This window comes from Ensifer sp. ENS08, assembly GCF_014852195.1.
Lineage (GTDB): Bacteria > Pseudomonadota > Alphaproteobacteria > Rhizobiales > Rhizobiaceae > Ensifer > Ensifer adhaerens.
The window spans coordinates 1-56,186 of record NZ_JACVBF010000022.1 but is presented as its reverse complement, the minus strand read 5'-3'; the positions used below and the strand labels follow the sequence as shown (position 1 = coordinate 56,186).

The following is a 56,186-nucleotide window of genomic DNA, read 5'->3' as shown; positions in this document are numbered from 1 at the left end:
CTTCAGCGGACGACAAGGACCGAGCAGTGCGCATCCTGGGCTATCTTCTTCGACACGCTCCCGAGGACCATCCTCTTGACGCGCCCAAGACCCCGGCTTCCTACGACAATCAAGCTTGCTTTGATCTCTGTTGCAGTGTCGAGAACGGTTTGGGCGCAATCCCCCACTTCCAGCCGCGCAGTGACATTCTCGACGCCGAGCCCGCGTGCCTCGTTTATTGCTTGCTCCACAATTGTCTTGCCGAGCGCCAGGGCGCTGTCATCGATGCCATCGCCGGACGTGCATGAAAGTTCTGCCGGCCTCGGCATGCCCGGGATCATGTTGCCGATGGGGAAGACCCGCCCGGAGCGAGAAGGGCCGTCTGTTGCGCTTGCAAAATTTGGTGAGGCAATGTGGAGAACGGTCAGGGGCGCGCCAATCGCCTTCGCAAGCCTTATAGCCATTGCGACGGCGTCGCGCGCGTTGTCTGATCCATCTGTTGCAACAAGGATATGGTCATCCATGGAAAACTCCTCTCAGAGCAGCGTCATGCATTGTCAATCCGCAAGCATTGATCGTCGTCAAAGACAGGATCGAAGTTAGCTGGCCACAAATGGGATGGGTTGATACCAGCGCGTGTGCCGCCCTTGGAGAGTGCAAATGGAACCGCTTATCCTTCGTTTGGGGCTCGCACTTGCAATTGGCCTTCTCGTCGGTTTGGAGCGGGGGTGGCGCGAGAGGGCTGCGGCGGAAGGCAGCCGGACTGCCGGCATTCGAACTTTCGGGATTTCCGGACTTCTTGGCGGTATCGTTGCGGCCCTGTCGGAGGCTCAAAACAGCCCGTTCCTGTTTGCTGCTGGTCTGCTGGTGTTTTCGATGAGCCTTACATGGTTCAAGTTGCGTGAGGCTCGGCGCGATGAAGATTTCAGTGTTACCGGTGTCGTCGCCGGATTGTGCGTCTTTTCGCTCGGCGGGCTGGCGGTTGCGGGCGACTACAAGGCGGCCGCTGCAGGCGGCGCGGCTCTTGCAGCAGTTCTTGCCAGCAGAGAACTTCTTCACAATCTCCTCAGGCGGCTAACCTGGCCGGAACTACGTTCCGCTCTCGTTCTTGCGGTGATGACCGCTATCGTATTGCCGCTTCTGCCGAACCGGACGATCGACCCTTGGGGCGGCTGCAATCCCCGCGAGGTGTGGTTTCTCACCGTGCTGAGTGCGACCATCTCATTTGCCGGATATGTGGCGACACGCCTGCTGGGCTCAACGCGCGGGCTTCTTGTCAGCGGTCTTACGGGCGCAATCGTCTCGTCCACTGCAGTCACGGCAAGCTTTGGACAAAAGGTGCGTGCCGGGGAGCCCGCTCGGCCGCTGGCAGGGGCAGCAAGTGTCGCGGCGGCTATTTCACTGCTGCGGGTACTCGTCATCGTCCTTGCACTGTCCCCCCGGCTGCTTCCGATCGTTGTGGCGCCACTGCTGACGGCAGCCGTCGTATTCGTCGCGTGCGGAAGTCTCTTGATGGCCAAGAGGGTGTCCGGTGCAGCCCAAGACGTCGAAGCACGAAATCCCTTTGAACTGATGCCGCTCCTTGTCTTTGCCAGTCTGTTTGCCGCCACCGCGACACTTGGCGCTGCGGTGGTTGCGAGGATTGGCAACAACAGCTTGATTGGCATATCGGCCGCATCTGGCATCTTCGACGTCGACGTTGCCGTACTGACCGCGTTACGCTCCGTCGGCGGAGCGATGCCCTTGCCGACTGTCGGCGCCGCGGTGCTGGCAGCCGCGCTCGTCAATACGGGGGGGCGAATATTCGTGGCGATCCTGTCCGGAACAGCAGGATACTGGGTGCCACTCGGCGTCGTCTCGCTCGTCGCTGCCGCAACTGGCGTAAGTACCCACGTCATAAATATGCAGTAGATTTTCCACGCAGCCGCCGCTTGTCGAATTCCATAATGAAAAGGATCGAAGAGGCAGCAAGCAAGAGCATCGCCCACTCGGCCGGTTTCATCGCTGAAACCTGAAGGGTATCGCTGAGGAGCGGAACGTGCATTGCGGTGATGTGGAGGCCCAAGGCTGCGGCAATGCAAAAGAGCAGGAGCGGATTGCCAAACATGCCGAGCGCGACAATGGACTTCCGCTCCGAGCGACTTGCAAAAGTCTGGAAATTTTCGAAGAGAACAAGCAACAGCAAAAGCATGTTGCGGGCATCGCTTTCACTGTAGCCCCGTTCTAGAGCGAGATAGAACGTCGCGATACCTCCGCCTCCCATAACGAGCGTCGTTTGACAGAGGCGGCGGATCATCACCCGATCGAAGATCGGTTCATTCGGCCTGCGCGGCGCACGGGAGAGTTCATCGCCCTCAGGCCCCTCGCTTGCAAGAGCGACATCCTGGATGCCGTTGGTGACAAGATTGAGCCACAGGAGTTGCACTGGTAGAAGCGGCATTGGCAGTGCAAGAGTGGCAGCAAAAAGAAACAACACGAGTTCCGCTGATCCCGTGGAGACGAGCATGAAGATGACCTTACGAATGTTGGCGTAGGCGACGCGACCTTCCTTGATGGCACTGACGATTGACGCGAAATTGTCGTCTGTAATGATAATATCGGCGCTCTCTTTGGCGACGTCCGTTCCCTTTCGGCCCATCGCCACTCCGATGTGCGCGTGTTTCAGGGCAGGCGCATCGTTGACCCCGTCACCCGTGACGGCAACGAAGTGTCCGTTGCGCGAAAGCGCGAGAGCGAGCGCCAGTTTTTGCGATGGGGCGATGCGTGCATAGATGCGCCCCCGGCGGGCGAGCGCGTCGAGGCTTGCTTGCCCCTGCGCCTCGGCCCGGCTCACCTCTTCGCCAGTGACGACCTGGTCGATGGTGAAGGCGAGGCCCGCATCAGCCGCGATCGCCGCGGCGGTCTTTGGATCGTCTCCGGTAAGCATGACGACCTGGACGCCCGCGTTGTGGCAGTTGCGGATCGCGTCGGGTACTTCCGGTCTGATCGGATCCTGCATGCCGGCCAGCCCGAGAAAAACCAGATCGGCGAGAAGGTGCCGACCACATCCGCCATCGTCCTCGACCGTCGTTTCGCCTTCTGCAAACGCCAATACGCGCAAACCTTGGGCCGCCATCTCTTCCTTGTGGCGCAGAAGCCTCTCGCGGTCGATCGTTACCGCGCGGCCATTCATCTCCATTCGATCCGACATTGCGATGAGGGTTTCGGCCGCTCCCTTCACGAAGATACGCACCACATCGCCATCTCGATGAAACGATGCGGCATATTTAATCTCCGGCTCATAGGGGATTCGGCCTATCAAAGGATAATCATCCTCAATCGACTGTCTCGGTAGGCCCGCCTTGTGGGCGGCGGCCAGGAGCGCGACATCGACCGTGTCGCCAACGCTGGTCCACCCATCTTCACCCCTTAAGAGCGATCCTTCATTAGGTAGAGAGGCGGCCCGTAGAAGGGCGGTCGCACGCTCACGTGCCTGGTCGGGGGACGTATCCTTCCCGCGGATGTGGCAGGACTCGATATCGGCATGCGTGTCGCAGAAAAGGTCGGTTCCGTCAGGCAGGCGAATGTCGGTGACCGTCAACTCATTCAACGTCAACGTCCCGGTCTTGTCGGTTGCGATTATCGTGCATGACCCGAGGGCTTCGACAGCGGGCATCCGGCGAACGATGACGTGTTTCCTGGCCATTCGACGCATGCTGATTGCCAAGGCGACCGAGATCGCAATCGGGAGGCCCTCGGGGATTGCGCTCACGGCCAACCCAACCGCCATCATAAAAAGCTCGCTCGCCGGCATGCCGCGAGCGATCCCGACAACTATCAGCAAGACCACGACGGTTGCGACGACGACGGCAATGAGTCTTGAAAATCCCTCCAGGCGGATCAGCAATGGCGATCTGGCAAGGGGTGCCTTGCTGATGTCGATTGCGGTCTTGCCAATTTCCGTGTTCTTGCCAGTCGCTGAGACGACCCCACGGGCGCGACCGCGTGTGACGAGCGCCGCGGCGTATGCCGTGTAGCTTCGTTGTTCATCGCCTGTGACGGAAGCCGGGGTTGGTGACTTTGCAACCGGCGCGGATTCGCCCGTTAGCAAGGACTCATCGCAAAAGAGCCCGTCAACTGCGGTTAGCCGCATGTCTGCCGGCACGCGTCCGCCGGATTCCAGAGCCACCAGGTCGCCGGGCACGATCAGCCGCGCGTCGAGCTCGACCAAACGTCCGTCTCGCACAACATTGGCTTTTGGCTGCTCGAGTTTGCGCAACGCCGATGCCGCTTGGCCGGCACTGTGTTCCTGAGTGGTTCCGACGATGGCATTTGCAACAAGAACGACCCCAATGAAGACGGCGTCCCTCACATCGCCGAGCAGGAATGACACCAGCACTGCGGCCAGAAGAATGTAAATCAGTGGACTGCGGAACTGGCGCACGAATGTTTCGGCCACCGACCCTGCCCTTGGTTCGGGCAGGGCGTTTGGACCGCACATGGCCAATCGCCTACGGGCCTCCTCGCTCGTGAGCCCCATATAGCCGCTGTCTTCCTTTTGACGCCGGGCGAGGCTGAGCGGCATCGGTTCGGCCATCATGAGCCCCATAAAGTAAAGCTACGAAAAGTGCCTATTTGTCGGACACCGTTAGGTAGTCGGTTACCCCGCTCACCCCTTTTGCGGACCAGGCAGCCTGCTCGGCGGTAATACGCTCTCGCGAGCTTTGCACTTTCCCGCGCAAGGTCACATGGCTGCCAGAAACTTCGACCTCGATGTCCTCGGCCTCGATTTCGGCATTCCGCCTCAAGGCTTGCTTGATGCCGTGGCGGATGTCTACGACATCCATCCGTGGCCGGATCCTCAACTGGTTGTCGATGCCCGTTACACCGGAGAGTTGGCGAACCGAATGTTCGGCCGCCGAGCGTTGAAAATAGAAATCGACAGTGCCGGCGAGTGTAACGAACCCGTTCTCCACCTTCACCTGGATATCGCTCGGATCGGAAATCGCCGCACCCCAGTCGAGAATCTTCAAGACACGGCTTGCGATTTCGTCATCGGCGGTCTTCTTGTGTGCTGGCAACCGCACGGCGATTTCCTCCGCGATGGCTCGAACACCCTTGATCCGTCGAGCAACTTGTTCGGCGGCGTGCTTTTCGGCAAAGCTGTGAACATGACCTGTCAGGGTCACGATCCCGCTCTCGACCGTGACGCCGATGTTTGCGGCGTCGATGCTGGGCTCGTACTCGAGTTCGTCGAGAATATCTTGTCGTAAACTGATGTCGCTCATGGCTATCACCTCCAAAAGTCTCCTCGTCCAGTTTATCCCAACAGTATGCTTGATCGTCGCCTGTCGGTCTTTGAGGGGCGTCAAAGCGCCCGCGCGCACAAGGAATTAATCTTGAACTATCTTTTCACGGAGGTGGATCATGATCGTCAAGGAAATGTCCCGCCACGAATGCAGCAGCGTCGTTGAGGAGGGCCATGTGGCTCACCTTGCCTGTTGCGTCGACGATAGGCCCTATGTCGTGCCAATCACATATGCCTACGCCGGAAATTGCCTCTACGCATTTTCCATGCCCGGTCGAAAGATTGACTGGATGCGCAGGAATCCCAATGTCTGCCTGCAGATCGACGCAGTGTCCGGGAGCGAGTGGAAAAGCGTCGTGATCTACGGGCGCTATCAGGAACTTGCCCCGACCGGGCAATGGCACCGCGAGTACCTGCACGCCTGGTCGCTCCTCGAAAAGAGAGCAAACTGGTGGGAACCGGGCGGGTTGAAGCCAGCTCCGCAAGAGATAGCCGGCCATTACCCGCACCTGTTCTTCAGTGTCGACATACTCGAAATGACCGGGCGGGCGTCCTGTGAAAATGAGACCTGAAGCAAAGAGCTGCGCCGCTCGACGGCGGCGCAGCCCTTGTCTTATGTTCCGGTGGCTCAATGAACCATCAACACCGGCACTGCCGGTGTTTCGATCATGGCCTTGGTCACCCCCCCGAACATGCGCTCTCGTACCCGCGAATGGCCGTAGGCGCCCATGACGATCAGGTCGGACGCGGTGTCGATGGCATGCTGCAAAAGCACCTCGCTGACCTGACGCCCAGCGCTTGGCAGCCTGTCAACAGTGACCTCGATGCCATGCCTTGCGAGGTAGGTCGCGACATCCGCCCCCGGTTCTTCCCCGTTCCTTGCCGGCGCAGCCTTGGGATCGACAAGCACAACGTTGACGCTGTCGGCGTTCTTCATCATCTCAAGCGCTTCGCGTGCGGCTCGTGTCGCTTCGATCGTTGAGTTCCATGCAAGCAGGACCTTTTTCGGTGTCAGCGTCACGGATTGGCGATTGCCAGATAGAAGGACGGGGTGCGCCGAACGAAAGAGCGCGCCCTCAATGGCGTGCGAGCGGAGCCGCGAACTCGCCTTGAGGCTTGCCCCGATCAAGGTCACGTCGGCGTAACGTGCCCGTTCTCCGATCTCGTCCTCAACCCATGCTTCTTCGGGGTAGCAGCCGTTGACATCAAACGAGATGCCAAGTGCTTCCAGGGTTGCGCGGGAATTCATGACGGCGTCGCCGAGTTTTTCCGTATCGCCGGCGCGCACGTCAAGCCACGCGACCGACATCGCCGCGTAGTCGCCGAGTGGCACAGGGGCGGCAAGCTTCACAAGAAGAACGGACAGGTGCGCGTTCCCGGCCACGCAAAGATCCGCCGCGGTTCTCAGATCGATATCGTAGTTGTCCGCATCGGCGACCAATAGCACAGTCTTGTATGTCATCGCTCCATCTCCCGAATTGACGTTTGGGCTACCGTTTAATCTACGCACAGCGTGGCAAACGGCATTGACGGCAATCAAAGATCATCCTCAGGTGCCGGCTGGAGTGATCGTCGATGGATAAGCCGAACCCCACAGTTTCGCCGCCTTGGTGTTTTCACGGATGGAACCGCACCGAACTCGGATCCGCTCGATCCACCGCAAAGGTCCTCGAAGCAACTGAGCGCATCAATCGAGCAATTCTCGCAGACGCTTTGAGAGTTTTCTCGCCGTATAGGGTTTGAGCAGCCAGGAGGCACCTTCCGGCAGCCTTTCTTTCGCAAGGTTCGGAGCCGCGTAGCCCGAGGTTACGAGTATCTTCATCTCGGGGCGGAATCTGCGAACGTGGTGCGCGAGCTCGTTTCCTGTCATCCCCCCGGGCATCACCATGTCGGTAAAGACAAGAGAAATCTCCGGGTGATCGGCGAGGCGCTGAAGGGCCTCGGCCCCCGTCTCGGCCTCAACGACACCGTAGCCAGCGTCCAAAAGTCGCGCGACCACAATGCGGCGGACACGGGCGTCATCCTCGACAACGAGGATGGTCTCGTGTCCTTGCGCTACCGGCTCCGGTCGCAGATCGTTTGGCTCGCCTGTCTCGTCGGCCTGGGTTCTTTCCTTCGCTGCCGGCAAGAAAAGCCGCACGCTCGTGCCGCGGCCGGGTTCGCTGTAAAGCTGGACATGGCCTCCCGACTGCTTGACGAAACCGTAGACCATGCTGAGACCGAGGCCGGTACCCGCTCCGGTGACCTTGGTGGTAAAAAAAGGTTCAAATGCGCGGCGCCTGACATCGTCCGACATGCCGACGCCGGTATCGCTGACGCTGACCAGCACATAGCGTCCCATCCTGGAATCCGGATACATGAGGACGTAATCCTGGTCCAGATTCGCCTTCGAGACCTCGATGGAGAGCCGTCCTCCCCCTCGCATTGCATCGCGCGCATTCAATGCGAGGTTCAATAGCGCATTCTGAAATTGTGCTACATCGACCAGAACAACATTGTCGGCGCCGCGAACCAAGGTTGACAGCTCCACTGTCTCGCCGAGTGTGCGCCCAAGAAGATTTGCGAAGGTCCCGATCAGACCGCCCACGTCGACAAGCTTTGGGGTAAGCGGCTGACGCCGGCCGAAGGCAAGCAGTTGAGCGGTGAGCTTTGCACCATCGTCCGCCGCTGCCTGCGCCTCTTGCAAAAGCTCCTTGATGCTCTGATCGTCAAGGCGACTTTCGATCATCTCAAGGTTGCCGGCAATGACAGTCAAAAGATTGTTGAAGTCGTGCGCGAGACCGCCGGTGAGTTGACCGATCGCTTCCATCTTTTGTGCCTGACGCAGTTCCTCATCGATGCGATGACGGCTGGTCAGGTCCCGAATGAAGCCTGTGAAGATCCGCCCTCCGGCGGACCTGGCTTCGCCGACGGACAATTCCATGGGAAATGTCGTGCCGTCCTTGCGCCTGCCGGTCACAACGCGACCTATCCCGATGATCCGCCGCTCGCCTGTGCTTAGATAATTGTTGAGGTAGCGATCATGTGCCTCGCGATCGGGAGACGGCATCAGCATCTTAACATTCGAGCCGCGGACCTCGTTCTCCTTAAAGCCGAAAAGTCGTTCCGCCGCCGCGCTGAAAGAGGTGATCAGCCCCGTCTCGTCAATCACCACCATCGCTTCGGGTACGGTGTCGAGGATCGATCTTAGATGGGCTTCCCGCGCGACAAGGTCGGCCTGGGCGTGTTTCAAGTTGGTGATATCGCTGTCAAACCGCATGATATGATCGCTTTGACCATTTGGCAGACCGATCCAGAGGCTGGCAACGAAGACCTTGCTTTCATCCTTGCGCTTTTGCGCCAGTTCTCCGGACCATGACCCGTGTCGTTGAACCTTCGCGTGGATGTCTTCAATGGGCTCGGAGAATGTGGTGGCAAGCAGGTGATGGATCACTTCACCTTGCGCTTCAGCCTCGGGCCAACCGTAAAGTCGCTCGCAGCCTCTACTCCAGTGGCTGATCCTTCCGCCGGTCTCATGCACGATCAGGTTCGCGTCCTTGAGGAGACCAACGATTTTCCCGACTGCAGTTTGCGCCATCATCAACCGCCACGTTCTCAGGCGTAACCACTTCGCCTGATCCTATTCGACACCGCGACTGGATGAAGATCGCAACCGTCGCCATCCGCGATCGATTGAAGCATATGTCTTTTTAAGATGATGATCGAGCGCCTGTCGGGCGCAGCGATGATGCCGTTGCTTGCGAATTTCGTTACGGTGCGAGATACAGTTTCGATGGTCATGTTCAAGTAGTCGGCAATATCAAGCCGGGTCATCGGCAGATCGACCAAGTCCGTCTGCTCGCCGTCCCGGTCTCTCGCCATAAAAAGCAGGAAGTTGGCAACCTTCTCGTCGGCGCTGCGTCGCGACAGCAACACCGCCTGATCCTGGGCCGCTGTCATTTCGTCGCACAGCTTGGAAAAGAGCTGGTTTCGCAGGTGCGGCTGGCGCGCCACGTCGTCTTCGAAGCGACGGCGGGGATATCGCCGCAATCTCACCTCGGTTATCGCTTCGACCGTATAGAGATAGCGGTCCTTGACAGAGACGCCCAGGAGATCACCGGGATGCAGGAACCCGACGATGACCCGGCGGCCGTCAGCAAGCAGGCGCAATGCGCGCAGCATGCCGTCCTCGACCTGAAAAACATAACCGGCATCGTCCCTTTCCCAGAACACCGCCTGACCCGGCGCAGCTTCGATGATCGGCTGAAGACTGAAGACCGACGATAGATCCGGGGCAGCAAGAGAGCACTCCAGCGCTCCAAGACCGCCGCCGATTGCAACTGATTGAAGGGTCATCGCGCATCCTCCATCTGACGCTGAGTAGGGAGGATTTCAACATGCGTGCGTGAACCGGCATCGACGCGCCTGCAACAATTGGTGCTATAGTGTGACCGAATGTAACAGGATGTCGGGGCAGACCAACTTCGGGGAAGGTTATGGCAAACGCTCGAAACGAGCCGGAGCTTGTGCTCGTTGTGGATGACGATCCACGCATAAGGCAGATGTTGTCACGCTATTTCGAAGGGGAAGGCTATCGGGTCAGTCTTGCCGGCGATGGTCGCGAAATGCGCAACAGGCTGGCGAAGGCTCATGTGGATATCATTTTGCTCGATCTGGGGCTCCCGGGAGAAGATGGGCTGTCGCTCGCCCGTGAGCTTCGCGCCCATTCCGATATTCCCATCATCATGCTGACCGGCCGGGACGATGTGGTTGATCGTGTGGTGGGCTTGGAAATCGGGGCCGATGATTATGTTACGAAGCCCTTCCACCTTCGCGAGGTTCTTGCGCGCGTAAGGGGCGCGCTTCGACGTCGGCGTCCTCCGGCTGCATTGGTCCCGGACGTTCAAACAAGCCAGACCTTCTGTTTCGAAGACTTGCGCCTCGACGTTTCCCGTCGTCGGTTGACATCTGACGACGGGCGCGAGATCGCCTTGACGACGGCCGAGTTCGACATGCTGTGCACGCTTGTGAGGCATGCCGGCCGCGTCCTCAATAGGGATGTGTTGATGGAGTTGACGCGCGGCAGATCGCAAGAGGCATTCGACCGCGTAATCGACGCTCAAATAGCGCGGCTGCGCCGGAAGATCGAAAGAGATCCACGCCGCCCCGAGCTGATCAAGTCCGTCCGCGGAGTGGGCTATGTGTTCAGTGCGCGCACTGTGAAGCAGGACGCTTAAGGCTGGCCGTCTCGAATACGCTTACTGAGATTTCAACGCAGCGGTATGATTATTCCGTCGACCCCACCGTCGGCAACCGGCCAACTGTCCGGTGCAAGACTTGCGACCTGAATGGCGCCGCAATGCCGATCGAATGCCGCTGCGCTCAAGTATTCGAGCAGGGCGTCGCAGACGCCGCGCGCATCGCCGGCGGTGGCTACGACAAAGACCGGCACCGAGAGGTAGCGGCCCAGTTTTTCATGATGCCTCACGCGCGATATGGCGATACCCCTGATGTAGCCGAGCGGATCTTCGACAGCCGCAATCTCTTCGACAAAGGGGGAGGGGTGTTTGCGCATGAGAGCCGCTGCACAGACCTGCCGCCATGCATCAGGGCCGATGTCGTAGCCCACCGCGACGATCAGGCAATAGGCCCGTTCTACCTGTGCTGCTTTGATTGGGGCGACGACATAGGCGCAAGCCATGATATCCTTCCCGATGAGTGGATCGGATTTGATGAACCCGCCGGGTCCCGAGCTTTGTGCCGTGCGACTGCAGGCTCTCCGCCGGTACGGGGCACGGCGCACTATGAAGCGAGTTTTCCCGGGAGCCGACGAGCCGTCATTGACGAGCATCAATGCCGGCTTCGGATATCTGCCTTTTATTTGTCTGAAGGAGCGCCCCAATAAGGAGAATGCGCCATGTCGATCGATCTTCGTGGTCGCAGCGTGCTTTCCCTTGACGACCTGACGGCCGAGGAAATCCACTATCTGCTTCGGCTCGTCGTTGACCTCAAGGAAGAAAAGCGGAGTGGAACCGGGCTCAAGCAGCTGAGCATGAGGAACGTGGCGCTGTGGTGCGAACGAGATTCGATCCATGCGCGCGCCGCCTTTGAAGTCGCAGCCTACGACCAAGGTGCGAATGTGACATTGATTGGACCGTCGACCGGCCACATGCGCTATCGGGAATCGGTCAAGGACACGGCCCGTTTTCTCGGTCGGCTGTATGATATAATTGGATATATCGGGCATTCCCAATCCGCCGTCGAAGAGATCGCCAGATGGGCGCGGGTGCCCGTCTTGAATGGCATGACTGACACGTCACACCCCACGCAGACCTTGGCCGACCTCGTGACGATGCAGCAATGCTGCGACAAGCCTCTTAATGACATGATCGTGGCCTTCCTTGGGGATGGATGCAGCAATGTCGCTCGATCCCTGGCAGTAGCGTCCTCGAAACTCGGCATTGACCTTCGCATCATTTCACCGTTGAGTTTCTGGCCGGAGGCGTCCTTTATTGAAAAGGTGACGTCGGCCGCAAGGGATAGCGGCGGCCGGATAGCGGTGCTTGAGCAGGTCGGCACCGGAATTCTCGGGGCCGACTTTATCTGCACGGCGCCGTGGTTTGGGGAGGGAGACGTGCGTTGGGCCGAGCGGGTGAGAAAGCTCGCGCCCTTTGCCGTCAGGGAGAATGTGATGGAGGCCACCGACAACCCGCAAACGAAGCTGATGCACAGTCTCCCCGCCTGGCATTGGCGGGAAGATGAGGCGGGCGCCCGTATCGCCAAACGCTTCGGCGTCGAGTGCATGGAGGTGTGCGATGGCGTCTTTGAATCCAGATCCTCGGTCGTCTTCGATCAGGCTGAAAATCGCATGCCTGCAATCAAGGCGCTCCTTGTGGCTACGCTTGCAGACCGAACGGGCCGATCGGAGCCGCCGGTTTGATCTACAAACTTGCAATTGAACGGAAGACATTTCCAGGGGACATGGCCCCGCAACCACGACAAGGCTTACGCTGATGACGACCCAACCGATCCTTCATTTTCACGGAGCCGCAGGCACCGTCACCGGTTCATGCCAACTGATCGAGTTCGGCGAGACGAACGTTCTGATCGATTGCGGGCTGTTCCAAGGGTCGAAGACAGAGAAGGAACTCAACTATCGTCCGTTCCCCTTCGACGTTGACAGCATTGACGCCGTGATCCTGACGCATGCGCATATCGACCACTCCGGCCTCCTGCCGAAGCTCGCCAAACTTGGGTACGACGGCCCGATTTTCGCAACGCCGGGCACAGCCGATCTGTGCTCCGTCATGCTGCCGGACTCTGCCCATATTCAAGAAAGCGAAGTCGATCAACTCAATCGCCGGAACCTTCGTCGTGGGCGCCAACCGGTTACCCCTATCTACGACGCCGGCGACGCAGCTATCGCGGTCACGCTTTTCAGGCAGGTGCGGCTCGGCAAATGGGAGACGGCGGCCGAAGGGCTTCGGTTTCGGTTCTGGAACGCGGGCCACCTGCTCGGTTCGGCGTCAGTCGAAGTTGAAGTGGACACCTCCCCGATGCCCCTCAGATTGCTCTTTTCCGGGGACATAGGCCCACGACACAAGCTTCTTCAATATGACGCAGCCGCGCCGACGGGCTGGGATTATGTCATTTGTGAAAGCACCTACGGCGACGTTGAGAGAGAAGATGCAACCGACGAAACCAGGCGGCGCATCTTGAGAGCGGAAGTTTTGGAGGCGACCCGGCCGAACGGCGCCTTGATCGTGCCATCCTTCGCGGTGGAACGAACCCAGGAGCTCCTCACCGATCTCGTTTACCTGATGGACACCGGCAAGATCGAGAGATGTCCGATCATCATCGACTCGCCTCTGGCGACACGTGCGAGCGAGATCTTTCGGCGGCATGCGCGGGAGCTTGAGAACGGAGAGCTGCTAGCCAAGGCACTGCAAGCAAAGAACGTACGTTTCACGGAGACCCCCGAGCAGTCCAAAGCAATCGATTTCATGAAAGGCTTTCACATTGTAATTGCCGCCAGCGGAATGTGCGAGGCCGGTCGGATCAGGCATCGCCTGAAGAACTGGCTTTGGCGGGACGAGGGGACGGTGCTCCTTGTCGGCTATCAGGCCGCCGGTACCTTGGGACGCATTCTTGAGGACGGGGCCTCGGTGGTGCGCATCCAAGGTGATGACATTCGCGTGCGCGCGCGCATCAGGAAGCTGGATATCTATAGCGGGCATGCCGATGGCAAGGAGCTCGCGGAATGGGTGCGGGCGCGCGAGCCGATCGGCGCCGGCGTCTTTCTGGTCCACGGGGAGGATGCGGCTCTTCAGGGAATGAGACAGCGGCTCCAGACATTCCTTTCTGAGGAAAAGGTGGTTCGTCCCCGATTGGATGCGTCGTTCCGACTGGAAGCGAAGGGAGCCGTCGAGATCGTTGAAGGCGTCGCCCCGCCACGCATCGACCCATTTCGCGCGGGTCGGACGGACTGGAACAACGATTTGCAATCGCTGGTACTCGACTTGCAGGCGGAGTTGGCAAAGGCAGCCGACGACAAAGCCCGGGGCGTGGTCATTCGCCGCATACGGCGGGCACTGAACGAGGACGCCTGAGCCTTCGTTCATGCCAGCGACTACGTGAAATCGACCAGGAGCAGGCGCGTTGGACGCGATATCATCAACCGGCGGGCGTCATACGATCCCGATCCGTATCGACCAACTGGCTCGGCTCTTCAATTCGCTGGACCCCACACCCTTTCATGAGCGCGATCTGGACGAGGATGCCGAGCGTTTCATTGTCGATTGGGCTGAGGAGGCCCCCGATGATGGACCGCTTGCGATTGTCGTGCAGTTGCCTTCCGGAGAAGCCGACACGGCTGTGACGCGTGTTGTCCAGGACGCAATGCGCTATAATTTTGAAAGCCGCGCCAGGCAAGCTAGTCGCGAGTTGCGGCAGCTCTTAAGGGAGGGGCGGCGCGCCTTGCTCATCGGCGCGCCGATCCTCGCTTTCAGCTTGATCGCAAGTCAGCTCCTGACCAATCTTTCGGGTGAGGGCGCGTTCTCGCGTGTTGCCAGCGAAAGCCTGGTCATCTTCGGTTGGGTGGCAAACTGGAGGGCGCTAGAGATTTTTCTCTACGACTGGTGGCCCATCAGGCGACGCGGTCGGCTCTATCGTCGTCTGGCGGCAGCTGACGTCCAGGTCCTCGCCTACTGACATTTGACAATCCTTGACGCGCGTCAATGCGCGCGCACCAAGAGATGAGATCCTGACTTCTTAGTCAGGAGTGCAGATTATGCAGAATCTACCATGTTTCCTGCTTGCCACTGCGGTATATGCATTCACCGTTTCGCCAGCGGTCCCTGCAAGTGGTGGCGCAGGGTTCTCTGATGCGCTGGCTCGGGTCCGGCCCGCGGTCGTTGGCATCAGCAGTACCGCCAACCGTGTACTGACGAACGACTTGCTGGACGATGCGAACGTTCGAAAGATCCTGGGCCTGCCCGAACATGTCCTCATCCTTGAGAGCGGTGCTACTGTTACGGGATCCGGCGTCATCATCGACGCCGAAGAGGGCTATATCGTTACAAACAGCCACGTGATCGCCGATGCCGATGACATCGCCGTGACGCTCAACGACGGCCGCGTTCTGCCGGCCGAAGTTGTCGGCAGCGATCCGCCAACCGACCTTGCCGTCATCAAGATTGGGGCACGGGGCCTCGTTTCCCTTGACTGGGGACGATCGTCCGTTCTGACGGTTGGCGATTTCGTGGTCGCGGTGGGTAGTCCCCTTGGCTTGGAGCAGACAGCAAGCTTCGGGATGGTAAGCGGGCTCGGCAGATCTGGTCTTGGGATCGACGACTATGAGGACTATATCCAGACTGATGCCGCACTCAACCCGGGAAACTCCGGCGGCGCGCTTGTCAATGCGGCAGGCGAGCTTCTGGGAGTGGTACGCGGGGCACCGCCGCCGAACGAAGGCGCCCAGGGCGTCGGTTTTGTCATACCTTCCGACTTCGCATCCAAGATCGTTCGCGGTCTCATAAAGGACGGCGTCATAAAGCGCGGATGGCTCGGCGTGTCCGTCACCCTTTCGCCGGTAGGTGACGACGCGACCAGGGACCTGGTCGTCGACCGGCTCTCCTGCAACTCGGCTGCCGAACGCCAGGGGGTAAGGCTCGGCGATGCCGTGACCGCGCTTGACGGCCATGCGGTCTCGACCGAGGCTGCCTTCAAGAATGCAGTCAGTCTGCTTGCGCCCGATGCCCAGGTTACTCTCGATATCCGCAGGGAGGGCAGGCCACAACGGCTGGAGCTGAAACTTCTAGATCCCGTAGACGTGCAGGGCGTCTCGGTCAATAGCGCCCTGGACTCCGTGACCTTTGCCTTGCCGGATTCATCGGCTTCGCGCGCATGTACGCCCAACGGGCCGGTACTAATGGAAGTACCATCCGATAGCGAAGCATACGCGGCTGGCCTCAGAATGGGTGACTATCTGACGTCGATCAACGGTGAGCCCCCCGTCTCGGCAACTCGGATTCAGGAGTTGTTGGATACCGCAGATGGCAGCGTTTCGTTCGATATCCTGCGCGCAGGCACAGCATATCGATTTGTGGTTCCGTAGACGCAATTCTTCGACGTTCGGCTTTGGGAAAAGAGTATCGGAGCGACAACATCATGAAATGGTTCTTGAAACTGGGCACCGTCGGGGGGACCGAAGTCCGCGTGCACGTAACTTTCGCCCTTCTTCTCATTTGGATCTGGGTGATGCATTACCGGATCGGCGGTCCGCCTGCCGCCTTTGAGGGCGTTGCCTTCATCATCGGTGTCTTCCTCTGTGTGGTGCTTCATGAATTCGGGCACATCGCGGCCGCTCACCACTTCGGCATCAAGACACTGGATATCACACTTTTGCCAATCGGCGGTCTCGCGCGATTGGAGCGCAACCCCACCAAGGCGCTTGAGGAGTTGGTGATCGCCATCGCAGGCCCGCTCGTAAACGTCATGATTGCTGGCCTCATCGTCATGGTCGTTGGAGGCGCCCTGGGCTGGGAACAGCTGTTGGCGCCTCAAGATCCTCGCGTAGATTTCCTGGCGCGGCTCGCGGGGGTCAACATTTTCCTCGTCGTGTTCAACATGATCCCCGCCTTCCCGATGGATGGCGGGCGGGTCCTTCGGGCAGTTCTTGCCTGGCGTCTGCCCTGGACGCGGGCCACTGCGCTGGCGGCTCGGATCGGACAATCCATCGCGCTAGCCATGGGTGTCTTTGGTATCTTCTTCAACCCCTTGTTGATTTTCATCGCCATCTTCGTCTATTTCGCCGCGGAGACTGAAGCGCAAGACAGCGACCTTAAGGCCATTTCCGACGACACAAGCATCCGTGATGTGATGATCACCGAGTTCACGACACTAGGGCTTCAGGCTCGTGTTGGTGAGGCGGTAGAGCTCCTTCTTGCCACCAGCCAAAGCGAGTTTCCTGTTGTTGACCAAGCTGGTCGGTTCGAAGGATTGATGACGCGAGAAGGCATTGTCCGTGCGATGAAGGAAAGGGGCGCGGGGGCGTCCGTAAGCGACGTTATGCGTCGCGACATTCCCGCACTGGATGAGAAGTCCCCGATCGACTTTAGTTTGAAGCTCATGCAGGAAGCGCAAGCATCTGCTATTCCCATTGTGGATAGCAGCGAGCGCGTTGTCGGCCTGATGAATTATGAAACCATTGGAGAATTGATGATGCTCCGCTACGCCGATGAAAGCTTTAAGCCTAGCGGCCGCCATCACCGTGCGCGCTGATCCAACAAGTCACGCTCTATCGCTCGACCACCGATACACCGTCGGCGATGCGATCACTTGGATAAAGAATGACCTTCTCTCCAGCCACCAGCCCCCCGCGAACTTCCACTTCGAGGTTGTTACGGTGCCCTATCTGAATTGTCTTTGAACGCGCTCGGCCTTCTTTAACGGTAAAAACCGCCCAATTGTCGCTTTGACGGAACAGAGCCCCTAGTGGGAGTTTCACGACCTGGCCATCGAAGAGGATAATCCGAACATCGGCGCGATAGCCGTGTCCAAGCGGCCGCCATCTGAACGGTGGATCCGTAAGATCGAGGACAACGTCAACACGCTGTTCTTCGATGCCGAGGGCGGAGACTTTTGTCTGGCCGAATGGCTCTATCCGACGCACGACTGCGTTGAGATCTTCCCCACCCCAATTGGTCACAATTGCCTTTTGCCCGGGTTTGAGCTTGACGGCGTCCTCGGAGAGAAGATTGACGGTGATCTCCATGTCATTGGGATCGCCGATCTCCAAAAGCGGAGTGCCCGCATCGACCACGCCCTCGCTGCGGCGCATGATCCTTAGCACCACGCCATTCACAGGCGCCGTCAATGCAACGCACTCGCAGGGTCCGCTACGGTTCCTGATTTCCTGACGCGACAGCAGGCGTGAGCGCGCTTGGCTGAGTTCATGGCGCCTGACGTTGAGAGCTGCCTCGGCCGTCGCGAGGTTGGCTTCGGCCACATTGTAGACACGCTCGGCATCGTCAAGAGCTCGCTTAGAAATTGTGTTGCGCTCCATTAAAAGCCGCGCGCGACCCCGCTCCGCCTCCGCAAAGGCGAGGTCCGCCTTTGCCTTGTTGAGCTCGGCCGCAGCAAGGTTATAGGCGGCGCCTGCGGCGTCCGCCGCCGCCCGTTGCTCCGCCTCCGATCTTACGTCCAGGAAAGCTGGCGCTGCCGGTTCAATCTGGCCGAGCAAGGTTTCTCCAGCCTTAACGGGATCGCCCGGCTCAGCAGTGATGCGCTGTAGCTGACCGCGAAGGGGCGCATGAAGTGTGTAGACTTCACGTACGCGAGCCTCCCCTTCCTCGTCGACCGTTACGCGTAGGGGGCCGATCTGCACCGTCGCCAGGTCCACCGGAATTGGCTGGGGACGGAGTGCATAGGCGAGGCCGATCGCCAGAACGGCCGCAAGGCTTCCCCAGATCGCCAGTCGCTTTGGCGCCGCACGCAACTGCTACTCCCTTGTTTTCAGTGCTGCGATCAGATCCAGCTTGTCGAGCCTACGGCGCGCGACTGCGGCACACCCCAGTACCGAGGCAAGCATGATGATCGTCGCTTTGCCATAGGTTGCATTCTGAAGCACGAGTGGAACACGGTAGAGTTCGGTCTCAAATGCGCTCGTCATCCACCATGCAAGCACAAGGCCGATCGTGGCGCCGAGAGGAACGGCGAGCCATGTCAGCAAACCGACCTCCCCCAAGAGAATGTAGGAGATCTCCCAACGGGTGAAGCCCAGTATCCGCAATGTTGCAAGTTCTTGGGATCGCTCGGAGATGGCGATGCGGATCGAATTGTAGGTCACTCCCACCGAAAGTGTCATGGCAAACGCAAGGAAGAACCCGATGAAGATGAAGATCGTTTCGCCCATTGTTTTGTAGAATGTATCAATGGCAGCTTGTCGAAACTGGATGGAAGCTATGCCAGGGATGTCCTTCAATCTTGCAAGGAGGCCGGCTCGGCCGGCCGGGTCTACACGGATGTGCAGACCACTCACGACGCGATCGTCACCTGAAAGGCGGTCGAGCGCTCCCATCTCCATATAAGCGGGCTTGCCAATATAGGTCTCGAACACTCGTACCACGGGAACGTTGATCGAGTCTTGGTGCCCTTCCAGAAAGTGGACGAGAACAGTATCACCAATCTCAAGATGCAGAAGCTCTGCGAGTTTGCGAGAAACAACCAGGCCCGCAGGCGGGATTTCGAGGCGTCCGCGCGAAGCGTCGAATACGGGGCTCAGGTTTGCGCTAGCGGGCAAGCCGATTATACCCTGGCGTTCGCCAAGATGCCCCCGGCTTATTCGAGCCGGTGCGTAGCGATAGGGTTCGACCATCAGTACACCGTCGAGATTTTCGAAGTCGGTAACGGTTTTGAGCGGGCGAAGTTCGTTGAACGCGACAGTGGCGTCCTGGTGTTGTCCGCGTTCGAAAACCGTTTCGGCAAGAGAGTTGATTGCATCTACCCATTGGAGCGCCATGATCATGACAGCTGTAGACAATGCCAGCCCAAAACTAGTGAGCAATGCCCGTCCAGGCCATCTCGTGATCCGACGCATGATCATGCGGGTCGGCTCATCAAGCGTTCCAGCATACGCTGAACGCGTTGTAAACAGGCGCCGATAGACCGGCGGGGATGGCGGTTTCATAGCCTCCGCCGGCGGCAATCGAACGGCGCGATAACTTGCCGCCAGGCTGCCGGCGAACGCGGCAGTCAGACTGACTGTCGCGGATACCAGGAATGCGTCAGGACCAGGTCGGTAGAGCAGAAAGGGAAAGCGGTAGAATTTTGCGTAGAGTTCGGTGTTCCAGTGCCCAAGCCATGCGCCGACAATTGAACCAAGCCCAATGCCCACAGCTGCTATTGCTAGGACGAGCTTGAAATAGTGCCAACCGATCGTCCGATTGGGATAGCCAAGAGCTTTGAGCAGACCGATTTCCCGGCGTTCGGTATTGACGAGACGCGCCATCACCAGGTTTGTCAGGAAGGCCGCCACGGCGAGGAATATCGTCGGCATCACGCGGGACAGATTTTTCTGTTGGGCAATTTCGCTTTCGAGGAACCAGTTTGATGTCTGGTCGCTGCGACTGTAGGCCCCTATGCCACCGTATGGCTCAAGTATGCCATCGAGCCGACGAATAACATCGTTGACGTCAGCACCTGGCAACAGACTGAGTGCAACGCTGTTAAAGGACGCCTTGAGGTCGAAAGCCGCGGCTAAGGCATTCTTTCCCATCCAAAGGATGCCGAAACGCTCGTCATCCGGCATCAGTCCCCCTGGAGCAATGGCGTATACGAATTCCGGGCTAAGGGCGGTTCCCACGATCTGCAATTTGCGCTTGCGACCTTGCAATATGGCTTCAAAACTGTCTCCGGGCGTCAACCCATGCGCCTCGGCAAAGGGCTCGCTGACGACGACCTCATCGGGTCGGGTGGGGTCAACCAAACGTCCCAGACGGATCACGAGCGCATTCAAGAGTTGCGGGCCACGGTCGGGCAGGGAAATTATCTGCGCAACGACTGGCTCGACATAGCCGTCGACGTTGACGATAGCGCGCTCATCGATCCGTGTTTCGATCAGCCTGACGCCCGGGATCTCCGCTATGTCGCTGCTGCGATGGTCTAGCACACGTTTGGCGTGAGCGAATACATCGGCAAAGCGGGTCCGCTCATAATAGGCGGCTGTCGTTTCCTCAAGCGCCTCGATCGTCGTCAGTGACATGATCAGCAGTGCCGTGCCAGAAGCGATGACCAATGCGATCGCCAGAAGCTGAGCCTTCATTTTCCAGAGCTGCCGTAGGAGCTTTCGGTTGAGGCTTGTCATCGCGGCCAGTCACCAAATCAACTCACTGGGCGAGCGCTGCGTTGCGTTGCACCGTGTTTCAACGATGCGACCGTCCGCGAAATACAGGACACGATTGGCAATCTCGGCAATGACAGCATTGTGGGTAATTAGCGCAGTCGTGGTGCCTAGCTCCCGATTGATCTTGAGAACGGCCTCGAGCACGAGGATTCCGGTCTTGCTGTCGAGAGCGCCTGTCGGCTCGTCACAAAGCAACAAATCGGGCCGCTTTGCGATCGCCCGGGCGATCGCAACGCGCTGTTGTTCGCCGCCTGAAAGCTGTGCTGGAAAATGGTCAAGGCGATCGCCAAGTCCGACAAGTGTCAGCGCTTCGGTGGGCGACATCGGATCTTTGGCGATCTCGGTTACGAGAGCGACGTTTTCTCGTGCAGTCAGGCTTGGTATTAAATTGTAAAATTGAAAGACAAAGCCGACATGATTTCGTCTGTATAGATTGAGCGCACATTCGCTGTCGAGCGCAAGCGGCTTATTGCCAAAGCGTATTTGACCCGATGAGGGCTTGTCGAGACCACCGAGAATGTTGAGCAAGGTGGATTTACCGCTTCCAGAAGGCCCGAGCAGCACCACAAGTTCCGATTTGTAGAGTTCGACATCGACGCCACGAAGGGCAAAAACCTCAATGGCGCCCATCCGATAGATCTTCGTGAGGTTATGCGCCCCCAAGGCGATCGCTGCTCTTGCGGATTCCACTGGCCTACACCTTTGCTCGACCCGGACGCCAGACGTTCCGTGCACGCCTTATTGCGCAAAATAGCCTTCAATATCCGCGACATCGAATTTGACCAAGTCCTTTGCCAGTTCTGCGCTGACCACAGACCGAGTGTGGGTATCGAGCTGCCGACGCAGTTGGCCAAGGACGCGTGGGGGTGCAACGAGGACGAGGATCGTCATTTTCTTTTCGTGTGCCAGGGATGACATTCTGCGGGCAAGGCTGGAGACGAATCGATCCTCGGCCTGTTGATGCAAATCAGTCTGTTCAACCTTGCTGCGAGCGCCGCCCACCGATTGGTAGACCCTTCCTTCGCGATCGCTCCCCAGCATCCGCGTCGGCGCCTCCAAGTTTACGAAGGAGTCCATCACAACAAGGTTGAGACGTTCAACATCTCCATTATTGCGCATGAGAAGTGCACGGCCCCCGTCGCACGCCAAAATCCAGCAATCGTGTGGAATTTTCGGTTTCATCGGTGCGTCCTTTCCATTCACGGTTCTGACATTGTTTCAATGGGACATCAGAATGGGCAAATTGGCCTGCTTGAGCATGGATTTCGTGACGCCCCCGAGGATGAGCTCCAGAAGCTTGGAATGCCCGTAGGCACCCATGACAATCATGTCGGCGTTGATGTCCATTGCATGCCTTTGCAGCGTCTCGGTCACAAAGTGACCTGCGCTCGGCAGGGTCTCCACAGAGACATTGATGCCGTGGCGGGCGAGATACGTTGCGACATCGGCGCCCGGTTCGCCACCGCTCACCCTCAATGCGGCAACGGGGTCGACCATGGTGACGTGAACCGATTGCGCCATCTTCATCATTTCGAGCGCATCTCTTGCGGCATGGGCCGCGCTCGGGCGCGAATCCCAGGCGAGCAGTATCGTCCTCGGCTGCAGCGTCGCAATCGCACCGGGCGGAACGAACAGGACCGGGCGGCCCGCTTGGAAAAGCCCGCCGCTGACAATCTGAGACTTCAACTCATCGCGCGCAAATACGCCGGGGCCGGCGAGGATCAGATCCGCGTAGAGGGCTCTTTCACCGATATCGTAAGCGGGGCCTGCGACCTCTGCATACACACTGTCGACATCAAACGACAATCCGGCTGTTGCGAGGCGCTCGCGGATCCTGACTATGTGATCTGACAGCCGCTGCAGGTTGCGCTCGCGCACTTCCAGCCAGCTCGGCGATAGCGTCTGATAGCGTCCGGTGGGTACGGGGGCCATAGTGACGACCAGGGTGCTGAGATGTGCGCTCACCTCGCCGCCCAGGTTCATCGCGATGTCTAGATCCTCGGCGGCTCCATCGTCTGCGACCACGTTCAAAATCGTCTTGAATGACATGATATCCTCCCTTTGGCGGCCAGCGCTCCGCAAGGCGCTTGAACCCTTGCGGAGCGGAGCGCCGAGCCCGTTAGGCGGCCTTCACCTGGATCTTGCGATCGTTCTGTTGAGCCTCCTTGGTTTTTGGCAACGTGACCGTCAGCACGCCCTTCGAAAACGTCGCCGCAATATCTTCGGCTTTCACGCCCTGGGGCATCTTGAAGGTGCGCTGGAATGAGCCATAGCGCCGCTCGGACAGCACGTATTCCCTGTCCTTTTCTTCCTTGGCCTCCAGCTTTTCGCCGCGGATCGTCAGGTTTCCGTTCGACACCTTAACCTCGATGTCCTTTTCCTCGATCCCTGGCAACTCGGCGGTGATCTCGTAGCTCGCCTCCTTCTCGACGAGATCAATCGCCGGCGCGAGTGCCCAGGTCGGCAGAACGGTTGAGCTGTGAACATGCACGGGGTCAAACGACCGGCGCCAGAAGCTCGGAGTGAAGTCGTCGAACAGGCGGTCGATTTCGGCCCGCAAACCTTCAAAGGGCATCCACGATTGCGGGCGGGAGCGAGGGGCTTCGTCTTGCTTGATGGGGAGTTTCGTCGCTGTCTCAGTCATGACTGGTTTCTCCTTTGAGTAAACGTGGGGCCCGGTCGGCGACCGACAAAGGACATGGGAAAGAGGCGTATCGACCCTCTAGCCGCCTTTGGCCGTCGACCAGTAGACGAAGCGATTAGACCGCGATCTGCAAGCTGGTGCATTGACGCCCGTCAAAGCTGGCTCCGTCGCTGCTTTGACGCAGAGCAATGCAAGGCATGGCCGTTCGTGTTGTTGTTCACCAAGGCGCGACGTTCAGGGATTTCCAGATGACCCGGCGTGACATACGGCACATGATACAGGCGGTCCTGTTGAATTGGATTTTGCTGATCCTGATCGTTCTCATGATCGCTTCGGTCTTCAGTGTGCTCCTGATAAAGGGGGTTCTTCTCAAGGAAAGACAGGTCAGCACCGAGCCGTCTCAAGGTTTGGTCGCCTCCTGTTCCACCGTTCAGGCTTCCTGATAGCGCAGACTGCGTTCGCCGCCGAACCCATTGCTCGCAATTGGGCAAGCGCTCAATCCAGGCGCCCGGCGAGTGCCAAAGCCGCGCCCTTCAAAATCGCGTCGTCGCTGCGGATGATGAATATTGGTATCTGCGCAAGCCAGGCGGACCGTCGGCCCTTCGCTTCGAAAGCCGCTCGAAAAAGATCGGCCTTCAACCGTCGTTCCATTCTTCGCGGAATGGGCCCCCACAGATAAATGCCACCCCTGGCATCATAGAGAAGAGCGATGTCACCAGCGAACCTCGCCAGCCAGGTGGCGAAATTGTCCACGGCCTTTGCCGCCACCGCGTCGCTCCCGCTTAATGCCGCATCGATGATGCTGGAGGCCGGTGAGCCGCGCACGGCCTGACCCGCACTTTCGAGCAGCAACTCATAAAGATGGCAAAGACCGGCCTCCGACAGGAGGTTCTCGACCGAGACGTAGTCAGTCGCGCAACGGATGCGCTCGAAAATGTCAAATTCCCCACGCGTCTGGGGGGCAAAGGAGATGCTTCCCGCATGGGTTCGGTGCGCGGTCCACGCGCCATCGTCCGGGGTCAGCGACGTTACGCCGAGCGCCTGTCCGACGCTGATGATCGCCTTCGGCGCACCAGGCTCGACCGTTTGTCCGCTGATCAGTTTTGTGTCGTGTAAAGTCAGATGGGGTAAAACCAATGCCAGCGCGTCGAGCGCCTCGACCTTGAAAACTCGGGAGGGTGTAGTGCCCCAATCGAGTTGTTCTGCCAGATCATGATGAAGGCGATCTTCGTCGGTAGCCGGGCCGCCGTTTATGACCGCGATGCCGATTGCAGAGGTCGCGACGGGCGTTGACCTGATGTAGGCGGCCAGCGCGTCGGTCACACACGAAAAGGCGTTGTTGTCGAACTGTACGTAGTGGTCGATCGATAGCCGGTCGTAGTCCGTAACCGCAAGGCGTGTGTGTGTTTCGCCGATCTCCGCAACGATTGCCTGACGTGCCAACATGCCCACCGCAGATCCCTCCCATCTCGTTTACGAGATTGTGACGCAAGTCCACCGAACGTGCTTTGACGGCCGTCAAGGTCAGACCCCACGTCGGCGTTTATGATTTGCCGGTTTCTGAATGCTGGAGGCTTGGTATGAGATCCGTGATTTGGCTGGAGGACGTCAGACGAGGAGACATCGGTGACGTTGGCGGCAAAAATGCCTCGCTCGGCGAACTGATCAACGGGCTTTCCGGAAGCGGGATCAAGATTCCAGGCGGATTTGCCACGACGGCGCAAGCCTATTGGCGCTTCATCGATTTCAACGGCCTGCGCGAGCCAATAGGAGCACTTTTGGACGCATGGGAATCCGGCCGCGACACCCTTTCTCAAACCGGGACGGCTATCCGCGCCCTGATCCTGCAGGGTGTTTGGCCTCCCGAAATCGAGGAAGACCTGGTATCAGCCTATCGCAATTTGTCGAAAAGGCTCGGTGTCAAAACCGCGTCCGTCGCGGTGCGCTCGAGCGCCACCGCTGAGGATCTGCCAGCGGCGAGCTTTGCGGGGCAGCAGGAAAGCTACCTCAACATCGCTGGCGAACGAGCACTCATGGATGCCTGCCGCCGCTGCTACGCTTCCCTCTTTACGGATCGTGCCATAGCATATCGCCAGGCAAACGGCTTCGAGCAGATGAAGGTGGCGCTCTCGATCGGCATCCAGCAGATGGTGCGCTCCGACCTTGGCGCAGCCGGTGTCATGTTTTCAATCGAAACGGAGACCGGGTTCAATAAGGTTGCCGTCATCAATGCGAGCTGGGGGCTTGGCGAATATGTCGTCAAGGGCACCGTCGATCCGGATGAATATCGCGTCTTCAAACCGTTGCTCGGCATTCCTGACGTTGTGCCGATAATAGAAAAGCGGCGTGGCTCCAAGCAAAGAAAGCTCGTCTACGGCGATCGGTCAACCCCGACGCAAGGCGTCTTGACGAGCGTCGAGGAGAGGGCGGGGCTCGTCTTGAGCGACGAGGAGATTGTCAAGCTGGCCCGGTGGGCTGTCGCAATTGAGACGCACTATGAGTGCGCCATGGACATCGAATGGGCGAAAGACGGTCAAAACCACGAGATCTGGCTTGTCCAGGCACGCCCGGAGACCGTGCAGTCACGGGCGGCGACCAACCTGCTGTCGACCTACCGCATCAGTTCCAAGGGACGACCGCTCGCTCGGGGACTGGCGATCGGCAACGCCATAGCGGCCGCGCCCGTTTGCCTTGTCGAACAAGCGGGCAACCCTGATTGCTTTGTCGACGGCGCTGTTCTGGTTGCAGCGACGACCGATCCAGACTGGGTTCCGCTGATGAAACGTGCCTCAGCTATCGTCACCGACCATGGCGGCCGGACGTCGCACGCCGCGATCGTCAGCAGGGAGCTCGGTCTTCCCGCGATCGTCGGCGTTGGGAACGCAACGCAGTTGCTCCAACCGGGGCAAGTGGTCACGGTATGCTGTGCGGAAGGGGATGAGGGCACGATCTACCAGGGACGGGCGGACTTCGTCGCCGAGGAAACAGACCTCTCCGACATACCTGAAACGCGAACACAGGTGATGCTGAACCTTGCCGATCCGCAGGCTGCATCCAGGTGGTGGCGGTTGCCGGCCGACGGCATCGGGCTTGCGCGCATGGAGTTCGTGATATCGAATACCATCCAGATCCATCCGATGGCGCTTGTCCACTTCGACGGGTTGCGGGATCAAGCCGCCAGGGAAATGATCGACACCCTGACGAGACAATACAACGACAAGACCGAATACTTTGTGGACAAGCTCTCAGCCGGGCTGGCGCGACTTGCCGCTGTCGCGTTTCCGAAACCGATCATCGTTCGCATGAGCGACTTCAAGACCAACGAATATGCCGGTCTTTGCGGCGGAAGGCAGTTCGAACCGCGAGAGGAAAACCCGATGATCGGCTTTCGTGGAGCCTCTCGCTATCATTCACCCCGCTACAGGGATGGGTTCGTGCTGGAATGCCGTGCCATAAGGCGTCTTCGAGAGAGGATGGGTTTTGTGAATGTCGCGCTCATGATCCCCTTTTGCCGCTCTCCGCAGGAGGCGGAAAAGGTGTTGGATACAATGGCCGAGAATGGATTGAAGCGGGGCAACGGGCTTGAGATCTACATCATGTGCGAAATCCCTTCCAATGTCGTTCTGGCAGCGGAATTCGCGCGGCACTTTGACGGGTTCTATGTTGCGGCCGTCATCGCAACGCTGGGCGGCAGCGCAGAACTGGTGGTTTTTGCAGGTGGCGCGACGGGCGCGATCCTCAAGGATGCGCTCGCTGCAACGGCCATCCGCATCCATTCTGTAACGATAGCGGGATCCACCCGCATCGCATTTATGGTGCATGAAGATGAGACCGGGCTTGAGTATCGTTTTGTGCCGGAAGGTCCCGAAATTGTCGCAGACGACATTTGTGCAGTCTTGCAAGTCATTGACGAGTTCCAGGGAAACTATCTGGTTGCAAGCGGCAGCCTTCCGCGCAACGCGCCAGCCGATGTCTACGCTGAAATTGCCAGATGTGCGGACAAAAAGGGAACCAGGGTCATACTTGATTGCCCCGGAACGACGTTGCGCGACACCTTGGGCAAGGCTCCGGTCTTCCTCATCAAGCCGAGCCTTGAGGAGCTTGAGGTTCTTGCGGGGTGCCGACTGGACGAGGATGGCGTCGCAAGGACGGCATCAGCTCTGGTAAGGGACGGTGCCTCGGAATTCGTCGCGGTCACCCTCGGCCGTGAGGGTGCCTTGCTTGCAGGCGATTTCGGCACCCTGCGTGTGCCATCAAAGCATGTCGTCGCCAGATCCACGGTGGGCGCCGGAGACAGCTTCATTGGCGGACTTGTCTGGCTCCTTGAGGCAGGTGGGGCAATGGAAGATGCGTTTCGGTTCGGCATTGCAGCCGGTGCGGCAGCGGTAATGGCGCCGGCAGGGGAGCTTTGCCGGCGCGAAGATGTTTTTGCGAACTACGGTGAAGGCTGGTTGCCGGGCGGACCGTTAGGTCAGGCGATTTGATCGCCGACAAAGCCGAGGTCCCTGAGATGGGTTAGGTTTGTACCGGATCCTTGGCACGCCGAGCAGTGTCGATGCGAGCGTTTGAGTTTGAGGAACAGTTTGAGAAACGCGAACCGGCATATTTGCTGCAAACCGCTGGTAGAGTGATGCTAATGCCCTATGCTTCCAATCTCGACCTGCCGGCACCCCTTAGGCGCGTCCTGCCGGGCCATGCACAGGACATTTATCGCGAGGCATTCAATCACGCATTTGTCTCTCACCAAGACGATCCGCGCCAGGAACAGACTTCGCATCGAATAGCCTGGAGCGCCGTGAAACGGCGATATCTGAAGGTCGGGGGTGGCTGGCTTGAGCGTACCCCGGCGATTGACCAAAGGGAGTGAGGAACATGACCAGTCGCATCTTGGATCGGTCCGAGTGGCATATTTTCTTTGATAACATGGCAAAGGCCCTTCGAGGGAAGCGGGCGCAGGTCGAGATTACCGGCCTTCGACTGGGTGACCAGATACAGGCGAAATCTGTCCCGTTGGTCGGCATCACCTTCGATCCCAAGGGCGATCTTCTGGAGATTGCTATGGAGGGATTGGATCATCTCATTCACAAGCCCTCCAGCATTGCAATCCGCGAAGAGATCGATGGGCTCAGTGGTATTGAAATCGTGGATTCAGAAGAGCACCGCCAGATTGTCACCCTGACGAGCCCGCTTATGCTTTCCGCGCCACCGGAATGAGCAGGAAGATACGACCTTTCCCCGGAATGTGGCCAGGAAGGCTTGGCCTGACTTGAATTCAGTTGAGGTGCGTGATGAAGGCGATGGTACTTGAAAAGCCTGGGACACCCCTGGTTCTCAAGACCCTTGCCGACCCGCGCCCAAGCCCTGGCGAAATCCGAATACGCGTGGAGGCTTGCGCCGTCTGTCGCACCGACCTCCACGTCGTTGACGGAGAGCTCGATCACCCGAAACTCCCCCTGATACCTGGCCACGAAATCGTCGGGGTGGTCGAAACCGTCGGCGAGAATGTTGATTGGACACTTGTTGGTAGCCGAGTTGGCGTGCCGTGGCTGGGCTTTACTTGCGGGCATTGCTCCTATTGCCGTGCCGGCCAGGAGAACCTGTGCGACAAGCCGCTGTTCACGGGGTTTACCCGCGATGGCGGATTTGCCACCCACGTCGTCGCCGACCAGCGATTTTCCTTCAAGTTGGAGTTCGCGCACGATCCGGTGGCCGTCGCTCCGCTTCTCTGCGCCGGGCTTATCGGCTGGAGGTCGCTCAAAAAGACAGGATACGCAAAGCACATCGGCCTTTTTGGCTTTGGCGCCGCTGCCCACATCATTACCCAGATCGCCATATGGCAAGGGCGAGAAATCTATGCCTTCACACGACCCGGCGACGTTTCGGCCCAGCAGTTCGCAATCAGTCTCGGCGCAAGCTGGGCCGGTGGTTCGGACGAGACACTTGAAGAGGTGCTTGACGCCGCTATCATCTTTGCGCCAGCGGGCGATCTCGTGCCAACGGCGCTACGCGCAGTGCGTAAGGGAGGGCGCGTCGTATGCGGCGGCATACATATGAGCGATATTCCTCAAATGTCCTATTCCATTCTCTGGGGCGAACGGCAAATCGCTTCGGTCGCAAACCTGACGCGGGCAGATGCCTTCGAGTTCTTTCCCGTCGCTGAAAGAGCCAAGGTAAAGACCCACACTGTCGTCTATCCCCTCGAAAGAGCGAACCAAGCCCTCGATGATCTGCGCCACGGCAGACTGAACGGGGCAGCCGTCATCGTGCCGTAAACCGGAATGAGGAGCGGACAACGCTGTGCGCCGCTTGCTGCCGTTGGAGTGTAAATGATGCGCTTTTCTGATCGATCCGAGGCAGGCAGGCAGCTCGCTCGAGCTCTTGAGCACTATCGCGGCCACGATATCGTGGTGCTTGGCCTCGTTCGCGGGGGCTTGCCGGTCGCCGCTGAAGTTGCATCCCATCTTCAAGCGCCTCTCGATGTCATGCTGGTCCGCAAGATTGGCGTTCCATGGTACCTGGAACTCGCGATGGGGGCAGTCGTTGACGGCAACAAGCCAATTGTTGTGCGGGAGGAAGAGGTGATCGCCCTGGCGCGCGTGACGGAAGCGCAGTTCAACGCCGCCTGCGAGCGGGAAATCGCCGAAATCGAGCGTCGCAAAGAAGTATACCTTGCCGGTCGCGCTCCCATCAATATTGCAAACCGCATCGCGATCGTCGTTGATGACGGCATAGCCACCGGAGCGTCGATCCGGGCAGCGATCGAAGGCATCAGGAAACGCCGGCCTGCAAGAATAGTTGTCGCGGTCCCGGTCGCTTCCCCGGATTCGGTTGCGTCGCTTCGACCAAGAGTGGATGAAGTCTGTTGCCTGGTTTCCCCGCAGCAGATGGGATCCGTTGGTTCCTTCTACCAAGAATTTCCGCAGCTGAGCGACGACGACGTCATGCGGGTGCTTGCCGCCCACAGCGACTAGGTTCTTGTCGGTTGTCGCCTTGTCCTGGCCATATCGGGCCGCATGTCGTTCGAACCGTGAAATCCTCCAGGCTCTGCATAAAGTAGATCAATCGTCCATCCTTGCCAAGGATTGGCCGGTTCGAGATCTTCCAGAACTTTGTGACAAAGCCGCCTTCGGGGCGCCGCATGTCATAACGCTGTGAAGACATCACGTCATCGGTTTGTCGTTTAAAGACGCGCTCTAGCGAGGCATAAAGGTTGGCGATGCCATCTGCGTCTGGATCCGTCGGATCGTCTGGCAGAGCGTCAAAGATCGGCTTGCCGATGATCCTGGCAGGGTCGGCCATGGTGGCCGCCGCATATGCATCGTTGATGTCGACGATGTTTAGCCCTTTGCAGGGATCCAGAAGCAGGCAGGCCTCGGAGCTGGAGGCAAATCTGTCGCGAAACTCCCGGCGCTGCAAGGCGGCCTGCAGCGGGTCAATCTCGACCTCGAAACCCTCACGGGAAGAAAGGAGAATGGCCTGCTCGCGCAGTGCGGCCGCCAGCAATACCCTGATGGTCCTGCGCTCGGCCTCGCCTATTTCGGCTTTCAGAAGGTTTTGAAACCGCTCGATATTCTGGCGCAAAATGAAGGCCTGCATCACAACCTTCATAATACCTATTTTTTGATTTGCTAACATTAAAACTGGGCGACAAAAAGTCAATTCCGGCAAGTGTCCTCGGCGCACTCCAGAACGGAGCGGAGCCACCGCGGTATTTGGATATCGCAAGAGGTGCCCGGTGCTGTCGGATATGCTGCGATCTGGAAAATGAGCAATCTCAGAGATTTGACCAGTTTCCAACCGTGCCGGCAACGCTTCATAGCTTGAAGGCAAGTTGTTCGAACAAATATAGATCGAGCGGCCTTGCCTTCGCCGTATTGGGTTTTGGACGCAGCGTTAGGTGCGGTGCCGACGGGAGGGATGTGTAGGTAGAGTGTCAAGTTGCGCAGCATCAATGCCGAACCGTGCAAAGTCGGCAATATAAGACGGACGGCGCTTCGCACGTCCGGTTGTGCGACGGGAGGTTGCTCAATTTTAGACGAGGGAAGAGGCTCGACAGGATAGTCCTTTCTGAAGGCAGGATCATCAGATGGTTATGGGGCGGCTGACACGAAGGCATGTTCTTGCAATGGCAATCGCAGCAGGCCTATGGGTGGCTGAAGCCCCAGTGGGCCACGCCACGAATGTAACCATCCGCGTCGGCCATTTCCCAAACATTACTCATGTTCAGGCGCTGGTGGCTAGGAGCTTTGAACATCGCGGGCAAAGCTGGTTCGCCGACAGGTTAGGACCAGGCGTCGTTATCGAATGGTATGCCTACAACGCCGGCCCGAGCGCCATGGAAGCAATTTTTGCCGGCAGTCTGGATCTTGCCTACGTCGGGCCGAACCCGGCAATCAATGCCTATGCACGTTCCGCTGGAGCCGAGGTCAGGATTGTGGCCGGCGCCGTGAACGGCGGCTCTGCTCTTGTGGTGCAGCCAGGAGAAAAGCTTGCCACACCGATGGATTTCCGCGGGAAACGGATCGGGACACCTCAGTTCGGAAATACTCAGGACGTCGCAGCCCGAGCTTGGCTACGAGAAGGCGGCTTGCGAATTACGCAGGCCGGCGGGGACGCCTCTGTGGTGCCGACCGCAAACCCCGAGCAGTTGTCTCTCTTCAAAACCCGACAGCTGGATGCTGTGTGGACTGTCGAGCCGTGGGTTTCTCGTCTTGAACTGGAAGCGAGCGGCAAGGTGTTGATCGAGGAAAGGCAGGCGGTCACGACGGTGCTCGTATCAAGGGTTGGGTTTCTTGAGCAATACCGCGATCTCGTGCATCGATTTGTCCAGGCTCACCGCGAACTCGGAGACTGGATCAGCGCGCACCCCCAGGAAGCTCAGACTATGGTCCGCGAAGAACTGAAAGCGGATTTTCGGGTGACGATGTCCCCGGATCTTGCATCTCGGGCATGGCCGCGCATGTCGGTGACCAGCGATATCGCGCTATCCGCCTTGCAGGAGTATGTGGCAAAAGCACAACGTGTCGGCTTCCTGGATGCGGTCCCCGATCTGTCTCAGCTGGTCATACTGCCATGACCAACCGCGCGCCTTTTGTTGGAGCAACCACGCCGCATTGCAGCCTCGCGACGAGCAAGCTCGACGTTCAATCGGTCTCGAAATGGTTTCGAACGTCTCGTGCCAACGTGCACGCTCTGGCCGACGTATCGATGCAGGTTGCCGCCGGTCAGATCGTTTGCGTCGTTGGCCCGAGCGGCTGCGGCAAGTCGACGCTCCTCGACATCATCGCCGGGCTGACGCAACCAGATGCCGGTCAGGTGTTTGCGGACGGCCAGGAGGTCGCAGGTCCTGGCCGAGAGCGGTTGGTCGTGTTTCAGGAACCTTCGCTTTTTCCGTGGTTGAACGTGTTTGGCAACGTGATGTTCGGTCTGAGGCTTTGCCCGGAGCTTCGTGGCGACGAGCGCCGGGACATCGCGCATCACTACCTTTCGCTTGTAGGACTGGAAAAGTTTGAAAAGGCGCACGTCCACGAATTGTCGGGCGGCATGAAGCAGCGCGTCGCGCTTGCGCGTGCGCTGGCGCCTGATCCGCAAGTGCTCTTGATGGACGAACCATTTGGCGCGCTCGACGCAATGACGCGGGAGCACCTCTACGACGACGTGCAGAAGATCTGGGCTGACAGTCGTAAGACGGTGGTCTTCGTGACGCACAACATGCGCGAAGCAGCATGCCTGGGCGATCGCATCTTGCTGATGTCGCGTGCTCCAGGAACTATCGCGCGAAGTTTTGACATCCCGCTGTCGCGCCCTCGCAGCATATACAATGCCGAGTTGGTGGCTCACGCGGCAGCGGTTGCCGATGCGCTCCGCGGCACCATGGGAGGCGGCGAGCCGGAATGAGGCGGGCAGTGGTCGTTGCGGCATTCTTTGCTGGGCTGCTCATCATCTGGGAGCTGGCCGCCGATACCGGCTGGTGGTCGCCAGTCCTTTTCCCTTCGGCAGTGAGCGTTGCCCGGTACCTCTGGGGCGCAATGAACGACGGTACGCTTCTCGAAGCAATTCGCGTTACGCTCCAACGGCTGCTGCTTGGATACGTGATCGGGGCGGCAATTGGTCTCCCGCTCGGCGTTCTGACAAGTTCGTCGAAGATCATGGAGGACACGCTTGGTTCATTGGCACTTGGCCTGCAGACCCTGCCGAGTGTGTGCTGGGTGCCCTTCGCCGTGCTATGGTTCGGGCAAACCGAGAGTGCGATGCTGTTTGTCGTCGTAATGGGTACGGTCTGGTCGGTGATAATTGCTACCAATCACGGAGCTCGAACCATCCCGCCGATTTATGCAAAGGCCGCACGGACCATGGGATCCAGGGGATTGCACTTGTGGATGATGGTCATGTTGCCTGCCTCCTTGCCGTTCCTCGTCAGCGGCATGAAGCAGGGGTGGGCGTTTGCATGGCGCTCTTTGATGGCTGCCGAGATCTTCGTGACGATCCTGACCGGTTTCGGTCTCGGTCAGTTGCTTCACTATGGGCGTGAATTGAATGCAATGGATCAGGTGATCGGCGCGATGATGGTGATCGTCTTGATCGGCCTGCTTGCGGATCGAATTCTGTTTGCGCCCTGGGAACGTTTCCTGCATCGCAGGTGGGGCATGGATGGCGGATGAAGTTGTTCTATCCTTGCGACCTGACGTTTTTTGATCGTGCGTGAGCCCCACTTTTAGAGCTCGCCTGATATTTCCCTTCTATTTCGGTCAAGTTCCTCACTGTAGCGCCTCAAGGTATGGCTCTCCGTCAGCATACCGAGCACGCGTTGCTCAACCAGGTCGTTGACAACCGCAAGCGCTTCACTTTCGCTTTGGTCGAAGATCGCGACCGCCTGCCTGGCATTCTGGTGGGAAGCAGAACGTCTTTCTTGAATTGCGCGAACGTTCGGATCTGTGCGGCCTCGTTTTCTCCTTCGATAAGATTGGAATGGACATCCGCGACGAGCGCGAGCCCGGCATACTTTCCGTTCTGGTCGACCAGGACGACCCGCTGGGTCGAACCGATCGGAAACGTGTTCCTGAATTCGCGCACAAGCATTTCCGCGTTTGCCGTTCGGACATCCGCTCGCATGAGCTTGTCGACGGTAAGATTGCGGATCCACCCCACGTCGTGTGCGCTGCGGATTGTCTCGCCGCGCAAGTGGAAGCGCCAGGTGGCGAACGAATAGCAGAATAGCGTTCTGACGATGAAGGATGATGTAATGACCGAGGCAAGCACCAGGACGGTCATGGGAAAATCGCCTGTCACCTCAAGCGCAAGGAATGTCATTGTCAACGGGCCGCCGATGACGGCGACCGCAAGTGAACTCATGCCAACCACCGCGTAGCTTGCCGGAGCCAACGTCGCTGCGCTCAATGCGGGTGCCGCGAAAGCAAATAGCTTTCCAAGCAACGCCCCCATGAACAGAGAAGCAAAAAAGAGCCCGCCGCGAAAGCCCGAGCCGATCGAAACGGCCGACGCAATCGCCTTGAGCAAGAAAAGCACCAAAAGACTGGAAATCGCCACGTCGGCTTCGAGGTTGACATGCAGTGCCCCGTGGCCCCCCGACAGAACCTGCGGACTGGCCAAAGCTAAAAGACCTACGATCATTCCGCCAACCGTCGGCCTTGCGAAGCCCGGTATTGTACTCTTGCGCGCTGTCTCCTCGATGAACGCGACACTCTGCATGAGCAGAATGCCAACGCCGCCGCAGATGGCGCCGAGTACAAGTGCCGGGACGTAATCGGCCGGGACGACCGTGCCGACGCTACCCACATCGATGCCCGCGTCGCTTGCCGTCAGCAGACGGGCAACAAGGTTTCGCGCTTAGCGCCGATGCCACCACTGGTGTCAGGGATACGATTGTATAGGCGCCGATGATCAGCTCGAAGCGTAAAAGGCGCCGGTCAACGGCGCATTGAATGCGGCGGCGATCGCTCCGGCAGCTCCGCAGCCCACGAGAATGCGCATGTCCGAGCGGCGCAGCTTCAGCCTGCTGCCAAATTTGGATGCTATTCCCGAGGCAACCTGGGTGTAACCCGCTTCAAGGCCAACTGAAGCGCCAAAACCGTTCGAGACAAGGTTCTGAACAGCGACGATGAGGCTGTCCGTCAAAGAAAGTCGGCCGCCATGAAGAGCGTTGGCTTCGATCGGATCCACAAGAGGTCGCTTCCGCCATCTCGCGAGCAATAGCAGGATTGCTCCAAGGAGCATGCCGCCGGCAATCGGGGCGACGAGAACGAGGATCTTCTCGTCGACGGCTTCTCCACTCAGCCGTTCTCCCGCTTCCAAATTGAAGATCAGGGAATGCATCGTCCTGGCGATGATCGTCATGATCACGACGCACAGCCCAGCTGCGCCCCCCGCCAGCGTTCCCGCAAGTACAAGACCCAGCTCCGTTCGGCGGCAGCCTGCGCATCAATTCCACACTCAGGTACCGGTAAAGCACCGATGGTCGAAGCTTTCGCAAGCGCTTGATGGGACTAGGAATTCGGGCCGGGTCCTGAGCCATCGTTCTTTCCGGTACATCGCCTAACGTTCTCGGGCACACCTTAGCGCGCCCATCACGGCAAGGGATTTAATAGGCTGAATCAGCTTGTCAAACTCATTCCAGCGTCAGGCCGCTGCAATCTGGATAAAGCCTCGATAGATCATGTATCCGGCCACAACGAAGATCATCACGGCGAACATTGTGTTCAACGCGCCCTTGCGTGCCGCAAGTCTGCCGGCCAAGGCCGCACCTATCATGCCGCCAACAACGCCGCCGGCGACGAAGGCTCCAGCAAGCGGCCAATCGACGAGGCCGGACACGGCGTAGTTCGCGGCCGTCGTCAGGCCGAAGGCGGTAACCGCCACGAGTGATGAGCCAACCGCGAAAAGAATCGGCATACCCGTGGAAGCCATCAATCCGGGCACGATCAGGAACCCACCACCGATGCCGAAAAAACCGGAGAAGATGCCAGTAAGCCCGCCAAACGCGATGACCTTCGGCGCGTTTTCACGCGAGCAATGCGCACCTGGATTACCTTTGACTGCACGGCCCTTGAGCATTAGCACGCCGACCAAAACCATGACAAAGGCAAACGCCAAGAGCAGATGTTGTCCGTCCACGAGCTTTCCCATGGTCGAGCCAAGATAAGCCCCGGCAATTCCGGCGAGGCTGTATATGCTGGCGCAGCGCCATTTGACATGACCGAGGCGTGCATGACCCATCAGATTGGCAAGGGCGTTGGCGGCGACCGCAAAGGCGCTTGTGCCGATCGCCAGGTGCGGATTCGGAACTCCAACCACATAGGCCATCAACGGGACCGCAAGAATGGAACCGCCGCCGCCAAACAGACCGAGGGCCAGTCCGACAAGCCCTCCGGAGAAAGCGCCGAGCGTGTACTGTATTGGTTCGAGCGTCATGTTATGAACTCTGGTGGAACTCGCCGTGGTCAAGCGGGCTTTTTTTCAGCTTCGTTGCTGGGACTCCACTGACCGTTGCGACTATCGCGACGCCAGTGCCGTACGTGCGAACGCAAAGCGATATACGATCATCCCCATGAGCATGGCGCCCACAAAAAGACCCGCTTGCCATCGGCCCGTTGTCAAAGCGGCGATTGCAGGACCGGGGCAGAGCCCGACCATTCCCCAGCCGACCCCGAAAAGCACGGCGCCGGCAACGAGGCGGGCATCAGGTCCTGTCTTCGGGGGTACATGGAACTGGTCGTCGAAGAGCGGGGTCTGCCATCGATTGCGGACAACGTAGGCAAGCGTTGAAGGTATGAGTGCGCCACCCATGACGAAGGCAAGCGATGGGTCCCAGTTGCCAAAAACATCGAGAAAAGCGCGCACGCGCGCGGGATTGATCATGTCGGAGACGACAAGCCCGGCTCCAAAGAGCAGGCCACAGACAATGGCCGAAGCTATTTTTGCGAACATCAGAGGGCTCCCGCGAAAAGACGCATGGCGAACACGGTGAGCGCTGCAACCGTCATGAAGGTCAATGTTGCAACGATCGAGCGCGGTGACAGTCGCGCCAGTCCGCAGACGCCATGGCCGCTGGTGCAGCCAGAGCCGAGACGGGTTCCAAAGCCGACGAGGAGGCCGCCGATGAGAAGGAGAGGCAAGGATGACGTTACTTCTATGTCTGGTTGGCGGAGGAACGTGGCCGCGGCAAAGGCGCCGCCGAGAATTCCTGCGAGAAATCCCAGGGCGAGCTTGCTGCTACCAGTTCCAGTCAGACCTGCAGCTGCCGCGACGAGCCCGGAAATCCCGGCAGTTCGACCAGTCGTCAGGAGATAAAGTCCGGCCGATAGACCGATGAGAAGGCCGCCTGACAGCGGCCACAAGAAGTTGATTTCGCTCATTTCGCTCACAAAACGTTCAATGGGATCTTGAGGTATCGAACGCCGTTTTCTTCGGGCGGCGGAAATTGACCTGCGCGCATATTGACCTGCACCGAGGGCAAAATGAGCTTGGGCATTGGTAGCGTCGTGTCGCGCTCGGTGCGCATACTGTAAAATTCATCCTCGCTGACACCGTCATGTACATGGATGTTGTCAGACCGTTGGGCACCAACGGTCGTCTCCCATGCGTAGTGATCGCGATGAGGTGCCTTGTAGTCGTGGCAAAGATACATGCGAGCCTCGTTCGGGAGCGCCATGAGGCGCCTTATCGACCGGTAAAGCAGCCGTGCGTCGCCGCCGGGGAAATCGCAGCGCGCCGTCCCGTAGTCGGGCATGAACAACGTGTCTCCCGGGAAGACTGCGTCGCCGACGACGTAAGCGAGGCAGGCCGGCGTGTGACCGGGCACATGCAGCACTGTTGCATCCAATGTGCCGATCTTGAAGCGATCACCATCGTTGAAGAGCCGGTCGAACTGGCTGCCATCCCGCTGAAATTCTGTGCCGGCATTGAAGATCTTGCCAAAAACGTCTTGGACGCGAACGATCTCGTGCCCGATGGCAAGTTTCCCGCCGACTTCCGCTTGGAGCAGGGGAGCGGCCGAAAGATGGTCGGCATGGGCATGCGTTTCCAAGAGCCAGCAAACGTCAAGACTTTCAGATTTTACGTAATCAATGACAGGCCCAGTCGAATTGCCTGATGTGCGCCCTGAGGCGGCATCGTAGTCAAGCACGCTGTCGATGATCGCGCAGGCATTCGATTGCGGGTCGCGTACAACGTGGCTCACCGTGAACGTTTGCGGGTCGAAGAATGACTTTACAATTGGGCGTTTGGCTGGGTCCTGAAGTGCGTGCTCGATGAGTGCGCGGGCAGATTGCAAGGGGTGGTCGATGACGGAGCCGATCATGTCGCGTGGTGTCCTCTGTGGATCGTTTAATATATATATGTTTACATTAATTAGGCAAGTCTGTATTGAATGGAATCGAACAAGCTCGGCTGACGCCGTAAACAGGACCTGCGCATGACCGAGACAACGCTTCAAACCATTGCCTGTGCGCGTCTCAACGCCTTGGCGCCCGATTTTCAGGCGCGCTCAACGAACGGGCCGATTACGCTATCGTCCTATCGCGGTCGCTGGGTGATTTTTTTTGCCCATCCTGCAAACTTCACGCCGGTCTGCACCAGCGAGTTCATAGCGCTTGCGCGGGCATCGCCGGATTTCGAGAAGCTTGACTGTGCGCTATTGGGGCTGTCCGTAGACAGTCTCTACTCCCACATTGCCTGGATCCGGGATATCCGTGAACGTCTTGGAGTAAATGTCGCGTTTCCGCTGGTCGAAGACCCTTCTATGGCAATCGCCAGGGCCTATGGAATGATCGATGACACTTCCAAGAGCAGCGCAACGGTCAGGGCAACATACGTGATTGATCCGGAGGGTATCATTCGCGCGATTGTCTGGTATCCGATGAATGTGGGTCGTTCAGTGGACGAGCTGTTACGTCTTGTTGCCGCACTGCAGAGTGCCGAACGAGAGAATGCCGTGGCGCCGGAAGGGTGGCATCCGGGTAAGCCTCTCCTTGAGCACGCTCTCACGGGCGAAGGAGACGAGATTGCGCTGCACCCGGGCGAAAGTTGGTATTTTCGGGAGCGGCGCCCATGAGCGTCGAGACGGGGATCCCCCTGGAAACACTTGCCGCGAAAGCGCCGGAAGCTGCCGAGTTCATGCGGCACTTCAGTAACGCGAACCGGCTGATGTTGCTGTGTTACATCGCTCAGCGGGAAGCGGCCGTCAGTGACATTCAGGAGGAGTTGGGTATCAAGCAGCCCGCCCTTTCGCAACAACTCGCCGAATTGCGACAGGCAGGTCTCGTCAAGACACGACGGGAGTCGCGTCAGATCTTCTATTCGATCGCCGATGGCCGCGCGGAGGCTGTGATGAAGATGCTCTTCAGGCTGTTTTGCGATCCCGAGGCTCAGTTCAAAGATGAATTTCTGGGCGCAAAGGAAACCGGTCCACTTACAGACCCAATCCAAACGTCGCTCGCCGACGCTGCTCATTTCGCCCGTATTGTTCCAACGGCATAGTCTTTTCCAAGATTAGTCGGACGCTGCGGGTCGGCTCTTCGTGTCGGCCCTCCGGTTGCCCTGGGTCTCCCGTCGTAGCTTCGCCACCGAGCGGATCGAATCCTGTTAATCTTTGGGGTATCTTCCTTTGATGAAGTCAAGACGTCGGCAAAATGGGACGAAATCAGGTGCATCAGGGTCGGGTGCGATATCCCAGCCGCCGCGTCCTTTGGATGGCACCCAAACGTTGCATCGGCAGAACGAAAAATCGGCTGCCACTGACGTTGAATTGTGCAAGCGGATTGACGCCATAGTCAGGAGCGACAGCTATCGTTTGGCGATGGAAGACCCAGCGTTCCTGGATCGTGAGGACGTCCGTGGACCGAGGCTCGAAGTTGACTATCTCAAACCGGAACTGCTTTTGAGGCAGCACGGGATCGAGGGGACAGTTGTCGTTTTCGGGAGCACGCGAATTTGTGATCCAGATGCGGCGCGGCGCAATCTCGATGCTTTGCGTGATGCGGTAAACGGGCACACCGACCTCAGTTCCATTCTGCGGCTTCGGGCCGCCGAGCGGATCGTCGAGAACGCGCGATTCTACGAAATTGCCCGGGATTTTGGCCGCGAAGTCGGTCGGTCCAATCGCGCACATCGTCAGCAGTCCCTCGTTATTATGACTGGCTCGGGGCCTGGAATTATGGAAGCCGCCAATCGTGGCGCGTTTGATGTGGGAGCGCCGTCAGTCGGTCTCAACATCAGCTTGCCACACGAGCAGGATCCCAACCCTTACGTAACTCCTGAACTCTGCTTTCGGGTGCACTATTTTGGAATCCGCAAGTTGCACTTCCTCTTGCGAGCCAAAGCCCTCGTCGTCTTCCCGGGCGGTTTCGGCACGCTTGATGAGCTGTTTGAAACGCTCACGCTGGTTCAGACCCGCAAGATCGAGCCGCTTCCAATCGTTCTTGTCGGCGAGGAATTCTGGCGCCGAGCAATCGATTTCGATTTCCTGATCAATGAAGGTTTAGTGGACCCCGAGGATAGCAAACTCTTCTGGTTCGCCGAAACGGGCAGGCAAATTTGGGAGGGCATTCTGAACTGGCACCGTGAAGCCGGAGCGCCCCTCTTTCCGCCGTCCCCACCCAAAGATCGCCACATATGAAGGTCTGACGTCGTCACTGCGATCGTCGAACGCTGTAACCAACGTTTCGATCCCGTAGCGATCTTCTAGCGGCCCATTGATTGGGTCGATAAATCCGTTGCTGGTCGCGCCCTACGCAGGGCTGAAATGAGGACTTTGTGGTCGTTTCAACAGCACCGGTCGTGCCTCACGACCTGCCGTGAGAAGTAGAGGACAGTATCTCGTGAAGAGAACTGTTTCCTCCGCCTGCTCCGTCTCTATACAGGCCAGGTCAGACCGCTGAAATGATCGTATTCTCCACATTCAAGCCTTCCGCGAACTCTCTCCTCTTGCGTGTGTCACGGATGTTTGCCGCCTTGACGGCCCGCAGATCAGGCGGCTGTTTACCATTCAAGCCAGGCCAAGAACTCTAGCCTCGACGCCCGTGTGAACATCGTGAAGCTGTTTCCCACGGACATTATGTGCCCCGCCCAAGGCCGGACCAGGCTCAATTGATTTGGCGCAAGGAACGGGTTCGAATTTAGCGGTAATCTGGTCGTGTCTTAATTTTCGCGGGCGAGCCAGAGAATGGAGGCATATCAAGGTCTTTGGTCGCTATTCTGCGCTTGAAACGGAGAACGCACATGAACACGACGATGTCCGCATATGTGGCGATTTTCGGCGCGTTTCTATCCTGTGGTCCAACGCCGTCCTTTGCCCAAGATTCCCCGGCCCTGAAACAAGATGAGCATCCTGGTTACTCCGAGATGATGCCGGGGGCGATGATGGAGGGAAGACAACACGGCATGATGGTGGGGCGGATGCGGCAAGGCATGATGCAAGGCCACACGTTGAAAATCATGTTTGCCGTTGCCGATAACGACGGTGATGGTGCCCTTTCGTTCGAGGAAGTCACCGCAATTCACAAGAGGATCTTCGACAAGGTCGATGCAAACAAGGACGGAAAAGTAACGCCCGAGGAAGTTCAGGGCTTCATGCGCGATTAGCAGCAGCGCCATTCTTCGAGACCTGTGCGCTTTCCGGCGAAATCGCCTCTTGCTACGACGATGCCTTCCTGCTCGTGTCGGCCGGTCCAGCATCCGCATTGCCCCGCAATGGAGGAAGGATCTCCCAACCGCGACCTCGAGCTCTGGCCGGCGAGGGCCCTTCGGCGTTGCTTGGCAAGCTCGACGCGAACCTGTTCGGTCCTTCTGTTGAACTCGTAGGGATGCTTGTCGAAATGGGCCCGCGACACCGGCAGCTCCATCCTCAGCTAGGTGTAGCCCGCCGGTTTCGTCATCTGTGGCGGCGCGCGCCGGTGAAATGTGAATTTTCCAAGAATGTCTATGAGCCTTCCCGTAAGGAAAAGGGAGCGTAAGCACTTGCTTATCCGGACCGAAATCAGCAGATTGCCAATCGACGTAAATCATACTGATCGGACCTTCTGGTTTCGCCTCGGCGCTTGGCCCTGGTGATCCATGAAAGGAAGTCATGATGATTAAACCGATCGCACTCGCTCTTACGATTTCGACATTGCCCTACACTGTGTTCGCGACGCCGGCCGTGGGCGATCGCGTGGGGACCAATCCCACCGACGCCACGGCCGCGCTGGAGAAATCCGGATGCAAGGTCTCGGACTTCGAGCCCGAAGGCGGCCAGATCGAAGCGAAATGCTCGGATGCAGGCGGGAAAGCTTGGGAAGTCTATATCGACCCCAAGTCCGGAAAAGTCAGTCAGATAAAGGACGGTGACTGACCATGGGCGCCTCCGACGAGAAGGCAACTGAGGGGGCGGTCCAGCCCCCCAATCCTTGGGATCCACTCGTGCGCATCAGCCATTGGGCGATTGCGGCTGCTGTACTCGCAAACGGGTTCATCACCAAACCCGGCGGCATAGCGCATGTTTGGGTTGGATGGGCGGTGATCGGCGTGTTCGCGAGCCGGTTGATTTGGGCTGTCGTGGGGCCACAGGAGGCGCGCTTTAGTGCCTTTCCCCCATCGCCATCTGCGGCGTTGCACCATATCGGTAATCTATTGCGGGGCAGGGCGCGTGAATATCCTTCGCACAATCCCGCGGCTGCGATCATGGTCTACACTCTATGGGCTTGCCTCATGCTGGTCACGGCGACAGGCCTCCTCATGACCGATGGCAAGAGCCCGACTGCCATTGCCGAAGAACGCGCTGCGATCGCCGCGGGCAACTGGTCGGTTCTTGTCAAGTCAGGTTCCGAAGGCGATGATAACAAGGGCGAGTTCTCCATGCGCGTCGCCGGGGAGGTTCATGAGTTGGCCGCAAATCTCTTGCTGGTCCTTGCTGCTGTTCATGTCGGAGGTGTGCTCATCGAAAGTCGAGTGCTTGGCCGAAATCTCGTCCGGCCGATGATCGTCGGCAAGCGCCGGCGGAGCTAGCAGAAATGCTGAGATCCTCAAAGGGGCGGCGCCAATCCGCCGCCCTCGCAGTTCTTGTGCTGATCCAGACGATCGCTGCGGCCTTCTTCGTCGGCGATGCCTTTACGGACCTGCTCGAATTTCCCGGGACCGCCCATGCCCTGGTCGAGGCAATGGTAGCCGTGGCACTCGTCCTTGGCATCCTGATCGGAGGGTGGCAGCTTCGCTTAACGCTGGATTCTCTGCGCGAGCAGGAGCGCTCGCTGGAAACAGCGCGCGGCGAGCTTGCGCGAATTGTCGACGTGCAGTTTGCGGCTTGGGGACTAACCTCCGCCGAAAGCGATGTTGCGCGGCTTGCCCTGAAAGGGCTCGACGCGCCCGCGATCGCTCGCATACGAAACGCCGCGCCCGGTACGGTTCGCGCTCAACTCACACGCGTCTATGCCAAAGCGGGTGTATCGGGCCGAGAGCAGTTCATGGCATGGTTCTTTGAAGACCTGATGCACGAAAAGGCTGCTTCCACCGGGGAGAGAGGTGTGTTGATTGACCAGAAAAGTGATCTCAAGAAGCCTGCCCCAACTCTCCAGTGCCAACCTGTTCACAAGGCTATTCCCACACGCTCTCGTAAAGTCGCTCCGGATCTTTGATCTTTTAGGCTTCAAAGGTAGCGAGGCTCGGAGGAGGGGTTGTCAGATCTTCGTTGCCTGCCTGCGAAACACATCACCTTGAAGATATCGCAACGGCGCGAGCCGAGAGGCCACAATCGCGGCCTCTCGCAGGAAGGTCAGTTCACGGTGAGATCCGACCTCCACCGGACCTTGCCTTGATCATCCAGGGGAGCACCGCTGGAGCCTTCACCAGTATGCCATTCTTTTTCGCGAAGGCGTGAAGCGCGTCTCGCGCAACCGCGACTGGCTTGTGACCGTCATGTGCCAGATAGCACGTCTTCAGGGTTGCGTCGTGGATGATGTCGCGATCTCCTTTAGACCACTCCTCAAGGAAATCGATAGCATCGTCCAGGTTCGTGATTTCGAGGACCAGATCCTTCCTTTCACGCAGGTAAACTGGCCGGTCAAACATCTTCGGGTGCATTTGTACCTCACTGAATAGCTGCGGCACCAACACCAGCCTGGGAGCGAGATAGCCTGCCAGCCGGCGGGGCCGTTAGGTGGAGTCCGTCAGGCCCGTCCTTGGGAGAACGGGCCTGAACAATCGCGTTCAGCTAGGTGGCGATATTGCTGCCAATGCCCGTGTCATCGAGGGGGACGTTCTCGATGCCGCCAAGCTGAAGGAAGCCATTTCCGGTCAGGACGTGGTTTATGCCAACCTGGCCGGTAATGTCGACGCACAGGCACTAGCCATCATCGCCGCCATGCATGACACTGGCGTCCGCAAGCTGATCTTCTGCACCACGCTCGGCATCTACGACGAAGTGCCGGGCAGGTTCGGTGAATGGAACAACCGGGAGATCGGTGCGTATTTCCCGCCCTACCGCAAGGCGGCGGATCTCATCGAAGCATCGCACTTGGATTATGCCGTGCTGCGTCCAGCCTGGCTGACCGACGCGGATGAAGTCGATTACGAAACGACCGAGCGTAACGAGCCCTTTAAGGGCACCGAAGTCGCGCGCAAGAGCGTCGCAGCCCTTGTCGTGAAGCTGGCCGAAGCGCCGGGTGCGCTCGGCAATCGCAACATCGGCATCAACAAACCCAACACCGATGGCGACAAGCCCGCGTTCATGTGAATGGGCTGGCCACCGGCCCGTAACAACGACCCGATCCTGAAACCAAGGAGATCGCATCATGGAAACCGTGAAAATTCGCAATTACGAATTGTATTGGGATATCACCGCCGACATCCACTTCCCGCCGAACTTCGACAAGTCGAAGAAATATCCGGCGATCATCAGCGCGCGTCCGATCGGAAGCTGCAAACACCAGACCTCGGGCAACGTCTATGGGGTTGCTCTGGCGAACGAAGGTTTTCTCGTCATTGCCTTCGATGCGAGTTTTCAAGGCGCCAGCGGTGGCGAGCCGCGTTTCATTGAAGACCCGACGCTGCGCGTCGAAGACTTCCGCCATGTCGCCGACTATCTGGTCACGCTTCCCTACGTCGCAGCCCCGGCTCGCGACGCTGCGCAAATGTATCGACTGCGGCGCGAAGCCTCCTCTTCAAAGAGACCGCAACACGTCGCCAAATGCATCCAACAGCATGTCCGCATTCTCGCGAGAAAAGACGAGAGGTGGCCGGATTTTCAGAACATTGGCATTCGGACCGGAGGCGCTGATGAGGATGCGGCGATCTCGCAGACCATTTACGATCCGAGTCGTTAGCGCGGCATCAGGGCTCTTGGCGGCAGGGTCGGCAACGATCTCGACGCCGATGAAGAGACCGGAACCGCGCACGTCCCCGAGAGCGTGGTATCGATCCGAAAGGCTCTTGAGGCCACCCATCAGGTAGGAGCCGACCTCCAGCGCATTTTGCTGCAGCCCCTCAATGCGGATCGTGTCGAGCACTGCCTTGCCGGCCGCGGCGGCGACCGGATTGCCGCCGAACGTGTTGAAATAGCGCGCCTTCGGGCCGAACTCAGCGATAACCTCGGGGCGCAGCACTATGCCCGCCATCGGATAGCCGTTACCCATTGGCTTGCCGATCGTCACCATGTCGGGTGCAACGACGTGGCGTTCGAAACCCCACATCGTTTCGCCCGTTCGACCGAAGCCGGGCTGCACCTCGTCGGCGATGAAGAGGCCGCCAGCCTCGTGGATCGCGTCCACCGCAGGCTTGAGAAAACCTCTCGGCCCTTCGAAGATGCCGTCGCTGGAAAAGATCGTATCGGTGATCAGCATGGCCGGCTTGATGCCGTGACGTTTGAGATCGGCGATTGCGGCGCGCACGTCGTGGCCGAATTTTACCGCAATCTGTTCGGGCGAGTGACGGTAGCTGTCCGGCGCGGGCACCGTGCGCACATGCGGGCCGAGCGTCACGGATTCGCCGAGCGAGGGCGAGAATTCGGCAACCGCGCTCGTCAGGCCGTGATAGGCGAGGTCCGTCGCGATGATGCCGGTGCCCCCAGTGACGAAGCGGGCGATGCGAACGGCGAGATCGTTCGCTTCACTGCCGGTGCAGGTGAACATGGCCTGGCTGAGCGCCTCGGGGAAGGTGGCCGTCAGTGCCTCGGCATAGGCGACGATCCCTTCGTGCAGGTAGCGTGTGTGAGTGTTGAGCACGGCCGTCTGCTTCGTGGTTGCCTCCACCACGCGCGGATGGCAATGGCCGAGCGAGGCGACGTTGTTGTAAGCGTCGAGATACCGCTCGCCGGCCGCGTCGTACAGAAAAACGCCTTCGCCGCGGACAAGATGCAGCGGTTTTTCGTAAAACAGGCGGTAGGCGGGACCGAGCACTTTTTCTCGGCGCGCGATAAGCGCCCTCTCGCTCTCGTCTAGCCGGTCGAAATCTGCACGCGAAAAAGCATTCACCATCGACATGATCAAGCCTCGGAAAGGTTGGGCGCGAGCCGTTTCAGCCCGGCCGGAGTGAGATCGACTATGTTCTGCAGGCCGCGGCATGCGGTCGCGTGGTTGCGCATGATGTAGGCCCGGTTCTCAGGAAAACGTGCGGAACGCCACTCCGCGATGATGATGGACATGGCGAGGCGGGAACGGGCGAGAAGCGGTAGCAGCTCGATTTCGGCCGGCTCCAGCGCGCGCGCCGACAGGAATCCTTCGAGGAAGGCGCCGGTGCGGGCGGCCCAGTTGTCGGTCGCAAGGTGATAAGAGAGGGCGACGGCAAGGTCATTGATCAAGGGCGCATGCACCATGTCGCCGAAGTCGATGATACCAACAACTTTGGTCGGCTCTGCCGGATCAAGCAGGATGTTGTGCGGATTGAAATCGTTATGGATGATCTGCCGGCGCTTGATCGCGGCGATCGCCGGCATCGAGCGTTCGAACTCGGCGAGTATGGCCTCCACCTGCGCTCGGCGCTCGATGCCGACATGGTCGAGCAGGGCGACAAGGTCGAGTGTATGAGAAATGTCCCACATCAACTTTCCGGCGGGCGGGCGCCCTTTGTAGTCTTCGAGACCCAGCCCAAGTTGTGCGAGCGCCCGGCCGACGTTGCGGCTCTGCGTCTCTGAGGCCGAGGTGCGGTACTGCAGTTCGCCGCCGAGGAAGGTCAACAGGCGCATGACGCGGGGGCCATCGGAGGTGGAAAGCGTATGGCTCGGCGCTCCGGTTTTCGTGAGCATGAGCCTTGGCACCGGTACATTGGGGGCCGCAGCCTCCAGATGCATTAGCGCACCATCCTGGAACTCAAGCGAGGCCGGGTCTTCGGCGGGATTGGCAATCTTGAGGATGAAGTCCTCTCCGTCCGAGCGGGTAAAAAGAAAAGTCTCGTCCCTTTCGCTTGAGAGCCGCCTGATCGAGCCGCTCGCGCCATAGACCTTCCTCACCGCCGCCTCCGCATCGGAAAGCGATGTCGCGCTCCATGTTGCCGACATGGAATCGGCGTTCTTGGCGGTGGGCGATGGCTCCGTCATGCTTGCTCCGTTGGCGCGGTCGCCCGCATTTCCGTCAATCTCTGCCCGTCAGCTGACCACGACGACGACGACATTGTCGCGCCAGGCCGTTCGGTGAATGATGTCTGCGACACGCCATACTTGAAACACAGCGAAAAAGATGCATCAAGTATCTTGTTATTCCATTTTTCGGACGAATTCCATGCCTCAATTCACGTCACTGGATCATGAGAACCTCAACAGCGTCGTTTATGGTGCGTTGTGCGATGCGCTGATCCAGGGCCGGTTCCAACCCGGCGATCGGCTGAAGATCCGGGATCTGGCAGAGCAATTCGGCACAAGCGTTACGCCGATCCGCGACGCAATCCTTCGGCTTGCCAATGACGAGGCGATTATCTTCCGCTCGCCGCGTGACATCCGCATCCCGGGCTTGAGCGAAAACCGCTACCGCGAGATCCGCGCAATACGGGTGCGCCTGGAGGGACTGGCCGCAGAGACTGCGGCCCAGGTGGCGACGAGCGCGGATATCGAAGCGTTGGAGCGGATCTTGCGCGAAAACGAACAAGCAATCGAGGCCGGCGACCGACTGAAGGGTACGCAACTCAACCAAGCCTTCCACTTCCTGCTGCCGCAGATCGCCGGGCTGCCGGTGCTGAACAGCATCCTGCGGCGGCTCTGGCTGCGGATGGGACCACATATTTCCGATGCTTACATAGAGGGCGGACGGGCGATGATTGACCACCACTACCCGGTCGTCGAAGCCCTGAAGCGGCACGATCCCGCCGCCGCTTCGATGGCAATCGTCGACGACATCCTGCTCGGCGGCAAGCCGATCCTCGAGCGCATCGAACGGGGCAGCGAGCCGGAGGCGCGCCGGGCTTAACGTCGCTTGGCATAGGAGACTTGCAATTCATGGGCAGCCTATTACGATGCATCAAATATCAAAAGGAAGCGCTCCGATGACCGATGATTGCCGGTACATGTTGCTGACGGGGGCGAGCCGCGGGATCGGGCACGCAACGGTCAAGCTCTTTCAGTCGAAGGGCTGGCGCATTCTCACCGTTTCTCGCCAGTCCTTTTCCGAGGAATGTGCCTGGCCGTCCGCACGCGAGAGCCATATCCAGGCCGACCTTGCCGACCTCACGCAGATTGACCGCCTGGCTGCGACCGTTCGCGAGCGCCTACCGAACGGCCGACTGCATGCACTCGTGAACAATGCGGGCATTTCGCCGAAGGGACCGGGCAAGAGTCGCCTCGGTGTGCTGGATACCGATGCCGATGTCTGGACGCAGGTGCTCAACGTAAATCTTGTGTCGACCGCTTTGATCGCCCGCGCGCTCATGCCGGAACTGGAAGCGGCGAAGGGCTCGATCGTCAATGTTACGTCCATCGCAGGCTCTCGCGTCCACCCTTTTGCAGGCGTTGCCTATGCGGCGTCCAAAGCGGCGCTGGCCTCACTGACCCGCGAAATGGCGCACGAATTCGGCCAACGCGGCGTCAGGGCGAACGCCATCGCGCCGGGCGAGATCGAAACGTCTATCCTGTCGCCCGGAACCGATGAACTGGTGGCGGCGGAAGTGCCGATGCGAAGACTGGGCGAACCACGCGAAGTCGCGGAGACCATCTACTTCCTTTGCACCGAGCCATCGTCCTACATCAACGGCGCGGAAATCCACATCAACGGAGGGCAGCACGTCTGACAACGGTCAAATCGGGAAAAACCCGTTGGCCTGCAATGACTAGAATGCATCCATCGGTTGAAACGTCCAAGGGAGAATGGGCGCAAAGACCGGTGAGGCCGCAGCCACCGCCGCAAACAGGACGGGGACAACGGTCTGCATGGGATCGTCATCGGAGCCGCAGCGGCTCTTTCACCAACGAAGAAAAGGGGAATGCCATGAAGACAATCTTTCAATCGGGTGTCCTGGCGGCGGCTGCCGTCGTTCTGTCGGCGGGCCTTGCTGTGCCGGTTTTCGCGCGAGATCTAACAGTCGTTTCATGGGGTGGAAACTATCAGGATGCCCAGCGCAACATCTACTTCAAACCGTTCTCCGAAAAGTCCGGCAAGCCAGTGCTCGACGAAGCCTGGGACGGCGGGATCGGCGTCATCCAGTCGAAGGTCAAGGCCGGCGCACCGAACTGGGATGCGGTGCAGGTGGAAGCCGAAGAACTGGCGCTCGGTTGTGCCGACGGTCTTTATGAAAAGATCGACTGGGACAAGATGGGCGGTAAGGACAAATTCCTCGATTCTGCGGTCAATGACTGTGGTGTCGGCGCCATCGTCTGGTCGACGGCCATCGCCTATGACGGCGACAAGCTGAAGGAAGGCCCGACTTCCTGGGCGGACTTCTGGAACGTCGAAAAGTTCCCCGGCAAGCGCTCGCTGCGCAAGGGCCCAAAATACACGCTGGAATTCGCGCTACTCGCCGATGGTGTCTCCAAGGATGAGATCTATGACGTTCTCGGTACAGAGGAGGGGGTCGCCCGCGCCTTCAAGAAACTCGACGAATTGAAGCCTAACATCGTCTGGTGGGAATCGGGCGCACAGCCGTTGCAGTTTCTCGCATCGGGCGAAGTCGCCATGACTTCGGCATACAACGGCCGCATCACCGGCATCAATCGGTCGGAAGGCAAGAACTTCAAGGTCGTCTTTCCCGGCAGCATTTATGCCGTCGATAGCTGGGTCGTGTTGAAGGATGCGGAGAACAAGGAGGCTGCGCAGGACTTCATCGCTTTTGCGAGCCTGCCGGAAAACCAGGCGAAACTGCCGGAATTCGTGGCATACGGTCTGCCGAACAAGGAGGCCGCGTCCAAAGTACCGGCGGAATTCTCCAAGGACCTGCCAACCGATCCTGCCAACATGACAGATGCCATCTCGCTCAATGTCGATTTCTGGATCGACAATGCCGAGACGCTGACGCAGCGCTTCAACGCCTGGCTCGCCCAGTAAGAACATCCGTGGTGAAGGGCGCTCCACCGGGAGCGCCCTTTCCTGGATGGCTGGGTGCGTTTCTTGAGGACGCATCCTTCGCCTTTAGCGATGGAGTCTGCCGTGGCCGAATACATTCGATTTGACCGCATTACGAAATTCTACGGCCCGCTTTGCGTGGTTGAACATCTCGATCTCGGCATCGGGAAGGGGGAGTTCGTCAGCCTGCTCGGCCCGTCCGGCTCGGGCAAAACAACGCTTCTTATGATGCTCGCTGGCTTCGAGCAGCCGACCGCGGGCGAGATCCTTCTCGACGGAACTGCCATCAATAAGGTGCCCACCTACAAGCGGGACATGGGTGTTGTCTTCCAGAGCTACGCGCTCTTCCCGCACATGTCAGTCGGCGAAAACATCGCTTTTCCGCTCCAGATGCGGGGCATTGGCAAGGCGGGGATCGATGAGCGCGTCAAACGTGCACTCGACATGGTGCAGCTTTCAACCCTTTCCGACCGACGGCCCTCGCAGCTCTCGGGTGGCCAGCAGCAGCGCGTGGCGCTTGCCCGGGCGCTTGTCTTCGAACCGCGTGTCGTGCTGATGGACGAGCCACTCGGCGCGCTTGACAAGCAGTTGCGCGAGCAGATGCAACTCGACATCCGCGATCTGCACCGCCGCCTCGGCCTAACAATCGTTTTCGTTACGCATGACCAGTCCGAAGCGCTTACGATGTCGGATCGCGTCGCCGTCTTCAACAAGGGCAAGATCGAGCAGATCGGGACACCCCGCCAGGTCTACGACGAGCCGGCGACGCGCTTCGTCGCCGAATTCATCGGCGAGACCAATCTCGTCGAAGGTGTCGTGGAAACCGTGCAAGGCGCGGAAGCGACTGTGCGTCTTCGTTCCGGGGCACAAATTGTGTCGGCGGTTTCCGGCAGCGTCGCTTCCGGCCAATCCGTCTTTCTCTCCATCCGTCCGGAACGGGTAGATCTCAGCGAGACGCGCAGTGAGGGTCGAAACGTCTTGGAAACGGAAGTTACGGATTCCGTTTATCAGGGCGATCATTTGCGCGTGCAGTTGCAGAACGCCACTCACCCGCTGATCGCCAAACTCGGCAGAAGGTCGCGCGAGTTTCCGCCAGGCACCAAAGTCTTTGCGGCGTTTTCGGCCGGCGATTGTCGGGTCATTGCGCCATGAGTGGAGTCTCCTCTCGCACTGGACGATCGCTGCTTCTTCTGGCGCCGCTGCTCTTTTTCCTCATCGGCTTCTTCGTTTGGCCGCTCTTCAGCATGATGGCGCAGTCCGTGTCGGATCCGGCCGTGTTGCGGCTGCTGCCACGCAGCGCGGAAGTTCTGGCCGATTGGGACCGTAAGTCTCCACCCACCACACCCATGCAGATGGCGCTGATGGAGGACCTGAAGTCCGTCGACGACGAACAGGCGCTTGGTGACATGGTGCGGCGTCTCAACAGCGCCCGCTCCGGTTTTCGCACGCTGATGGGGAAGACGACGAGTGCATTGAAAGATACGGCGAACCCACCCGCCGACCTCGTTTCCATCGACAAACGCTGGGAGAAGCCGGAGTTCTGGCTGGCGATCGCAGATGCGCTCTCGCCCTATACCGACCGCAACCTGCTTGCCGCCGTCGATCTTGGTCGCAATGCGGTTGGTGATATCGAGCATCTGCCGCCAGACCAGTCCGTCAACGCCGTGATCCTCATGCGCACCTTCTGGATAGCCGCGCTCGTCACCTTCGCATGCGCCTGTATCGGCTTTCCGTACGCAATCATCGCCGCTTCGCTCGAGGGTTGGAAGCGTGATCTGATGCTTGGCGCCGTGTTGTTGCCGCTGTGGACGTCGCTTCTGGTGCGCACCGCGGCCTGGTTCATCCTGTTGCAGGAGCAGGGTCTCATCAATGATCTCCTGCGCGCCATCGGCCTCATAGATGCGCCGCTGACGCTGATCTTCAACCGCACCGGCGTCATCATCGCCATGACCCATGTGTTGTTGCCGTTCATGGTGCTGCCGATCTATTCCGTGCTCATCACCATCCCGAAGAACTTGATGCCGGCCGCCGCCTCGCTCGGCGCGCGCCCGCTGCGCGCTTTCCTGAGAGTGCTGCTGCCGCTAAGCCTCAGGGGTGTGGCGTCCGGCGCTCTGCTAGTGTTCATCTCTGCGATTGGCTATTACATAACGCCGGCGCTGATTGGCGGACCGGGCGACCAGATGATCTCCTCGATCATCGCCTTTTACGCCACGGGATCGGCGAATTGGGGCATGGCCGGTGCGCTCGGGCTCGTACTCCTGGTCGCAACTCTACTGCTCTACAGCGTCTACTCACGGCTCTCCAGCGACGAAGTTGGGGGGCGGTGACCATGCCGATAAAAATCGCCAAGGCCACCTTCGCCACGCTGACGATCCTCTTCCTCGTCGCGCCACTCATTGCCATCCTGCCGCTCGCCTTCACCTCTAGCGTGATCCTCACCTATCCGATCCCGTCGTGGTCCCTACGCTGGTTTGAGGAACTCTTCTTCGCGGACGCCTGGCGGCGGGCAATCGTCAACAGCCTGATCATCGGCACGGGCACGACCTTGCTCGCAACCGCGCTTGGTACGGCCGCGTCGCTCGGCCTGCGCAACCGCCTTCTTCTCTTTCGCGGTTCGATGCGCACACTTTTCCTGCTGCCCATGGTGGTGCCGGCCGTCGTGCTGGGGGTCGGCATGCAAGTGCTGCTGGCGGGTTTTGGCCTTACCAACGGTTACATGGGCGTGATCATCGCCCACACGGTCGTTGCGGTGCCCTTTGTGGTCGTGAGCGTCACCGGCGCGCTTGCCGGCATCGACCAGCGCGTCGAGCTTGCGGCCCAGAGCCTCGGTGCTTCGCCAACCACGGTGTTCCGCCGGGTCACCCTGCCGCTCGCCATGCCGGGCGTACTCTCTGGCGCGGTGCTCGCCTTTGCGACGTCGTTGGACGAAGTCGTCCTCACGCTCTTCGTCGCAGGCCCGAACCAGCGGACGTTGGCGCGGCAGATGTTTTCCAGCATCCGTGAAAATATCAGCCCTGCGATCGCTGCGGCGGCCTTCCTCTTCATCGCGGGGACGGTTTTGATCGGGCTCGTTGTGGTTGTGTCGCGGTCCTTGATTGCGAAGCGGCGCTAGGAGACGGGAAGCACAGCGCTCCCAGCATCTCACCGCAGACGGTGTCGAACTCTGCAGGATTGCGGTGCGGCGGCTTGCATTTCCCGGACGCAGTACGTGACCTCCGCAGAGGCATAGGTCTCAGCCAGCAGGAGTTTGCCGAGATCGTCGGCCTCACTCGTCGGCAGATCGCGGAAATAGAAGTTGGCGGTGCGAACCCAAGGTTGGAGACACTGGAGAAAGTCGGCCGGGGGGCTTGGTCGTTGGCTTCGTGGCGAAGCCAGAGCCGGACCCCTAGTCTGCTATCCTCGGAATACACGGTTTGAATTCCGTCCGATTAAAAGTGAAATCTCGTCTCGGGCCGAACGAGCTATCTTATTTCGAACATCGAGATTGCCAAGAAGGCCGGCGCACGTATAGTTTCCATCTCTCCGGGCGGCTCCGTCGTCGCCTCCCTCGCCGATGGAAGCATCAATCTCAACGCCTACCGCGCCTCGACCCATCCCCTCATCGTGCCGACCGGCCGCGCCCCGATGTATGTGATGCTCGACGTGCTTTTTGCCCTGCTCGCGCGCAAGTGCGAGGCAGACACGCTATGAACCGGATGCAAGGACAATCGACATGGAAACGACCTTTTCGCCAGTGCTGACCGTTTGCGGGATCGACGAACTACCGGGCCAGAGCGACAGGAAGGTGACCCACGTCCTGTCGATCGTCGATCCGGAGCTGCCGGAACTTGAGGCGTTTGGCGGTTACGGCGCCCATCACCGCACGACCTTGCGCTTCCACGACATCATTGCAGCCGTACCTAACCGGGTGATGCCGCGCCCCGACCATGTCGAGGCGATCCTTCGCTTCGGGAACGACTTCCTGGAGCGCGCAGATAAGCAGGCGTCGAGCCACGTTCTGGTGCATTGCCATATGGGCGTGTCGCGATCGACCGCCGCGATGCTGACCCTGATGGCGCAGGCAAACCCGGACGAGCCGGGCGAGAGCCTGTTTGCCCGTCTTGTCGCCATCCGTCCGCAGGCCTGGCCGAACTCGCAGATGATCGGCTTTGCCGATGAACAGCTCGGCCGCGGAAGCGACCTCACCACGGCGCTGCGCCGCCATTACGGACGACAGATCAAAAGCCGCCCCGAGTTCACCGAATGGATGACCTCCCTCGGCCGCGAGGCGGAGTTGAAGATGGCCATGCTCGGCTGACGTCGACCGCTGACTCGTAGACCTTTTGTTCGCGGCCGTTCGATGATCATGCGATCCCCGAGCTTGAAGGCGGCCCCGCCCTCTGCGGCCGCGACCTCAGTTGCGTCGCGCACCGTGGGCCTAGGCGTCTCGCTGACGCCGCCATATACCCAGGCATCGACTAGTCGCATGTTCTCGATCAGATCAGGCGAGCAATCGACGCTGACGAGAGGGCGCGTTTAGAAAGGGAAGGGGCTCTTTTCGGGAGCCACCATTGGGTCGGGGAGCACGGCTCCCACATCGTCAGCGCCGCCCACACTTTCGCCCGCGTGTATAACGTCATGGTGAAGCGGGCGGCTTGCGGTTGGGATGCTCGCATCGTTTGATGCAGTTTATCGTCTCTGACGCGGTGACCGCTTCTTTTGCGCGACTCCTTAGCGAAATCGACCTTCTTCGGAACGTCGGTCGCCGTGCCATCAGCCCTTCGAGGCGAGATCGAGCAACGTCGCTCGCAGAAGATGATCACCTTCTCCTGCCAGAACCTCGGCCTGTAGCGAGCCCATTTTTTCAGAGATGTTCGAGACCCATGCTGTCGGCAACATCCACATCGGCCGCCTGCTGGAGAGGCAGGCAAATGGGAGGCGGCTCATCACCAGGATCAGTACCCCGTATTTGAGCGGAGCTGCTTGCCGGGGGCGTGGGCCCGGTTGCTGAATAATCGCCGGCGCCTGCCGAACCTCCTTGGTCGATCGATTTCCGCCCGTTTAAGCGGGCGGAAAGTGGCTGCTGCTGTCTGTGGATAGAAATACCGTTTAATTTCAATTGGTTGTGAGATTTATGTCGGGCCCACGAAAATCCCTGTTGACGTGTCGGATGTGTGGGGTCTATAAGCCCGATCACTGACGAGGGCGGCGGCGCTGCTGGCGACGACGACCTTCGCTCTAGAGTTTCCTGATTGGCTTGGTGCTGATTGAGGGGTTCGGAACGAGCGTTCTGGGCTTTGTGGAAACGGTTTGACGGACGGTGAGTTCGTCGGTTTTTTGACAATTGAATATAGAGAAAGAGAAACGTGGGCGGCGGAGCTCGTGGGGAACCTTTAGGGGTTCTTTCGGAAAGAGACTTTGGCGGTCACGTTTTAACAAGAGACTACACCT

56 protein-coding genes and 1 pseudogene are annotated in these 56,186 nt (G+C 59.1%); 33 read left to right on the top strand and 24 right to left on the bottom strand.

What is annotated here, in order from left to right:
* Nucleotides 1-2: 2 nt before the first annotated feature.
* Nucleotides 3-503 (bottom strand): universal stress protein, encoded by a 501-nt coding sequence (locus tag IB272_RS31115; RefSeq protein ID WP_192445707.1) that lies wholly within the window; start codon nt 501-503, stop codon nt 3-5.
* A 136-nt stretch (nt 504-639) separates the two neighbouring features.
* On the opposite strand from IB272_RS31115, the gene IB272_RS31110 reads away from it, so the two are divergent.
* A complete protein-coding gene (locus tag IB272_RS31110) occupies nt 640-1,890 on the top strand; it encodes an MgtC/SapB family protein (RefSeq protein ID WP_192445706.1) in 1,251 nt (416 codons plus the stop codon).
* Here the strand turns inward: IB272_RS31110 and IB272_RS31105 are convergent.
* Both IB272_RS31105 and IB272_RS31100 read right to left on the bottom strand, forming a co-directional pair.
* The gene (locus IB272_RS31105) at nt 1,874-4,555 is read right to left on the bottom strand and encodes an HAD-IC family P-type ATPase (RefSeq protein WP_192445705.1); all 2,682 of its coding nucleotides are present in this window, start codon (nt 4,553-4,555) and stop codon (nt 1,874-1,876) included. The genes IB272_RS31110 and IB272_RS31105 overlap by 17 nt on opposite strands.
* 34 nt (nt 4,556-4,589) lie before the next feature.
* Complete coding sequence (locus IB272_RS31100; protein WP_192445704.1) at nt 4,590-5,246, bottom strand: BON domain-containing protein; 657 nt, start codon at nt 5,244-5,246, stop codon at nt 4,590-4,592.
* 139 nt (nt 5,247-5,385) lie between these two features.
* On the opposite strand from IB272_RS31100, the gene IB272_RS31095 reads away from it, so the two are divergent.
* Nucleotides 5,386-5,838: a pyridoxamine 5'-phosphate oxidase family protein gene (locus tag IB272_RS31095; RefSeq protein WP_192445703.1), complete on the top strand. Its 453-nt coding sequence runs from the start codon at nt 5,386-5,388 to the stop codon at nt 5,836-5,838.
* Nucleotides 5,839-5,894: 56 nt separating this feature from the next.
* Here IB272_RS31095 and IB272_RS31090 read toward each other — a convergent pair whose 3' ends face one another.
* The 3 genes from IB272_RS31090 to IB272_RS31080 all read right to left on the bottom strand — a co-directional run bounded on the left by IB272_RS31090 (nt 5,895) and on the right by IB272_RS31080 (nt 9,601).
* On the bottom strand, nt 5,895-6,728 hold the full coding sequence (locus tag IB272_RS31090) for a universal stress protein (protein ID WP_192445702.1): 834 nt from the start codon (nt 6,726-6,728) through the stop codon (nt 5,895-5,897).
* A gap of 225 nt (nt 6,729-6,953) precedes the next feature.
* Nucleotides 6,954-8,843: a PAS domain-containing sensor histidine kinase gene (locus IB272_RS31085; RefSeq protein ID WP_246810485.1), complete on the bottom strand. Its 1,890-nt coding sequence runs from the start codon at nt 8,841-8,843 to the stop codon at nt 6,954-6,956.
* Between the two features lie 17 nt (nt 8,844-8,860).
* Nucleotides 8,861-9,601 (bottom strand): helix-turn-helix domain-containing protein, encoded by a 741-nt coding sequence (locus IB272_RS31080; protein ID WP_192445700.1) that lies wholly within the window; start codon nt 9,599-9,601, stop codon nt 8,861-8,863.
* 140 nt (nt 9,602-9,741) lie between these two features.
* Between IB272_RS31080 and IB272_RS31075 the strand changes: the two genes are divergently transcribed.
* Nucleotides 9,742-10,482: a response regulator gene (locus IB272_RS31075; protein WP_192445699.1), complete on the top strand. Its 741-nt coding sequence runs from the start codon at nt 9,742-9,744 to the stop codon at nt 10,480-10,482.
* A 32-nt stretch (nt 10,483-10,514) separates the two neighbouring features.
* Here the strand turns inward: IB272_RS31075 and IB272_RS31070 are convergent, their stop codons facing one another.
* Nucleotides 10,515-10,946 (bottom strand): hypothetical protein, encoded by a 432-nt coding sequence (locus tag IB272_RS31070; protein WP_192445698.1) that lies wholly within the window; start codon nt 10,944-10,946, stop codon nt 10,515-10,517.
* Nucleotides 10,947-11,162: 216 nt separating this feature from the next.
* On the opposite strand from IB272_RS31070, the gene IB272_RS31065 reads away from it, so the two are divergent.
* The 5 genes from IB272_RS31065 to IB272_RS31045 all read left to right on the top strand — a co-directional run bounded on the left by IB272_RS31065 (nt 11,163) and on the right by IB272_RS31045 (nt 17,026).
* Entirely contained in the window at nt 11,163-12,185 is a 1,023-nt protein-coding gene (locus IB272_RS31065) for an ornithine carbamoyltransferase (protein ID WP_192445697.1), read from the top strand.
* A gap of 73 nt (nt 12,186-12,258) precedes the next feature.
* Nucleotides 12,259-13,854, top strand: coding sequence for an MBL fold metallo-hydrolase (locus IB272_RS31060; RefSeq protein ID WP_192445696.1), 1,596 nt, complete (start codon nt 12,259-12,261; stop codon nt 13,852-13,854).
* A 49-nt stretch (nt 13,855-13,903) separates the two neighbouring features.
* Entirely contained in the window at nt 13,904-14,455 is a 552-nt protein-coding gene (locus tag IB272_RS31055) for a hypothetical protein (protein ID WP_210339543.1), read from the top strand.
* Nucleotides 14,456-14,534: 79 nt separating this feature from the next.
* A complete protein-coding gene (locus tag IB272_RS31050; RefSeq protein ID WP_192445695.1) occupies nt 14,535-15,860 on the top strand; it encodes a trypsin-like peptidase domain-containing protein in 1,326 nt (441 codons plus the stop codon).
* Nucleotides 15,861-15,913: 53 nt separating this feature from the next.
* Complete coding sequence (locus tag IB272_RS31045) at nt 15,914-17,026, top strand: site-2 protease family protein (RefSeq protein ID WP_192445694.1); 1,113 nt, start codon at nt 15,914-15,916, stop codon at nt 17,024-17,026.
* 16 nt (nt 17,027-17,042) lie between these two features.
* On the opposite strand, the gene IB272_RS31040 is transcribed toward IB272_RS31045, so the two are convergent.
* The 8 genes from IB272_RS31040 to IB272_RS31005 all read right to left on the bottom strand — a co-directional run bounded on the left by IB272_RS31040 (nt 17,043) and on the right by IB272_RS31005 (nt 24,738).
* Nucleotides 17,043-18,242, bottom strand: a complete 1,200-nt coding sequence (locus tag IB272_RS31040; protein ID WP_192445693.1) for an HlyD family efflux transporter periplasmic adaptor subunit — start codon at nt 18,240-18,242, stop codon at nt 17,043-17,045.
* A gap of 3 nt (nt 18,243-18,245) precedes the next feature.
* Nucleotides 18,246-20,609: an ABC transporter permease gene (locus IB272_RS31035; protein ID WP_192445692.1), complete on the bottom strand. Its 2,364-nt coding sequence runs from the start codon at nt 20,607-20,609 to the stop codon at nt 18,246-18,248.
* Between the two features lie 9 nt (nt 20,610-20,618).
* Nucleotides 20,619-21,338 (bottom strand): ABC transporter ATP-binding protein, encoded by a 720-nt coding sequence (locus IB272_RS31030; RefSeq protein WP_192445691.1) that lies wholly within the window; start codon nt 21,336-21,338, stop codon nt 20,619-20,621.
* A gap of 48 nt (nt 21,339-21,386) precedes the next feature.
* Nucleotides 21,387-21,830 carry a host attachment family protein gene (locus IB272_RS31025; RefSeq protein WP_192445690.1) on the bottom strand — a complete coding sequence of 148 codons (444 nt, stop codon included), beginning with the start codon at nt 21,828-21,830 and terminating at the stop codon, nt 21,387-21,389.
* Between the two features lie 36 nt (nt 21,831-21,866).
* Nucleotides 21,867-22,697: a universal stress protein gene (locus IB272_RS31020; RefSeq protein WP_192445689.1), complete on the bottom strand. Its 831-nt coding sequence runs from the start codon at nt 22,695-22,697 to the stop codon at nt 21,867-21,869.
* A gap of 70 nt (nt 22,698-22,767) precedes the next feature.
* On the bottom strand, nt 22,768-23,292 hold the full coding sequence (locus tag IB272_RS31015; protein ID WP_192445688.1) for an Hsp20/alpha crystallin family protein: 525 nt from the start codon (nt 23,290-23,292) through the stop codon (nt 22,768-22,770).
* Between the two features lie 152 nt (nt 23,293-23,444).
* On the bottom strand, nt 23,445-23,696 hold the full coding sequence (locus IB272_RS31010) for a hypothetical protein (RefSeq protein WP_192445687.1): 252 nt from the start codon (nt 23,694-23,696) through the stop codon (nt 23,445-23,447).
* A 91-nt stretch (nt 23,697-23,787) separates the two neighbouring features.
* Nucleotides 23,788-24,738, bottom strand: coding sequence for a glucokinase (locus IB272_RS31005; protein WP_192445686.1), 951 nt, complete (start codon nt 24,736-24,738; stop codon nt 23,788-23,790).
* 62 nt (nt 24,739-24,800) lie between these two features.
* On the opposite strand from IB272_RS31005, the gene ppsA reads away from it, so the two are divergent.
* The 5 genes from ppsA (at nt 24,801) to IB272_RS30980 (ending at nt 30,263) form a co-directional block, all read left to right on the top strand.
* Nucleotides 24,801-27,776, top strand: a complete 2,976-nt coding sequence (gene ppsA / locus IB272_RS31000; protein ID WP_348646832.1) for a phosphoenolpyruvate synthase — start codon at nt 24,801-24,803, stop codon at nt 27,774-27,776.
* Between the two features lie 71 nt (nt 27,777-27,847).
* Nucleotides 27,848-28,159 (top strand): ChaB family protein, encoded by a 312-nt coding sequence (locus IB272_RS30995; protein WP_348646831.1) that lies wholly within the window; start codon nt 27,848-27,850, stop codon nt 28,157-28,159.
* 5 nt (nt 28,160-28,164) lie between these two features.
* Complete coding sequence (locus IB272_RS30990) at nt 28,165-28,506, top strand: DUF5335 family protein (RefSeq protein ID WP_192445685.1); 342 nt, start codon at nt 28,165-28,167, stop codon at nt 28,504-28,506.
* 74 nt (nt 28,507-28,580) lie between these two features.
* Nucleotides 28,581-29,564 (top strand): zinc-dependent alcohol dehydrogenase family protein, encoded by a 984-nt coding sequence (locus IB272_RS30985; protein ID WP_192445684.1) that lies wholly within the window; start codon nt 28,581-28,583, stop codon nt 29,562-29,564.
* A gap of 54 nt (nt 29,565-29,618) precedes the next feature.
* Complete coding sequence (locus tag IB272_RS30980; protein WP_348646830.1) at nt 29,619-30,263, top strand: phosphoribosyltransferase family protein; 645 nt, start codon at nt 29,619-29,621, stop codon at nt 30,261-30,263.
* On the opposite strand, the gene IB272_RS30975 is transcribed toward IB272_RS30980, so the two are convergent.
* Entirely contained in the window at nt 30,232-30,888 is a 657-nt protein-coding gene (locus IB272_RS30975) for a diguanylate cyclase (protein WP_192445683.1), read from the bottom strand. The two genes, IB272_RS30980 and IB272_RS30975, sit on opposite strands and share 32 nt — an antisense overlap.
* Before the next feature lie 529 nt (nt 30,889-31,417).
* On the opposite strand from IB272_RS30975, the gene IB272_RS30970 reads away from it, so the two are divergent.
* From IB272_RS30970 to IB272_RS30960, 3 genes are read left to right on the top strand one after another with little or no spacing between them, the layout of a single operon-like run.
* Entirely contained in the window at nt 31,418-32,368 is a 951-nt protein-coding gene (locus tag IB272_RS30970) for an ABC transporter substrate-binding protein (RefSeq protein WP_246810484.1), read from the top strand.
* On the top strand, nt 32,365-33,189 hold the full coding sequence (locus IB272_RS30965) for an ABC transporter ATP-binding protein (RefSeq protein WP_192445681.1): 825 nt from the start codon (nt 32,365-32,367) through the stop codon (nt 33,187-33,189). The genes IB272_RS30970 and IB272_RS30965 overlap by 4 nt, the downstream gene beginning before the upstream one ends.
* An 8-nt stretch (nt 33,190-33,197) precedes the next feature.
* Nucleotides 33,198-33,953, top strand: coding sequence for an ABC transporter permease (locus tag IB272_RS30960; protein ID WP_348646829.1), 756 nt, complete (start codon nt 33,198-33,200; stop codon nt 33,951-33,953).
* A 127-nt stretch (nt 33,954-34,080) separates the two neighbouring features.
* Here IB272_RS30960 and IB272_RS30955 read toward each other — a convergent pair.
* The 5 genes and pseudogenes from IB272_RS30955 to IB272_RS30935 form a co-directional block, all read right to left on the bottom strand.
* Nucleotides 34,081-35,526, bottom strand: a pseudogene (locus tag IB272_RS30955) (chloride channel protein).
* Nucleotides 35,527-35,928: 402 nt separating this feature from the next.
* Entirely contained in the window at nt 35,929-36,720 is a 792-nt protein-coding gene (locus IB272_RS30950; protein ID WP_192445679.1) for a sulfite exporter TauE/SafE family protein, read from the bottom strand.
* Nucleotides 36,721-36,801: 81 nt separating this feature from the next.
* Nucleotides 36,802-37,236: a YeeE/YedE family protein gene (locus IB272_RS30945; RefSeq protein WP_192445678.1), complete on the bottom strand. Its 435-nt coding sequence runs from the start codon at nt 37,234-37,236 to the stop codon at nt 36,802-36,804.
* The gene (locus IB272_RS30940) at nt 37,236-37,664 is read right to left on the bottom strand and encodes a YeeE/YedE thiosulfate transporter family protein (RefSeq protein ID WP_210339542.1); all 429 of its coding nucleotides are present in this window, start codon (nt 37,662-37,664) and stop codon (nt 37,236-37,238) included. The genes IB272_RS30945 and IB272_RS30940 overlap by 1 nt, the downstream gene beginning before the upstream one ends.
* Nucleotides 37,665-37,669: 5 nt before the next feature.
* Complete coding sequence (locus IB272_RS30935) at nt 37,670-38,608, bottom strand: MBL fold metallo-hydrolase (protein WP_192445677.1); 939 nt, start codon at nt 38,606-38,608, stop codon at nt 37,670-37,672.
* Between the two features lie 114 nt (nt 38,609-38,722).
* Here IB272_RS30935 and IB272_RS30930 point away from each other — a divergent pair, with 114 nt between their 5' ends.
* The 7 genes from IB272_RS30930 to IB272_RS30900 all read left to right on the top strand — a co-directional run bounded on the left by IB272_RS30930 (nt 38,723) and on the right by IB272_RS30900 (nt 43,916).
* Nucleotides 38,723-39,361, top strand: a complete 639-nt coding sequence (locus tag IB272_RS30930) for a peroxiredoxin (protein ID WP_192445676.1) — start codon at nt 38,723-38,725, stop codon at nt 39,359-39,361.
* The gene (locus tag IB272_RS30925) at nt 39,358-39,786 is read left to right on the top strand and encodes a metalloregulator ArsR/SmtB family transcription factor (RefSeq protein WP_192445675.1); all 429 of its coding nucleotides are present in this window, start codon (nt 39,358-39,360) and stop codon (nt 39,784-39,786) included. The genes IB272_RS30930 and IB272_RS30925 overlap by 4 nt, the downstream gene beginning before the upstream one ends.
* Before the next feature lie 130 nt (nt 39,787-39,916).
* On the top strand, nt 39,917-40,924 hold the full coding sequence (locus IB272_RS30920) for an LOG family protein (protein ID WP_192445674.1): 1,008 nt from the start codon (nt 39,917-39,919) through the stop codon (nt 40,922-40,924).
* 602 nt (nt 40,925-41,526) lie between these two features.
* Nucleotides 41,527-41,889: an EF-hand domain-containing protein gene (locus tag IB272_RS30915; protein ID WP_192445673.1), complete on the top strand. Its 363-nt coding sequence runs from the start codon at nt 41,527-41,529 to the stop codon at nt 41,887-41,889.
* Between the two features lie 487 nt (nt 41,890-42,376).
* Nucleotides 42,377-42,637: a PepSY domain-containing protein gene (locus IB272_RS30910; protein WP_192445672.1), complete on the top strand. Its 261-nt coding sequence runs from the start codon at nt 42,377-42,379 to the stop codon at nt 42,635-42,637.
* 2 nt (nt 42,638-42,639) lie between these two features.
* Nucleotides 42,640-43,290 (top strand): cytochrome b/b6 domain-containing protein, encoded by a 651-nt coding sequence (locus tag IB272_RS30905; RefSeq protein ID WP_192445671.1) that lies wholly within the window; start codon nt 42,640-42,642, stop codon nt 43,288-43,290.
* Between the two features lie 5 nt (nt 43,291-43,295).
* A complete protein-coding gene (locus tag IB272_RS30900; RefSeq protein ID WP_192445670.1) occupies nt 43,296-43,916 on the top strand; it encodes a helix-turn-helix transcriptional regulator in 621 nt (206 codons plus the stop codon).
* Nucleotides 43,917-44,058: 142 nt separating this feature from the next.
* On the opposite strand, the gene IB272_RS30895 is transcribed toward IB272_RS30900, so the two are convergent.
* Nucleotides 44,059-44,361 (bottom strand): DUF982 domain-containing protein, encoded by a 303-nt coding sequence (locus IB272_RS30895; protein WP_192445669.1) that lies wholly within the window; start codon nt 44,359-44,361, stop codon nt 44,059-44,061.
* A 76-nt stretch (nt 44,362-44,437) separates the two neighbouring features.
* On the opposite strand from IB272_RS30895, the gene IB272_RS30890 reads away from it, so the two are divergent.
* A complete protein-coding gene (locus IB272_RS30890; protein ID WP_192445668.1) occupies nt 44,438-45,013 on the top strand; it encodes an NAD(P)H-binding protein in 576 nt (191 codons plus the stop codon).
* A 427-nt stretch (nt 45,014-45,440) separates the two neighbouring features.
* Here the strand turns inward: IB272_RS30890 and IB272_RS30880 are convergent, their stop codons facing one another.
* Nucleotides 45,441-46,757: an aspartate aminotransferase family protein gene (locus IB272_RS30880; RefSeq protein WP_192445667.1), complete on the bottom strand. Its 1,317-nt coding sequence runs from the start codon at nt 46,755-46,757 to the stop codon at nt 45,441-45,443.
* Between the two features lie 2 nt (nt 46,758-46,759).
* A complete protein-coding gene (locus IB272_RS30875) occupies nt 46,760-47,809 on the bottom strand; it encodes a phosphotransferase enzyme family protein (protein WP_060529248.1) in 1,050 nt (349 codons plus the stop codon).
* A 181-nt stretch (nt 47,810-47,990) separates the two neighbouring features.
* Between IB272_RS30875 and IB272_RS30870 the strand changes: the two genes are divergently transcribed.
* The 9 genes from IB272_RS30870 to IB272_RS35445 all read left to right on the top strand — a co-directional run bounded on the left by IB272_RS30870 (nt 47,991) and on the right by IB272_RS35445 (nt 55,586).
* The gene (locus tag IB272_RS30870) at nt 47,991-48,671 is read left to right on the top strand and encodes a GntR family transcriptional regulator (protein WP_034800404.1); all 681 of its coding nucleotides are present in this window, start codon (nt 47,991-47,993) and stop codon (nt 48,669-48,671) included.
* 76 nt (nt 48,672-48,747) lie between these two features.
* The gene (locus tag IB272_RS30865) at nt 48,748-49,488 is read left to right on the top strand and encodes an SDR family oxidoreductase (RefSeq protein WP_034800406.1); all 741 of its coding nucleotides are present in this window, start codon (nt 48,748-48,750) and stop codon (nt 49,486-49,488) included.
* A gap of 197 nt (nt 49,489-49,685) precedes the next feature.
* Nucleotides 49,686-50,738, top strand: a complete 1,053-nt coding sequence (locus IB272_RS30860; protein WP_034800408.1) for an ABC transporter substrate-binding protein — start codon at nt 49,686-49,688, stop codon at nt 50,736-50,738.
* 102 nt (nt 50,739-50,840) lie between these two features.
* On the top strand, nt 50,841-51,908 hold the full coding sequence (locus tag IB272_RS30855; RefSeq protein WP_177235764.1) for an ABC transporter ATP-binding protein: 1,068 nt from the start codon (nt 50,841-50,843) through the stop codon (nt 51,906-51,908).
* The gene (locus IB272_RS30850; RefSeq protein ID WP_192445666.1) at nt 51,905-53,083 is read left to right on the top strand and encodes an ABC transporter permease; all 1,179 of its coding nucleotides are present in this window, start codon (nt 51,905-51,907) and stop codon (nt 53,081-53,083) included. Before IB272_RS30855 ends, IB272_RS30850 begins: the two co-directional genes overlap by 4 nt.
* 2 nt (nt 53,084-53,085) lie before the next feature.
* Nucleotides 53,086-53,868, top strand: coding sequence for an ABC transporter permease (locus tag IB272_RS30845; RefSeq protein ID WP_192445665.1), 783 nt, complete (start codon nt 53,086-53,088; stop codon nt 53,866-53,868).
* A gap of 41 nt (nt 53,869-53,909) precedes the next feature.
* Nucleotides 53,910-54,173, top strand: coding sequence for a helix-turn-helix transcriptional regulator (locus tag IB272_RS30840; RefSeq protein ID WP_348646828.1), 264 nt, complete (start codon nt 53,910-53,912; stop codon nt 54,171-54,173).
* 295 nt (nt 54,174-54,468) lie between these two features.
* The gene (locus IB272_RS30835; protein ID WP_060606803.1) at nt 54,469-55,053 is read left to right on the top strand and encodes a dual specificity protein phosphatase family protein; all 585 of its coding nucleotides are present in this window, start codon (nt 54,469-54,471) and stop codon (nt 55,051-55,053) included.
* A gap of 401 nt (nt 55,054-55,454) precedes the next feature.
* Entirely contained in the window at nt 55,455-55,586 is a 132-nt protein-coding gene (locus tag IB272_RS35445; protein ID WP_255381413.1) for a hypothetical protein, read from the top strand.
* Nucleotides 55,587-56,186: the final 600 nt, after the last annotated feature.

Bases quoted from the DNA above. Each gene is read 5' to 3' on its own strand.
- IB272_RS31080 (WP_192445700.1), bottom strand. From the start codon at position 9,601: ATGACCCTTCAATCAGTTGCAATCGGCGGCGGTCTTGGAGCGCTGGAG.
- IB272_RS31065 (WP_192445697.1), top strand. From the start codon at position 11,163: ATGTCGATCGATCTTCGTGGTCGCAGCGTGCTTTCCCTTGACGACCTG.
- IB272_RS31015 (WP_192445688.1), bottom strand. From the start codon at position 23,292: ATGACTGAGACAGCGACGAAACTCCCCATCAAGCAAGACGAAGCCCCT.
- IB272_RS30835 (WP_060606803.1), top strand. From the start codon at position 54,469: ATGGAAACGACCTTTTCGCCAGTGCTGACCGTTTGCGGGATCGACGAA.
- IB272_RS30990 (WP_192445685.1), top strand. From the start codon at position 28,165: ATGACCAGTCGCATCTTGGATCGGTCCGAGTGGCATATTTTCTTTGAT.
- IB272_RS31095 (WP_192445703.1), top strand. From the start codon at position 5,386: ATGATCGTCAAGGAAATGTCCCGCCACGAATGCAGCAGCGTCGTTGAG.
- IB272_RS31020 (WP_192445689.1), bottom strand. From the start codon at position 22,697: ATGTCATTCAAGACGATTTTGAACGTGGTCGCAGACGATGGAGCCGCC.
- IB272_RS30985 (WP_192445684.1), top strand. From the start codon at position 28,581: ATGAAGGCGATGGTACTTGAAAAGCCTGGGACACCCCTGGTTCTCAAG.
- IB272_RS30910 (WP_192445672.1), top strand. From the start codon at position 42,377: ATGATTAAACCGATCGCACTCGCTCTTACGATTTCGACATTGCCCTAC.
- IB272_RS31070 (WP_192445698.1), bottom strand. From the start codon at position 10,946: ATGGCTTGCGCCTATGTCGTCGCCCCAATCAAAGCAGCACAGGTAGAA.
- IB272_RS30995 (WP_348646831.1), top strand. From the start codon at position 27,848: ATGCGAGCGTTTGAGTTTGAGGAACAGTTTGAGAAACGCGAACCGGCA.
- IB272_RS30930 (WP_192445676.1), top strand. From the start codon at position 38,723: ATGACCGAGACAACGCTTCAAACCATTGCCTGTGCGCGTCTCAACGCC.
- IB272_RS30870 (WP_034800404.1), top strand. From the start codon at position 47,991: ATGCCTCAATTCACGTCACTGGATCATGAGAACCTCAACAGCGTCGTT.
- IB272_RS31115 (WP_192445707.1), bottom strand. From the start codon at position 503: ATGGATGACCATATCCTTGTTGCAACAGATGGATCAGACAACGCGCGC.
- IB272_RS30915 (WP_192445673.1), top strand. From the start codon at position 41,527: ATGAACACGACGATGTCCGCATATGTGGCGATTTTCGGCGCGTTTCTA.
- IB272_RS31100 (WP_192445704.1), bottom strand. From the start codon at position 5,246: ATGAGCGACATCAGTTTACGACAAGATATTCTCGACGAACTCGAGTAC.
- IB272_RS30865 (WP_034800406.1), top strand. From the start codon at position 48,748: ATGACCGATGATTGCCGGTACATGTTGCTGACGGGGGCGAGCCGCGGG.
- IB272_RS31060 (WP_192445696.1), top strand. From the start codon at position 12,259: ATGACGACCCAACCGATCCTTCATTTTCACGGAGCCGCAGGCACCGTC.
- IB272_RS31035 (WP_192445692.1), bottom strand. From the start codon at position 20,609: ATGACAAGCCTCAACCGAAAGCTCCTACGGCAGCTCTGGAAAATGAAG.
- IB272_RS30850 (WP_192445666.1), top strand. From the start codon at position 51,905: ATGAGTGGAGTCTCCTCTCGCACTGGACGATCGCTGCTTCTTCTGGCG.
- IB272_RS31025 (WP_192445690.1), bottom strand. From the start codon at position 21,830: ATGAAACCGAAAATTCCACACGATTGCTGGATTTTGGCGTGCGACGGG.
- IB272_RS30905 (WP_192445671.1), top strand. From the start codon at position 42,640: ATGGGCGCCTCCGACGAGAAGGCAACTGAGGGGGCGGTCCAGCCCCCC.
- IB272_RS31050 (WP_192445695.1), top strand. From the start codon at position 14,535: ATGCAGAATCTACCATGTTTCCTGCTTGCCACTGCGGTATATGCATTC.
- IB272_RS30845 (WP_192445665.1), top strand. From the start codon at position 53,086: ATGCCGATAAAAATCGCCAAGGCCACCTTCGCCACGCTGACGATCCTC.
- IB272_RS30975 (WP_192445683.1), bottom strand. From the start codon at position 30,888: ATGCAGGCCTTCATTTTGCGCCAGAATATCGAGCGGTTTCAAAACCTT.
- IB272_RS30895 (WP_192445669.1), bottom strand. From the start codon at position 44,361: ATGCACCCGAAGATGTTTGACCGGCCAGTTTACCTGCGTGAAAGGAAG.
- IB272_RS30935 (WP_192445677.1), bottom strand. From the start codon at position 38,608: ATGATCGGCTCCGTCATCGACCACCCCTTGCAATCTGCCCGCGCACTC.
- IB272_RS31105 (WP_192445705.1), bottom strand. From the start codon at position 4,555: ATGGCCGAACCGATGCCGCTCAGCCTCGCCCGGCGTCAAAAGGAAGAC.
- IB272_RS30950 (WP_192445679.1), bottom strand. From the start codon at position 36,720: ATGACGCTCGAACCAATACAGTACACGCTCGGCGCTTTCTCCGGAGGG.
- IB272_RS30980 (WP_348646830.1), top strand. From the start codon at position 29,619: ATGATGCGCTTTTCTGATCGATCCGAGGCAGGCAGGCAGCTCGCTCGA.
- IB272_RS31110 (WP_192445706.1), top strand. From the start codon at position 640: ATGGAACCGCTTATCCTTCGTTTGGGGCTCGCACTTGCAATTGGCCTT.
- IB272_RS30925 (WP_192445675.1), top strand. From the start codon at position 39,358: ATGAGCGTCGAGACGGGGATCCCCCTGGAAACACTTGCCGCGAAAGCG.
- IB272_RS30965 (WP_192445681.1), top strand. From the start codon at position 32,365: ATGACCAACCGCGCGCCTTTTGTTGGAGCAACCACGCCGCATTGCAGC.
- IB272_RS30880 (WP_192445667.1), bottom strand. From the start codon at position 46,757: ATGTCGATGGTGAATGCTTTTTCGCGTGCAGATTTCGACCGGCTAGAC.
- IB272_RS31075 (WP_192445699.1), top strand. From the start codon at position 9,742: ATGGCAAACGCTCGAAACGAGCCGGAGCTTGTGCTCGTTGTGGATGAC.
- IB272_RS30900 (WP_192445670.1), top strand. From the start codon at position 43,296: ATGCTGAGATCCTCAAAGGGGCGGCGCCAATCCGCCGCCCTCGCAGTT.
- IB272_RS31005 (WP_192445686.1), bottom strand. From the start codon at position 24,738: ATGTTGGCACGTCAGGCAATCGTTGCGGAGATCGGCGAAACACACACA.
- IB272_RS30860 (WP_034800408.1), top strand. From the start codon at position 49,686: ATGAAGACAATCTTTCAATCGGGTGTCCTGGCGGCGGCTGCCGTCGTT.
- IB272_RS31090 (WP_192445702.1), bottom strand. From the start codon at position 6,728: ATGACATACAAGACTGTGCTATTGGTCGCCGATGCGGACAACTACGAT.
- IB272_RS30940 (WP_210339542.1), bottom strand. From the start codon at position 37,664: ATGAGCGAAATCAACTTCTTGTGGCCGCTGTCAGGCGGCCTTCTCATC.
- IB272_RS30875 (WP_060529248.1), bottom strand. From the start codon at position 47,809: ATGACGGAGCCATCGCCCACCGCCAAGAACGCCGATTCCATGTCGGCA.
- IB272_RS30920 (WP_192445674.1), top strand. From the start codon at position 39,917: ATGAAGTCAAGACGTCGGCAAAATGGGACGAAATCAGGTGCATCAGGG.
- IB272_RS31085 (WP_246810485.1), bottom strand. From the start codon at position 8,843: ATGGCGCAAACTGCAGTCGGGAAAATCGTTGGTCTCCTCAAGGACGCG.
- IB272_RS31045 (WP_192445694.1), top strand. From the start codon at position 15,914: ATGAAATGGTTCTTGAAACTGGGCACCGTCGGGGGGACCGAAGTCCGC.
- IB272_RS30970 (WP_246810484.1), top strand. From the start codon at position 31,418: ATGGCAATCGCAGCAGGCCTATGGGTGGCTGAAGCCCCAGTGGGCCAC.
- IB272_RS30945 (WP_192445678.1), bottom strand. From the start codon at position 37,236: ATGTTCGCAAAAATAGCTTCGGCCATTGTCTGTGGCCTGCTCTTTGGA.